This is a genomic window from Cyclobacterium roseum, assembly GCF_010119225.1.
GTDB classification, from domain to species: Bacteria; Bacteroidota; Bacteroidia; order Cytophagales; family Cyclobacteriaceae; genus Cyclobacterium; species Cyclobacterium roseum.
In genome coordinates, this window is the sequence record NZ_WNKF01000024.1 from 1 (window position 1) to 57,421 (window position 57,421).

Genomic DNA, 57,421 nt, shown 5'->3' on the forward strand with positions numbered 1-57,421 from the left:
GCCGGAAACAAAGCCTGGCTTATGGTCGATGAAATTGTAATGAACTAGGGTGAAAAAGCATAAGGGCAATGTTTGAATTGCCCTTAGCTGAATTGTTGTATCACCTTTTTCGTTACGAATGGCCCTCTGCCTCTTCTTCACTTTGCGCCAAAAGGAAAGATTTTATAAAATCATTAAGCCCTCCATCCAGTACTGTCTGCACATCCGAGGTTTCGTGTCCGGTTCGGGCATCTTTCACCAATTTATAGGGATGCAAAACGTAGTTTCGGATCTGGGAGCCAAAGTCAATTCTCATCTTTCCTGACTCCACCTTGGCTCTCTCCTCGTTTCTTTTCTCCATTTCTACCTGATAGAGCCGGGACTTCAACATTTGCATGGCTTTTTCCCTATTCGCTAATTGGGAGCGCTCCGCCTGGCAGACAACCACGATCCCGGTAGGCTTGTGGGTCAGTTGCACTTTGGTTTCTACCTTGTTTACATTTTGGCCTCCTGCTCCTCCGGACCGGGAGGTATGAAATTCCACATCGGCAGGATTGATGTCAATGGTGATGGTGTCGTCCACTACCGGGTACACGTATACGGAAGCAAAGGAAGTATGCCGCCTCCCCCCACTGTCAAACGGGGAAATACGTACCAAACGGTGTACGCCGCTCTCGGACTTTAGAAAACCGTATGCCAAAGGACCTTCAAATTCCAGGGTGGCGGATTTGATACCGGCCACTTCTCCTTCCTGCAAATCTACTTCCTTCACCTTGTACCCGTTCTTTTCCCCCCACATAATATACATTCGTAGTAAAATGGAGGCCCAGTCATTACTTTCAGTTCCGCCCGCTCCCGGATTAATCTCCAACATGGCACTCAGTTGGTCTTCTTCCCCGCTGAGCATCTTCTTCAACTCAAGATCTTCTACCTTATCAAGCTGCTTTTCGTATTCCTTTTTTAACTCTTCCTCGGATACATCGCCGGCATTGTAGAATTCCCACAAAACCTCCAGGTCCTGAATCCCGGAATCAACCGCTTCATACTGGTTGGTCCATGATTTACGGGCCTGAATCTGCTTCATTACTTTCTCTGCTTCCGCAGGATCGTTCCAAAAATCAGGCTGTGCAGAAACAGCCTCAAATTCTTCTATTTCCTTTTTCTTCCGGTCGAAGTCAAAGATACCTCCTCAAGGCCAAAACGCGGGCCTTCAAGTCTTTCAACTGATCTGGTGTCATTCTATTTATTTTTATGGTTAATTTATTGTACAAATTTCGGTATTTCCGAACGTATTACCTATCCCCGGATCAAAACAAGCTATGGTTCCTCCATATCCTCTAGCGGGATGACCTGAATCTTATTTCTACCTTTAATTCTAAATCGCTTGTATCTCAGCGGTTGAAGTATCAATCCCGCACCTATCAGGGCACCACCGGTAATCAAGGTTCCGGATGAATATTCGATGTTCCCATCGGCATACAGACTATTAATGCCAGTGGCAAGCAACAGCATGGTTCCGGCGGCCATGGGAAGCAAACTCAAATTACCCAAGGTTCGATTTCTTTCGTCTTTACCCCGAATATCAATCGCTTCTATCTGGCTCAGTAGCAGTACGTTTTCCTTTAAGACAAGGATATCGCTTTTTATTTCCCGGATTTCATCCTGCATGTAATAGTCCAACCCTTCTTGCAGGTACACCAGTTGATCTCCCTCTTCATAGACAAGCCGGGTTTTTTGGTTGGCACCTCGTTGCAGGATTAGGTAATTCTGGCCGAAAACAGACACATTTACCGAACCCAAAAGCCATAATAAAAGGAAGGTTGATTTCAGTCCCGGAACGGATAAGGGATTTGATTTACCAAATTCAAAATTCATCTCAGTATTTCCTGATCCAGCCGTAGGTATCAGGAACCTTTCCATACTTAATATCGTCCAGGGCTTTCAATACCCTATTGGAAAACGCATCGGCGGGTTTTTCAGGCAGCAGGTAGTCTTTTCCATGTATATTAATAAGTCGGATAAAAGCCACAGTAGCTGCCGTCCCGGTGCCAAAAGCCTCTTCAAGTCTTCCGGAAATGAGGGCCTCTTCCAATTCGGCCACGGTTACAAAGCGTTCTTCCACCGGAACCCCCATATCTCTTGCCAGCGTCAATACGCTATCTCTGGTAATTCCTTTCAGGATGGTCCCCGTATTGGTGGGGGCAGTGACAAGAACCCCATTAAGGACAAACATGACGTTCATGGTTCCACTCTCTTCAATGTATTGATGGGTTTTTCCATCCGTCCACAGCAGTTGGTCGTACCCCTCATTTTGAGCTTTTTGGGCAGGAAAGAGGGAACCAGCATAGTTTCCCGCTGCCTTGGCCGCTCCAGTACCGCCTTCCACCGCACGGGCAAATTGAGTCTCCACCTTCACAGCCACCGGTTTGGAATAGTATTTACCAACAGGTGAAGCAAGAATCATAAACTTGTATTTAATGGAAGGCCGGATGCCCAGGAAATCATCATCTGCAAAGACAAATGGGCGGATGTATAAGGAATAACCGGGATTTTTAGGCACCCATTCCCTGTCCACTTCCAATAGCTTACGCATCCCTTCCATAAAAACCTCCTCCGGAACTGCCGGAATACACATCCTGGAGGCTGATTCATTAAGTCTTCGCTGATTTGCATCCCCACGGAAAACCAAAATTTCACCGGCTTCATTGCGGTAGGCTTTTAATCCTTCAAAAACAGATTGCCCATAATGAAGGGTGGCATTGGCTGGGTTGATCGCCAGGGGGCCATAAGGTTCTACCCTCATATTCTGCCATTCCCCATCGACATATTCCGCCACAAACATGTGGTCACTAATAATGTGGCCAAAGGACAAGGTGTCAAAATTGGTATCTGCTAGCTTCGACCGCTGCGATTTGGTAACGCTAATTGATAATGTCTTATTCATATTCACTTATTTCCCTGGACGCCAGGTGATTTCTTGAATTTGTAACTCCAGTGCCAGTTGCCTGCCCAAAACAAAAAGGTAATCCGATAGCCGGTTGATGTATTCGGGAATCAACTCTTCCACGGTTGAGGATTCTCCTAACATAATAATTGCCCTTTCTGCCCTTCTGCACACCGTCCTGGTGATATGGGCATAAGACACTACAGGATGCCCCCCGGGAAGGATAAAATTCTTTAACGGAGGTAGGCCAGACTCCATCAGGTCAATCTCCGCCTCCAGAAATAAAACATCCTCCTTTGTAAGTTCCGGAATGTTAACCGCCTTTTTTTCCGGATCGGAGGCCAACATGGCACCAACCACAAAAAGCCTGTCTTGTATCCTTGTGAGTTTTTCCGCCCGCTTTTGGTTCATTTCCTGGTCTCTCAAGAATCCCAAATGGGCATTCAACTCATCAATAGTACCATAGGCATCAATCCGCAGGTGGGATTTAGTTACCCGGGTGCCTCCCAATAGAGAGGTTTCTCCTTTATCTCCAGTTTTTGTATATATCTTCATCAATTCAACAGGTGGAAAAAATTATACAATTGATTTATCCACCACTGTAGGATTAGGATTCGCTTCATCCGACTCCACCAGTCCATCTCTCAAACGGATCACCCGATGAGCATAGTGTGCAATATCGTCCTCATGGGTTACCATGATAATGGTATTTCCTTTTTGATGCAATTCATGGAATAAATCCATGATATCGTAAGAGGTTTTGGAGTCCAGGTTTCCGGTAGGTTCATCTGCCAGGATGATACTTGGATCATTGACCAAAGCCCGGGCAATAGCTACTCGCTGTCTTTGACCTCCGGATAGTTCATTCGGCTTGTGGTGAATCCGATCATCCAACCCGACACTCTTTAAGGCAAGAAAGGCCTTTTCATCCCGGTCCTTTTTATTGAAACCGGCATATATCAAGGGCAAAGCCACATTATCCAGACAAGTAGCCCGGGGCAACAGGTTAAAGGTCTGAAAAACGAATCCAATTTCCTTGTTCCTTATTTCAGCCAATTCATTTTCATCCATATCGCTCACATCTTTTCCGTTAAGGATGTATTGACCGAAGGTGGGCGTGTCCAGACAACCGATGATATTCATCAGCGTGGATTTTCCGGACCCGGACGGCCCCATAAACGCCACATATTCTCCTCTGTCCACTTCGATGCTGACGGATTCAAGGGCATGGACCTCTTCTGCTCCCATCCGATAAATTTTTTGCAATTCTTTGGTTCTGATGATTTCTGGCATAATAACAAAGGATTTGAAAATGTGAAGATAGGAGATTATAGGTAAAAACAGGAATTCAACGAGTTAATTTATATCAATGGAATTTGAGGTATTCCAGCTGCAGCTGGGTAAGGTCTTCCTGTCCTATCCATTCTGACATCATCGCAAGGTTGCTACTGGCATATTGATCCAATCCAATAATTCGGCAATATTTTACCAATTCAATCCAAAGTAAGGGGTCTTTATTAAATTGGCTGGCTTCCTGTAGCAAGCGGTAACGCTCCTCCTCCTCCGGAACCTTTTCGATAGCGGCCATCACCATTGGGGTCCTGTAGGCATTTCCTCCCGTTGAAAGATCTGCCAGGTTAGGTTCAACAGGGCGCTTTCCCTGAATCATTTCCACATACCTTTGAATAAACTCTTTTTCTTCTTCGGATGTTTCGGCCTTCATTGCCAAAGTGTGCAAATTATCCAGGCTTCCCTGTTCCAGCCAATGTCCCTTTTTTAGCAAAATTTCTTTCGCCAGATACTGCTTAAAGTGCTGGCCTTGCAAACTATCGAGGGCAGGAAGTAATTCTTTTCCTAGCATTTTAGGCAGTCTCGCCAGAGTCTGGTAAAATTGTACCGTATCATTTGATACCAGTCTCCCTGCTTCATCAAAACGCATCCATCCGGGGTAGTTCACATTTTGGGCGCCTGCAATAAACGCAGCTTCTTCCTGCATCCCTCCAAAATAAAGGTATGGCAAATGGGCAGGAGTAAACCGGGAAAAGCCCTTTAACATTGCTTGCTTCCATTCGATTGCTGCTTTTTCAAAATCCCCCTCTCTGGAAAGAACCCAACCAGCAAAGGAATGATAATAACCTGCATTACCAGTAAACCGAAACGCCATCCCATTTAACTGTTTCAACAATTCGTTCACCTCTCCTACTCGAAACTCCAACAGTAAGCGGGACTCCCTGATGCTTTCCTCAACGGACAAAACAGGTTGCTGCCCCTCGGAAAGCCTTTGTACCGTCTCTCTGAATTCCTCTTCCAAATCCGTATCAAAGCGGGTGCTAAGCTGATTTCGTAATAGGGCCCTGTTGATTAGATTACCCGCCTCCTTTAGGGTATCCATTGCTAAGACCTGAGGGGCAGTTCCGGCTGTAGCATTCGCATGGGCCAGCCGATTTATTTGCAGCTTAAGGGATGTTTCTAATTCATCTGAAGGCTCCACCGCTTTCCCATGAGCTATTTTTACTGCTAGCTCATTTAGATTTTCTGCCTCTCCTTTTACCGCCATAGTGTCGAAAATGGCCAATGCATCCTCCGGACGGTTCATCCCATGATAGATCAGTGCCAGGTTATTTGGAAGATAGGTACTAGCGGGATAATATTCCAGGCCTTCCTTCAGGTAAAAAATAGCCTCATTAGTGCGCTGACGCTTTTCGAGCAACTGGCTCAGCAAAAGGATATCTGCCACCTGAGGGTTTTCTTCAAAGCTCCTCTCAAGGGTTTTCAATGCCAGCGTGGGTTGGTTTTGGCTCAAATACAGATGCGCAGCGGCAAGGAGGGCTTTGTCGTTCTCCCGGTACCTTTCAAAGGCATTTTCATACAAAACCGTAGCCTCAACGGGCCGTTCGCTGGCATAATAATAATCCGCAGATAATTGGGTTGAGGCCGTGCTGAATTGAACGGCTACTATACCATCCGCATAGACCAAAAATATCAATAAACTCAATACACCCCCCAGGCGGTAGTGAAAAAAAGGAAAGAAAGGCGGTTTATACAAAATCGTTCCAATCGCCTTTCCGCTGTTGATGATACCTGAAAAATTCACCCAGACGTAAAGAAAGAACAACAATCCGAATCCCAATTGGCTGTAAACAAAAACATGATTCAAAAAGTCCACCATGGGACTGTTTACGGTACCCATTCCCTTAAACAGCACCAGAAGGCAAATGGAAAATGCTGTGAGATAGAAAAGCTTCCCTATCCAGGGTGCTGCAAAAGGCTGCGAAGTATGCTTCATTTTGTGTACGACAACCGGGTAGCCGACGATCCCGGCAATCAACAACAGTACCTGAAAAGGAGGCAAGGGCCAACCCGCCAGACTTCCGGTTATATCTAATAACATCAATCCCAGCAGCAACAGGTAAAGCAACCCAACTCCGCCAAAATGCCAGCCCATTTTTATTCCTACCCCTTCGTTTAGTTTTGCCAAAAAGAGAAATACCCCGGCGAGGATGGCATTTCCAATGTAGAGCAAAAAGCCTGCGGCAATGGTAAACGCCATAAGGCTGGTGTTTTCAGAAAGTAACAAGGTAGGGTAAGGGGCATTCGCCAGGTAAATCAGCAGTGCCGGGCAGGCAATGCCAAAGCCAAAAATGATCATTGCCCGCCAGCTGACGGACAAGTGATCAAAAAAAAGGTGTATGGCCGCCGCCGGAAGTAGTAAACAAATCAATGCGATTATCAGCCCGAAATTACTACCTATTCCGGCTATATTGAGACTATTTAAACCGCTAATGGTCAACAAAAAAATAAGGATGCCTGCTCCCAATAAAAAGGCATTGCGCCTAAGCATGGTCAGCAACCAAACCAACACCAGAAATAATAACCAAATTAGCATTCCCATCATTTGGCTCCCTTCAGGAAAGGAAAGCGGTGCTTCGGATACGTATCGCTCTATGAGAAGAACGTTCTGCGTATTAAGGGCGAGTGAGTCTGTCCCGGTGAAAAACGTATCCAGGGGGACAGTAAGAGGCTCTGACCCAACGATCGTCCGAATAGGAAGCTGAGAAATATCCAAAAAATACAATACTAAGATAGCCAATCCTGCAAAGCAGAGAATGGCCAATAGCGTGACATAACTGAATTTTACCAAGTCATCCTGACGCATTATTCCATTACCTTCGGAACGCGGAAATAATCAGAATCTCTCTGCGGTGCATTTTTCAGGGCTTTTTCATGGTCCAGGTGCGTTCCTACCTTGTCTTCGCGCATGATGTTTTCTTCCGAGGACATGGTAATCAGCGGTTCCACCTCAGAAGTATCCAGTTCATTCAATTTCTCAACCCAATCCAAAATCTGGGTCATATCCCTGGTCATTTTTTTTGCCCCACTTTCATCAAACTCCAAACGAGCCAGGTGCGCAATCTTTTTTAGCGAATTGATATCCAACTTCATTAGCTGTTCATTTTTCTTTCAGGCTTTCATTGTCTTTCCACAATTGCTCCTGGATGATACGGTAACATTTCTCTTTGAGTTCCCCCACGCCCCTAATTCCCAAACCTTCCACGGAAACGGGGGGATGGATGACTACTTTTACCGGTTTGTACCGCAATAAAAACCGGCCATCATCCGGCAAAATTAAGTGATTGTAGGATAAAGTGATAGGAATTACCGGTATTTGTTTGTCCACAGCCGCTTTAAAAGCCCCATCTTTGAAACGGGCCATTTTTGGGGGCTCGGTGCTGGAAATTCCGCCCTCCGGAAAAAAAACCACGCTGCTCCCCTGATCCAGGGCTTCCCTCGCCCGCTGCACCGATTTGCCTCTGCTTTTCAGGCTATTTCTATCTACCGCAATGTGCAGGTTCTTAAACATGTATCCAAAAAGTGGCACTTTTCCTAAAGAGCTCTTTCCAATAAATACCAAATCAAAAGGAATCAGACCCAGGACAGGGATATCGAGGTATGAAAAATGATTGGCTACGATCACATAGGGGCCCTTTACCTTAAACTGATGTAGGTTTTCCATTCTTACTCGAAAAAACAGCATCCCAAAAAACACCCGGGACCAGACTCGGTTTAGCTTTCTTCCCCGGGCTTTTCTTCCGGAGATTTCGATGGTAAAAGCAAAAACCGGAAGCAATACTAAAAATGTAAGGATAAACACAATGGACCCGTATATGGAATAAAGCCTTTGAATTACTTTCATCATAGAAAAAAGGATTTTATTGGGTCCCGAAAATAAACAAAAATCCGGGAAACCCGCCGAAAGGGCTTGGTTTATCCGGAGGTGACTTTTTTAGGCCTGTACCTTTTTCACCCTGAGTGAAGTCCCCTCGGTACTGATTACCTGAATGGTTTCCCCTCTATCTATAAACTCCCCTCGGGAATAGGCATCGTAAATTTCATCATCAATAAGCACCTTCCCACTCGGCATAAGCCGGGTATGCGAAACACCTTGTTTTCCCAGCATTTCGTTGCTGTAAAAAGAAGAGGTGTATCCTTCTGATTTTTGATGCGTGTCGGCCAACGAAATTTTACTGAAACTTTTCCATTGATTTACCTTTGGGGTAAGGCTGAAAATGAGCACGGTAGAAACAATGACTGACAATATCACGGTCAATAAGGCCGTAAAAAGCTTTCCTGAACTTACAAACGTAAAATCAAACAGGTCATTGGGCAGCATGCCCATGGTCAGGCCTGCCAACACACAAATGATCCCCAAAATACCGAACACCCCAAATCCAGGAATGACGAAAACCTCCACCGCCAACAAGATTATTCCCACGATGAAAATCACCAGTTCCAGGTTGCTGGCCAAACCGGTCAGGTAGTAGGGAATAAAATACAGCACCACCGCAATGCCACTGGCTGCAAGGGGAAAGCCAATGCCCGGAGTTTGTATTTCAAAATAAATACCTGCAAATATCACCAAAATCAGAAACCCACTGACGGCAGGATTTAGGAAAAATGAGATAATATCTTCGGCCACAGAGGGTTCGTAGCGATACACTTCGTAATTTTCCAACCCGTTGCGTTCTATGATTTCATCGATAGAGGCCACTTCTGCCTCGCAAAATCCGTTAGCAATGGCCTCCGACACGGAAAAGGTAATGACTTCACCGGCATTGGAAATTCCCTCTACTTCCAGGTCTTCGTCCACCATGGCCTCCGCTATTCGCGGGTCTCTGCCAGTGGCTTCGGCGGTGCTCCGCATCATGGAACGCATGTAAGACTGGTATTTATCCGGAGCGGCCTCCCCGGTGCCACCCATTACTACTGTCGCCGCGCCGATGCTTCCTCCCCTGGCCATGTAGATGCTATCACAGGCGATGGAAATCAGGGCTCCTGCGGATGCGGCATCCTTATCAATAAACGAATGAATCGGAATCTCTGATTCCAAAAACAAGGTCCGGATGTCATCGGCATCGTTAACCGCTCCTCCATAGGTATCCATATGGACGATTATCATTGCTGCCTTTTTTTCTTTTGCATCTTTCAGCGCAAGGGTAACCTTTCGGTTCATCCTTGGATCGATATCACTTTTCATATCAAATACGTACACCAGCTTTACCGAATCCGGCTGCTCCTCATTTTGCCCAAAGGACCGATGTACCATTGAAAAAAAAACCGCTGTAAAAAACAATAAATTAATTACCAATTTCATTTATTAATTCATTTAATATTTCCCGTTTGAATATACCAATAAAAACCATCATTGTTCCCATTGGAGCAAAATGGTGTTGCAATTGATAAAATAAATATCAAATTTGCATGAATGTTGGTAAATACTTGTCAGAAAACTGTTTTTAAAATGAAGTGCTGGATTTTGATTTTGGGGATGATCAGTTTGGCAATCCCTTCCTGGGGAAGCGAACTAACAAAAACGGATTCCGTGGGCATCGAGCGAATCGGGGATAAATCCTATATCATTCATGAGGTGGAGCCTCAGGAAACCTTATTTGGAATCTCCCGTCGGTACAATACCCCCGTAGGAGACATTGTCCAAAGCAACGATAATCTCAAAGCCGGACTTAAGGCTGGCCAACGAATCCGGGTGCCGTTCGTGGAAAAGCAAACCCTGCCGGAAGGAGCGAAGCTTCATCAGGTGATTCCGGGCGAAACGCTTTTTGCTATTGCCCAAAAGTACGATTCCGAAGTACAAGACCTGATGGCATGGAATGAGCTTAACGGGACGGATATCAGTGTGGGACAATCCTTAATCATCAAGGGGCTAGAGGAAAAACAAGAACCGGTTACCAACGAAAAAATAGAAGAAACAGTAGAATTGGCAGATCAAACCGTCGCGGTAACCAGTGAAGAAGTGAGTCCTTCACCGGACAGCTCCAGTGGTAAGCCAGCTACGCAACCGGAAAAAGCCCCTAAAGAAAGTAAAAACTCCCCTACCAATACACCCGAGAACAAACCAATGGTGTCCAGTACAGGAAACTGGATTTCCCATAAGGTGGTTCAGGGGGAAACTCTTTTTGCGATTGCCAGAAAGTACGATGCAAAAGTGGAAGACCTGATCCAGTGGAATGGCCTTTCTTCCAATAACTTAAAAATAGGTCAAACCCTAAAAGTAGGAAGGGAGACCAATGCTCAAATTCCGGTCAGTCAACTACCCGGACCTCCAAAATCTGAAACGCCCACTCCTCCTGCGACCACCCGTAGCGAGAACCGGTCAACTCCCTCATCTGGTGGTGCTACTTCCGTTTCCACATCCAACTCGAATGTAGGAGCGTCCACGGCGTTTAAAAACGTTACGGAAAGTGGACAAGCAGAAGTGATTGAGGGCACAGGAAATCACAAAAAATACCTGGTGCTCCACCGCACAGCTCCGGTAGGTACCATCATGAGAATCCGAAATGAAGAAAACGATGTTACCGTTTTTGCGAGAGTAGTGGGGGTATTGCCGGAAACAGGGGACAACAACCGCCTGTTAATCAAGGTTTCCAAAGCAGCTTTTGACCAATTGAAAGCGGTAAATTCCCGATTTAGGGTAGAGGTGGCTTATTAAGTGCTTCTAACGAGTTGAAGGTTTTTTTCAGGAAGTATTATCTTTGTTAGGGGTTGTCACTGTCCTAATGTTATCTTTAAATTAGCCACGCCATGACATACAATTTGATTGACTTGTTTTCTGGAGCTGGTGGATTAACACTTGGATTCACGAAACATACTGATAATGGGGGTATTCCGCTATTTAATCCGGTGTGGGCAAACGACTTTAACAGGGAATCGGTAGAGACTTATAATACTAATTTTGGAAAGCATTGTGTTTTAGGCAATATAACAGAACTCCTCCAGAATAAAGAAAAAGAAATTCCTCAGGCCCATATTGTTATTGGAGGCCCGCCTTGCCAAGGGTTTAGCCTTTTAAACAGAAAACGCAACAGCGACGTTAGGCGAGAATTATGGCGGCCCTTCATGAGGGTGGTGGAAATATCTGGTGCTGACGTATTTGTAATGGAGAATGTACAACAACTATTAGGTACAGATGAACACAATCGAATTGTAATTGAGGCGGAGAGAATGGGTTTCTCAGTGAGTTCTGCTGTACTCAAGGCTGCTGATTATGGTGTCCCTCAGTCTCGCCAAAGGGCTTTCATCATTGGAAGTAGAGCCAATAACCCTGACATAAGATTCCCGCCCCTAAAAACGCATACCAACCCTGAACATTTAGGAGGTAAGTTAGAATTATTTAACCACTTTCCGGCAGAAGGATATGTAGAGAATCCTGCACCATGGACCACTGTGAGAAATGCCGTCGGTGATCTACCTCCACCAGTAGGAACAAGTATACGCGATGTTCCCGCGCCTTTAAATCTTCATTTTGGGCGTAATCCTACAGAAATAAGTCGACAACGCTACATGGCCATTCCGGAGGAAGGAATGAACCGATTTGATTTACAAAGAGTCGCTCCCCAGATAACTCCTCTATGCTGGATCAGAAAGACGAAAGGTGGAACTGATTTATTTGGGAGACTTTGGTGGGACCGGCCTTCTGTAACAATCCGGACAGAATTCTTTAAGCCTGAGAAAGGTCGCTACCTTCATCCGGAACAACATAGGCCAATTACCCATAGGGAGGCGGCAAGAATACAGACCTTCCCAGATGAATTCATCTTCCATGGAAGCAAAATCGAAATCGCTCGACAAATAGGCAATGCTGTCCCCCCAATACTTGCATATCATGTTGCTGCCGTTGCTTTACAACATCTGAATCGTATTTACGCGCCAATAACAGTAAAAAACTAAGTAATGGCAGCTAAAACGAAGAAATATGACTCAAAAGAAATTCGGACACAATTAGAAAAACTCGTAAGTTCTTATTCAACCACACTTGCCACAGATGATTTACGAACTAAAGTAATTTCCATCATTCCAATTCGCAAATCAATCAAAAATTTAGGGATATCTCTCTTACCGAAAGATATTGACTCAGCACTTAACCGGATACTATATTATTTAAAACAATACCCAAGAAGGATTATTGGAGTAGATGAATTGGCAATTGTTTCAGGTATCGAAGAGTATGCCAGAAGAATACGCCAATTGAGAGTGGAATTTGGCTGGAAAATATTGTCGGGTAAAACGGCTAGAGAAGTCGCTATTGATGGGAGAATTGAAGGGATTGATGTTACTGAAATGAAAGTCAGTGAATACATTCTATTATCTGTTGAGAACGATAAAGAAGCTGCTTACCGCTGGAATCTTGCCAATACAATTAAGAAAAGTAAAGGCGGCGCAAAAAGTAAGCTGCTTAGGTTCTTTCAAGCGAACGTTGGTGACGTGATAACGTACGAAGAGTTACGATATGTCGCTAATGGCGCCAGCGAATGGGCACGAAGAATACGAGAACTTAGAACGGAAGATGCCTGGCCAATAGAGAAAGTTAATACTGGGTATGTGCTTCAAGAAAATAAACAGGGTGAACCACATGATAGAAATATTCCTCAGCCTGTTTACGTGGCCGTTTTAGATCGTGACAACCATAAATGCCGGAAATGCGACTGGAACTTCAAAATGTCATCACCCTCAGATAAACGAAAAAGATTGGAGTTGCATCATATTGAGCACCATAAAGCAGGGGGACGTAATGATGCCGACAATCTAATTACACTTTGCAATGTCTGCCATGATGTAGTACACGGTATTGGCAAGACCTGGAGCATGAAAGATTTAAATGATTGGCTTACGGCCTGAGGATACAAATGAAAACCCTAACAGCAGCGTCTGAAAATGCAATACTCAAGAAAAAGATGCCAATACAGCGATTAGGCCAAGCGTTTTGGGTGATAGGGTATCATTTACTAATCAATGGACAAATGAAATTAACTAACTCGGGTTCCTTTTTTTCAAACTCCCCTTTGCGCCAGAACTTACGAGGGATGCCGGGGAATATTCCGATTCAGCGGAAATAGTTAACTTGCGTGAAATCGTTGAATAGTTGAACATACAGGTTTGATAGAATATGAATATAAGAAAAAATAAACCCGTTATTGGCATCAGTATCGGAGACATCAATGGGATCGGTGCTGAGGTTACCATGAAGGCACTTCAGGACAGCCGCCTGCAAAAAATGATTACGCCAGTAATCTACGGCCATGGCAAAGCCATCACCTATTACCGGAAAATGCTGGACATGAATGACTTCAATTTTATGCAGGTAAAAGGCATAGAAGATATTCATCACCGGAAGACCAATGTGATCAACGTGGTACAGGAATCTCCGGAAGTAAGTCCCGGTGTGGAAACCAGGGAAGCCGGAAAAATGGCCCTGGCAGCCTTAGACCAGGCAATTGTTGACCTAAAATCGGAAAAGCTCGATGCGCTGGTGACCGCTCCTTTAAATAAAAATAACATCAATAGCGAAGAAACGCCTTTTATTGGACATACCGAATACCTTACCGATGCCTTCCAAGCAGCAAAGAGCCTGATGTTCATGGTATCGGAAGATATGCGCATTGGATTAGTGACGGGGCATATGCCGCTTAAAGAGGTGGTGGCTGCTATTACTTCAGCCGCCATTAAAGAAAAATTGAAAATTATGCTCAAGTCTTTGAAGGAGGATTTCGGCATTCCCAAACCAAAAATCGCGGTTTTGGGGGTAAACCCCCACGCTGGCGAGGACGGATTACTGGGAATGGAAGAACAAGAGATCATACAGCCCGTAGTCAAAGAATTTAAGGATAAGGGAAATTTGGTTTTTGGCCCCTATCCTGCGGATGGGTTTTTTGGCATGATGCACCAGAAGAAATTCGATGGCGTCCTGGCCATGTACCACGACCAGGGTCTTGTACCCTTCAAAACGGTATCGTTCGATTCGGGTGTAAACTTTACTGCCGGGCTTCCCATCATTCGGACCAGTCCGGACCATGGTACAGCGTACAATATTGCTGGAAAAAATGCGGCAGACCCAGGATCCATGCGAGCTGCGATATTCCTGGCTCACGACATCATTAAGCGAAACGGTGACTGGGACACGGAAGAATAAAATATTTAAAGGCAATATTTTAGAAAACAGAAATTTATCCCTAGATTTGCGGTCTTAATTCAAATAATGAAATTCATAAGGAAGTTCGATATTGACATCATCCGATTGAAGGAAGGAGAGCATGCGTTTCATTTTAAAGTGGATGATGCGTTCATGGACCATTTTGAGAAAGTCAAAGAGGTTATCCATCATGCGGAAGTCGGTGTTGATGTGTTACTTGATAAAAGAATAAATCTGATAGAGGCGGATTTTCAGCTGCAAGGTACAGTTCGCCTGACCTGCGATAGAAGTCTGGAAGAATTCAACCAGCCACTCTCAGTATCCCATAAAATTGTCTACAAATATGGGCAAGAGGAAAAGGAAATCAACGATGAGATTTTCCTGATTACCAAGGATACGCAAGTCATAAATGTGGCGCAGTTGATTTATGAATTTATTCTGCTATCCATTCCGGCAAAGAAGATTCATCCGGACTACCGTATCGACGACGATGATGTGGACGAAAACGATGGTTGGATCGTATACGAGGCCGGAGAGGAAGATGACGAAGAAGACAATGGCAAGGCTGAGCAAAACCCGTTTTGGGAAGCTTTGAAAAATTTTAAAAATAACGAATAATCTAAAATTACATAGATATGGCACATCCTAAACGGAAAATTTCCAAAACCAGAAGAGACAAAAGAAGGACGCATTACAAGTTAAATGCTCCAGGTCTGGCACAATGCCCAACGACGGGTGAATTTCACCTACCCCACCGTGCTTTTTGGCTGGACGGCAAATTATATTACAAAGGTCAGGTTATCATAGAAAAAGAAGTTTTAGCCTGATTTCTTACTCATTCCCTTTCTGAACTGCCCTGGAAAATTTGTTTCCCGGGCAGTTTAGTTTCACCTTACCTATTTTTCACTATCGGTTTTTTTCAGAAATTTTTTCCTGATTACCTCTTGTACCGGTCTGTTTTCAATTTTGCTCTCCAGCCAGGAAATGATATCCAGGTATAAAAATGCCCGCCTTTCATACGGATGGTTTTCAAAGACTTTTAGTTTTTTCAGCAATTCGACGAAAGCACTTTTTAGTTCATGGTCATAAATCCTGCTCAGATTTCGGACAAATCGCACCATTTCCTTCTGGACCTGATGTAAGTCGTCCATCTTGATCAAAAATCGATAGACATTCCGGATCTGTACATCCAGCTTTTCGTCCCGGCCCGCTTCGTAGCTGGCTATTAATTTTAAAATATGAGCAAAGCACTGCAAATCTTCCCTCAAGCCATCCTGGTTGTTTTGGATCACCTGGTCCAGGTAGAAAATTGCCTTTTCATTGTCACCATTTCCGAAATACAAACAGGCCACTTTATAATGGAGTACCATCAGGTGGTGAATGTCTAATTTATTTCGGATAGGCTTTATATCCTTTAGCAATGCGGGTACCAGGTTTTCCACCCCCATTGTGAATTCTCCCTTTAAAAAATGAATGTTAAGCAGGTTGGAATATAGATATAGGAATGCGAGTATTCTGCTGTTATCATCCATCATAAAGTCACTGCTTTCCAGGCTATGTCGAAATTCTTCCAGCACCTTTGTAAAGCGATCGTAATATCCCAGGTAAAAAAGCGTGTCCAGCAGGTAATGGTAGGCCTTTAGATAATTCCCCGTGGCCACTTTGACCATATGAGGCGAGGCCTGGAATAGATCCACCCAATGTTGGGCTGCGCGGTAACATAAAGGGAAATCCTGGATAATATGAAAATACCAAACCTGTGCCTGGTACAGGTACATTTTCTCATAAAACCCCAGGGAAGACAGCTTATAGGCCGGCATGTTCCGTTTGTAGAAATTCTCCAACATCAGCCTCCCTTCCCGGTCCTTGATATAACCGGTTTTGAGGTAAATACCATATAGCTGAAGCGAAAGGCTGGAAAAACGATTTTTAAGATCTACTTTTCCAGACAGGCGAGAGGATTCTTCACTGAGTATTTCAGCCCTGTTTCGAATACTCCGGGTAATGTGCTGCGATTCGATCACCTTCTCCATCTCAACCACTCGCAGCATCACCGTATCCAGCCCGTATTGTGCTGCCATTTGCTTCGCTTTGTCCAATACTTTCAGGCTCTGCATGTAAAGCCCCTTGTTAAACAAAATTCGCCCAAAGTCAATCTGCTCGTTAAGCTGAAGCTCTACGTTTCGGTCCGCATATAACAGCCTTAGCGAAGTCAGCAGCTGCTTGTACAAATGCGCTTTCATGTTTGGCAATTGCTTTTTAGACACAGGCACCTTTTCCAACAACTGCCTTTCGTCGTAACTTTCCATCTTTTCCAAGGTCTCGAATAGCCTTAGAAATTTTGCATCCTGGTTAGAGGACAACCTTTTGGTAAAAAGCTTGAAATTCCGCTTTTCGGAGGGAGACAGGCTGGAAATTAAATCAAACAGCGAATCTTTTTTAAAATTGGATATCATATAAAAACATATTTTAAACCACTGTAATTCATTTGTTTATATAATAAAATACTCTATCTGATATCGGACATCTAAAGTTAATTGAATTTTGGGAGCAAGACGAAGGTTTTACATTGGATTTCCATAAAAAAACCAACACAGACATGGATGAGAATCACGTAATGATCTTTGACACCACCCTTAGAGACGGAGAGCAGGTCCCGGGTTGCAAATTAAACACACCTCAAAAGATCGAAATTGCCCGCCAACTGGAAGCCCTCGGGGTAGATGTGATCGAGGCAGGATTTCCGATCTCCAGTCCCGGAGATTTTAAGTCGGTAGTAGAAATATCGAAACATGTGACCGAACCCATCGTTTGCGGACTTTCCCGAGGCGTGAAGAAAGACATTGAAACCGCTGCAGAAGCACTAAGATATGCCAAAAGACCCCGCATTCATACAGGGATCGGCACCTCCGATTCGCATATCAAATACAAGTTCAAAAGTAACCGGGAGCGCATTCTGGAGTGGGGCGCTGAAGCGGTAGCCCATGCCAAAACATTTGTGGAAGATGTGGAATTTTATGCGGAAGATGCTGGCCGGACAGATAATGAATACCTGGCCAGGGTATGTGAAGCGGTGATAAAAGCGGGTGCTACGGTATTGAACATTCCCGATACCACCGGCTACTGCCTGCCAGACGAGTACGGTGCAAAAATAAAATACCTGGTAGACAATGTAAGGGGCATCGAAAACGTGGTGATCTCCGCCCATTGCCACAATGATCTGGGACTGGCCACCGCCAATTCGATTGCGGCTGTCATGAATGGAGCCCGGCAAATAGAATGCACCATCAATGGCATTGGAGAAAGAGCCGGTAACACCTCGTTAGAGGAAGTGACCATGATTATGAAACAACATCCCCGGCTAAACGTGCACAACCAGATACAATCCAAACTGTTGAACCCCATCAGCCGTTTGGTCGCCGAAAGGATGGGCATGCCGGTACAACCCAACAAAGCCATCGTGGGCATCAATGCCTTTGCCCATTCCTCCGGAATTCACCAGGACGGTGTTATCAAAAATCGCGAGACCTACGAAATCATCGATCCCCTGGAAGTGGGAGTGACCGAATCCATGATCGTCCTGACTGCCCGATCCGGAAGGGCTGCCCTGGCCTATCGAGCGCATAAAATCGGCTATCAACTTACCAAACTTGAGCTGGATAAGGTTTACAAGGTATTTCTGGATCATGCGGATATCAAAAAGGAAATCCTGGATGAGGATATTCACTCGATTATTGGAGAGGCAGGCGTCCAACAGCATCAGGAAGCCTGATTACTAAATTTTAAAAATGGGGAGCTTTCCCCATTTTTTTTATTCTTACTTATCAGGACTCCCCTTTTTGGCGCAAGCCCTTCGGAAGAAAAAGCCTCTTGGTCGCTACTGCCATTCATTGCGTCCTGCCCCACCCTTAAAAAAACATTTGTTTCCACTGCTTTTATGCGTTAAATTATCCAACCGATTTTAACCCCGTACTTTCATGAAATCGAGCATGACGATATCGACATACAGCGGGATGATTATCAAGCATGCGAGATTCTCCCGATTTAATATCGGGACAGGCTATGCGACCATTAAGAAACAATTATAAACAGATAAAAATGTGGAATAAGAAAAAACAACTTGGACTGAAGAACTACCTGACAGCCTTCCTGATGTTAGCTTGTACGCTCACCGCTACCGCTCAACAATACGACCTACTGATCAAAGGAGGTCATGTAATGGATCCCAAAAACGAAATCAACGAGGTCATGGACATTGCAATCACCGGCAATGAGGTGGCGCTAGTCGAAAAAAACATTGCTGCCGACCTGGCAGGACAGGTGATTGATGCCTCCGGGCTCTTCGTGTGCCCCGGCTTGGTAGATATTCACACACATAATTTTTACGGATTGGACCCCTATGGGCAATATAGCGGTGGATACAGTTCCATTCACCCCGACGGCTTTACCCTTCCCTATGGAGTGACCACCGTGGTGGATACCGGTGGGTCCGGCTGGCGAAATTTTGTTCAGTTTAAAGAGCAGGTGATCGACCGGGTGCGAACCCGCGTTCTGGCCATGTTAAACATCGTGGGTCATGGCATGAAAGGCTCGCCCTATGAGCAAAACCTCAACGACATGGACCCGAAAATGACGGCTTTGGTAGCCCGGCAATTTCCCGAACACATTGTGGGCGTAAAAGTGGCGCATTACTCCGGGCACCAATGGGAGCAAATCGACCGGCTGGTAGAAGCCGGAGAGCGGGCCCATATCCCGGTGATGGTAGATTTCGGAGGAGCCAACCCGCCTCTTTCCCTGGAAACCTTATTTATGGAAAAACTACGACCCGGCGATATCTATACCCATATTTTTGGCGGAGGGGGTTTTGGCAGGGAAGCCATTGTTGACAAGGGAGGCAACCTACGTCCATTTGTCAAAGCAGCCCAGGAACGGGGTATCGTGTATGACGTGGGACATGGAGGCTCTAGTTTTGCCTTCAAACATGCGATCCCGGCCATGGAACAGGGACTTAAACCCAATGTTATCAGCACAGACAGCCACATGAGCAGCATCATGAGCGGAATGAAAAACATGAACAACGTCATGTCCAAGTTTTTGAACATGGGCATGAACCTGAACGAGGTGATCACCGCCTCCACCTGGACTCCGGCACAGGTAATTAACCGTCCCGACCTGGGGCACCTCACACCTGGCGCAGAAGCGGACATTGCCATCTTGAATATACGGGAAGGGACTTTTGGCTTTACCGAAAAAACCGGCGAAGGTAAAATGATGGGTAATCAGAAAATTGAAAATGAACTTACCATTCTTGCAGGCAAAGTGGTTTGGGACCTGAATGGGCTCACTGCGCCACTCTGGAACGAATAGGCAAACCCAAGACAAAAATGAAAAGGAGACACTTCTTTCAAAAAGCAGGGGCCCTCTCGGCAGGTATCGCCCTGGGCGTTAATGATACCCTTCAGGCCTCTTCTCAAACCGCCGACTTCAAAACGCAACCGTTTACCGTCGGCATTAATGATTACCACATCAATTACCACGTGCCCCAGCTGGATCAGCCGGTTTCCATCCTGCATGTGACGGACACCCACCTTTGGCGGGACGATGAGCGAGGCAAGCCTTACCGGCAATATAGCAAGCGGATGGCCGGAGCCTACAATGAAACGAAACATTTCCTCACCGGGGAGCCTACGAATCCGGAGGAGGCTTTTGAAGCCACGCTGGCCATAGCGAAAGAAGCAAAGGTGGATGTAATTACCCTAACTGGTGATCTCTTCAGCTTTCCTTCCGAAGCCGCTATCGAATGGGCCCTGGAAAGGCTTGAAGCATTGGACATCCCTTATTTTTATTCGAGTGGAAACCATGACTGGCACTACGAAGGAATGGAGGGCAGTCTTCACGAGCTACGGGAAACCTGGATCCGGAAGCGACTCCTGCCACTTTATAAAGGAAGAAACCCCCTCATGTATGCAGAAGAGGTCAAGGGAATCAATATGGTTAACATTGATAATAGCTACTATGAGATCCTACCCGAGCAACTGGAGTTTTACGAAGAGCAGGTTCGCAAAGGCTTACCCATGGTGCTGATGATGCACATTCCCTTGTATGCACCGGCTCGAAGCCTGGGGTATGGCTGCGGTCATCCCGATTACAATGCTGCTAACGACCGAAACTATGAATTGGAAAGACGACAGAGATGGCCGGAAGAAGGACATAGCCAAACCACCATGGATTTCCATCAGGCAGTATTCGAAAGCCCTAATTTGTTAGGTGTTTTAGCAGGTCACATTCACAGGCAAACCGTGGATTGGGTGAAAGGTATCCCCCAGTTTCTGACACAACCCAATGCCGCCGGGGGATACCTGAAAGTAAATTTCCACCCTATGAACCGCCAGGGTCAGCTGAAATTCACTTAAACGATACCAGCTGGATTAAAATTTTGATTGGATCTTTTCTTCGTCCAGCCCGGCCTGCATGCTACCATCTTCAAAAACCAGAATGGGTCTTTTGATCATGCTGCTCTTTTCCTGTAATAAAGGGATGGCGGTAGCCTTGCTTTCAGCGGCAGATTTGGCCGCCTCATCTAGCTTGCGGAACGTTGTTCCCCGCTTATTAACCACCTGCTCCAATCCCAACGCATCAATAAATTTTCCGAGCAGATCGGCATCCGGCTTTTGCTTTTTGTAATCCACAAATTCATAAGGTTTGCCCGCCTCCTCGAATAAGGCAAACGTCTTCTTCATGGTGTTGCAGTTCTTAATGCCGTAAATTTTAGTCATAACAATTTGTTCTATTTAACGTAAATTAACATGGTAATTTCCTGTTTTTGGAATATTTATTGCAATTTCAATACTTGAAACGATTTAATAATAATAAAAATTTGAATCATGATTTATTCAAAAGTATCCAAAGTATCGGTTTTTTCCATACTGTTTTCCATTTGTCTTACATTCGGAACGTTGGCGCAACAACTTCCACAGGGCGCACAACAACAAGTCAACGATAATTTTTCCGATGAGGATTATGAAAAATTTGTTGCCATCAATCAAACACTTGCTCCCATGCAAGCTGAAGTGGAAGCCAAAATGGTGGGCATCCTGGAAGAAAAGGGAATGGAAGTTCCCCGATTCCAGGCTTTAATGCAAGCCCAACGACAGGGAAATATCATGGATGCCACCGATGACCCGGAAGAAATTTCTACCTTCAACGAAGCCGGACAGGAAATTATGAAAGTGCAGCAAGAAAGTCAGGAGGAACTCCAGAATCATATTACCGACAGCGGCATGGAAATACAGAAGTTTCAGGAAATATCCATAGCCTATAATCAAAGTCCCAAAGTGAAAGAGAAAGTAGATGCCTTGATGGCGGAACAAAATCCGGAATAATAGTGAAACCAGTATTAAAAGAGGAACGTAAAAGTTCCTCTTTTTTTTAGCTACATGTCTAGCTTTTCTGCAGCAGTGCATTTTTTCACCGGTCGCTTACCGTTCGTACGGCCGTTTTCACTTCCCCTCTCCTTTCTGTAGGTATTTTAGGCTAGTTTTTGCTACATTTAGCCATGCTAAGATCATCCATTTCCTCCAAATTTCTACTATTCACTTCGGTTGCTTTTCTGACCGGGTTCCTCTCTTGGGGACAGGAAGCCCGTATCAGCGAAGCATCCGTCAACTACAGCACTTATCCCTTTTCAGATCCAAGTCCGGTACCGTCCCTGGTGTACAAACCGGACATCTATCCCTATTTCCGGTTTGAAGGATACAGTGTGGACCCGGTAAAAAAAGATTGGAATCGGGTTATTCTGGAGAACGAGTACTTAAAAGTCACCATCATGCCTGAAATCGGAGGCCGGGTCTGGGGTGCTGTCGAAAAATCTACGGGAAAAGATTTTATTTACGAAAACGAGGTCGTCAAATTTCGAAATATTGCCATGCGGGGTCCCTGGACCTCGGGTGGGATTGAATTCAATTTTGGCATCATCGGACATGCTCCCTCCACGGCCTCGCCGGTGGATTACATTACCTACGAAAACGAGGACGGCAGCCTGACCTGCGTGGTAGGAACCATGGACCTGCCTTCCCGCACCCAATGGCGGGTGAAGATCAACCTGCCCAAAGACAAAGCCTATTTCGAAACGGAAGGGATCTGGTACAACCCCGAACCCTTGCGGCAACCCTACTACAACTGGATGACCGCAGCAGCCCATGTGGGCGAAGATCAGGAGTTTTTTTACCCCGGGCACATCGCGCTACAGCACAGTGGTGCCCTGATGGATTGGCCCGTTCAGGAAGGAAAAGATGTGAGCCTTTATGCCAACAATGCCTTTGGTTCCAGCAAATCCCACCACATGGCGGGTTCTTTTCAAAACCACTTTGGCGGGTATTTTCATGACCAGGGATATGGTTTCGGGCATTTTTCGAGTTACGACGACATGCCCGGTAAAAAACTATGGCTCTGGGCGCTGTCCCGCTCCGGAGGGATTTGGGAGGACCTGCTGACCGATGAAAACGGGCAATACATGGAATTTCAGGCCGGGAGGTTGCTCAACCAGTTTTCACCTTCCAGCCGACAACCCAGCCCTCTTACCAAGGCCGGTTTTGCACCTTACACCATCGACCGATGGACGGATTATTGGTTTCCTGTCAAGCAGATTGGTGGTATCAGTGCCGTGAGCCAGTCCGGCGTTTTCCATATAAAAGAAGCCAACCAAACACTTTCCTTGTCCTTCAATCCGTTTGAAACCATTCAAGAAGACCTGCAGGTATTCATTAACGATAAACCGGCACAAACCATCACCCTTAATGGGCAGCCCATGGATGTGATTAGCAAAGAATTGGCCCTGGAGGCTCCTCTGCAAAAACTGGAACTGGTTTTGGGAACCGAAAAGGTCTATTCCTGGGCAACCGAAGATCCGATGAAACTGAGCCGTTCTTTTGATAAAACCGAAGCGGAACCGCTTTCAACCGTCGAAGCCTTGTATTACAACGCCCGGCAGGATTATTACAGTCGGGCCTATCCGGAAGCCCAGGCCAAATACGAAGAAATCCTCCGGCTGGAGCCCGGGCATCAGCAGGCCAACATCGATTATGCCGAGCTGCTCTTTCGTTTTGGCCGGTACGAGGAAGCATTGGAGCAAATTGCTCAGCCCCTGGCCACTGACTTCTTTGACCCCCAGGCCAATTTTGTGGCCGGAAGCATTTACCGGGCTATGGACCAACCCATTGATGCCCTGGAGGCTTATGGTTGGGCTTCACGGTCCATGGAGTTCCGCTCTTCCGCCTACACCGCCATGGCGGAGATCCATCTGGCTGAATACAACCTGACAAAAGCCTCCGACTATGCCCGAAAAGCATTGGATTTTAATGCGCACAACCTCATGGCCTACCAGGTGCTGGCCGTCAAGCACCGGCTAGCCGGGGAAAAACAGTCTGCTGGGGAGGTATTGGAAAAGTTATGGGATATCGACCCCCTGAATCACTTTATCCGGTTCGAACAGTACCTGAACGACTCAAAGCCAGCGGCACTGGAAACCTTCCATTCCTTAATCAACAATGAATTTCCCTATCAGACCCACCTGGAACTGGCCGCTACCTATCTAAAATATCACCGCAAATCAGAGGCCTTGCAGGTCCTGGAACAAAGCCAGGCACATGCCTTGGTAGACCTTTGGACGGCCTTTCTGGACGAGAACCAACAGGACTCGGGGCTGGATGCCCTGCTTGCCAAACCCATTGCCTTTGTCCTGCCTTATCGAAAGGAAACCTTGGAAATGTTGAACTGGGCCCGGCAGGAAAGGACTCACTGGAAGCTGGATTATTACCTGGCGCTAAACCTAATGGCGTTTAACGAAACCGAAGAAGCAGCAAAACTATTGACCGAAATAGACGAAAAGGCCGATGAAGCGACTTTCTATCTAAACCGAGCCCTTTTGCTTGAGAAAAACGAAGGAAAAGACCCCCGGCCCGATCTTAAAAAAGCCTGGGAACGGGATCCTACCCAATGGAGGCACTGGCAGCACCTGGCTCGATATCAGGCAGAAAACGGCAATGACCAGGATGCCCTGTCCCTATTAAGAGATGCCACCCGGAAGTTTTCGGGGAGCTATGTGCTGGAAATGGATTACATTCGGGTACTGAATAGCCTCGGCCAATACAAAAAAGCCATGGACCTACTCGACAAAATCAATGTGCTGCCCTATGAAGGGGCAGGAGAAGGCAGGGCACTCTTTGAAACGGTATACCTAAATGCGGCCCTGGAAGACATGCAAGGGAGACGCTGGAAATCTGCGCAAGCCAAGCTGGAAAAATCCCTGGAATGGCCCGAAAACTTGGGTGTAGGTAAGCCTTTCTCCACCAATGAAACCATGCAGGATTACTTGCTGGGACAGGTAGCGAAAGCCCAGAATCAGCAGGACTTGTTCCGCTCGCACATGCAGCAAGTGGTAGCCGCAACTGAAAACATGTCCCGCAATCGCTCCGAGCAACTGCTGGGGTTATTTGCCCTGGAAGCCCTGGGTGAAAGCGAGGAAGCTGCTGCGCTCTGGGAAGAAATCAAAAGTGAGGGGAATGAAGAAACGGTGAACTTTATTGGCCGGCTGTATCCTGGTGGCGACCAACCGATCGCATCCGAATCCGGCAATCGCCGGGAAGCGTTATTGGAAAAGATAGCTGGAATACGTAGGGATTTCAAGAAATGAGGTCAACCGTACATCCTGAGAGGGAGATATTCCTGCCTTCTCGGGTCTCCTACTCCAAAAATTCCTACGGTTTAGAAGCCATTTTATGGGTGAGGGATTCCACTCCTACTCCCCGGATTTTCAAGAAATAGCAATCTATTAATCAACTCATCTATTTAGAAGTCGCTCTTCTTTAAATATATCAATTTGAGCCTTTCGGTGGTTTTTGGTAGCTCAAAGATAAGCATGCGGGGAATTTAGCAATCGGTATGCATTACTTGTAAAGCCAACCCTCCTTTGGAGGTCTCTTTATAACGGGAACTCATGTCTTTTGTCGTTTCCCACATGGTGCTTACGACTTTGTCAAGTGAAATTTTAGCTTTTGAGGCATCGCTTTCGATGGCGATTTCAGCTGCATTGATGGCCTTAATGGCTCCCATCGCGTTGCGTTCGATGCAAGGAACCTGCACCAATCCAGCAACAGGATCACAGGTGAGGCCAAGATGGTGCTCCATCGCAATTTCGCTTGCCATAAGCACCTGAGCGGTGCTGCCCCCCATCAAAAAGCACAAGGCGCCGGCAGCCATCGCCGATGAAACGCCAATTTCTGCCTGGCAGCCGCCCATAGCGGCGGATATGGTGGCCCCTTTTTTAAAAAGTGACCCAATCTCACCTGCTACCAACAAAAACTTCTTAATCTCCTCAAAACCTGCCTGGTGGTTTTCAATGCATAAATAATACATCAATACAGCTGGCAAGGTACCGGAGCTACCGTTGGTTGGTGCGGTTACAACCCGGCCTAGTGATGCATTTACTTCGTTAACGGCAATAGCAAGGCAGCTTACCCATTGAAGAATTTGCCTGAATTGCACTTCGGTTGATCTGATAGTCTCCAGCCATTGTTCCTTGTTTTGGTAATGTTCAACATTTCCGGCCAGGAGTTTTTTGTTCATATTGGCAGCTCTTCGACTCACGTTTAATCCACCGGGTAACGTTCCACCTGTATGGCAGCCCAGGTACATGGACTCCAACATTACATTCCAAACAGCTTTCAATGCCGCATCTATTTGCTGGTCTGACCTTAAGGATCGTTCGTTTGCTAAAACAATTTCAGCAATGTCTTTTTTTTCTTTTTCGCAATAATGTTGAAGTTCCGTTGCATATTGGATGGGAAAGGGTAACGGATTTAATTCCTGTAACTTTTGACCGTCCTCTTCTTGTCCTTCTTTTACCACAAATCCTCCGCCAATAGAGTAAAAAAAAGATTCATAACTGGTATTATCGTTCAAAATAGCTTTGTACATCATCCCATTGGGATGAAAATCTAAAAAGTGCTTATGGAAAACGATGTCCTTTTCGAAATGAAACGGCACCCTGATGGCCTTGTCCAGATGAAGTTCTGAATTTGCTTTAATAAAATCGATTTTTTCAGCTATCGTTAAAGTATTAATGGTAACCGGATCATGGCCACAAAGCCCTAAAACGGCAGCGATATCAGTAGCATGTCCTTTTCCCGTAAGCGAAAGTGAACCATATAGATGAATTTCTATCTTTTGTATTTTATCAATAATATGGTTTTGTTTTAACGCCTCAATCCACCCTTGCGATGCCCTCCAGGGACCTAAGGTATGTGAACTGGAAGGCCCCACTCCGATCTTGAGCATATCGAATATGCTGATAAATGCTGCTTTTTCCATTGAGAGCACTATTGATATTGAATAAGACAAATATGGGTGTTTTATTTAAAACAGGTTAACATTATCCTTTAATTCCGCAGTTCCATAGTGTAGGATTCGGCTTTCTGCCTTTCTTAGCTCAGTTAGCGTGCTGTCCATATACAATTAATAGGCCTCTTTTCCGCTGATTTCACCCACGGGCTTTACCTGTTCCAGGTCTGTATAACCCGCTAATAAATACCGCACTAATGGGGAAAATGCCTCATTGGTATTTCGACACTCCCGTTGGCTGTCCTTGCCTACCACCTATTATTCGGCAATAAAGCTATCGTTATCCTTGTCTTCAATCCAATTGTATTCAATTTCGAACGCAACATTTCGGGCGAATTCGATTCCATGCCTGTCTGCCAAAAACCCCAGGGCCATGTCCATACCAGCACTCACTCCCGAAGAAGTGTAATAGTTGTCATCTACTTTCCAACGTGCCTTTTTGTCCCAAACCACATTGGGACCCATTGATTCCACCCAGGAAAATGCCCGTTTATTCGAAGTAGCCTGCCTGCCATCCAAAAGACCGGACCTGGCAAGAAGCGCACTTCCAGTACAGACTGTCAATACGTAGCTGCTCGCACCAGCTATTCCCTTTATCTGCCCGATAAGCGATTCATTATCTACCTCTTTGCGGGTGCCCATGCCGCCTGGTATTAGTAGCATGTAAGGATTAGCGGAAGCCATGTCCAATTTTTCGGTCAGGACAGATACCCCGTGCCTATTCTCAATTAGCCCTCCATCAAGTGAATAAAATTTCAATGTATACAGGTCCGTAAGCCTTCCAAAAATTTCTACCGGACCGAAAACGTCCAGTGTTTCGTAATTGTCGAAAAGTAAGAAGGCTATTTCCATGGTATTGCTTTTTGAGTCCTCAGTCTTTTTTTCCTGGGCGAAGGAACCGCCACTTGCCATTGTAATAAGCACTGCGATTAGTAGCTGCGGTATTAACCTTCCTGGTTTCCTTTTTGCATTCATACGTTATTTGTTAGTGGTTCTGACTGGTAAATTAGTGAAAACAATTGATGAAAGGGTGTTCGATAGGAATTAAACACAATTCCCAGGTACTTGCAACATTTGTATCAATCCATGTTTCGAAAGGTCAATTACGTGTATATGTACTATGTCCACAACTCATCTCCCGACTATCGGTGACCAACCTAAGAAATTCGGATAGGTAATCAAGCACTATTCACCGCAATTATCTGATTCATCATCCGCTTTCCATTCATCCAATTCCCAAAGTGCGGTTCCTTCGTCAATTATCCCGGCATTTATCTGAATCTGCAGGCAGGTGGAAGCGATGAACCGATCGTCTGTTTCAGACAGTATTCCATTCAGGATTTCAATTAGCCCGCTATCGATTTCATCTTCGGTATACGCATAATAATTTGCGAGCCCTTCCAGCGCAGCATATTGCTCCCCCTTATTTTCACTTTGTAGTGACTTCCAGAATAAGGGTAGGGCTGTTGGAATAATATAATATTCCATGATTTCGGATATAAGTTCCAATGAAGCTGCACGTCGCATTTCACTAGCCCTGCTACGGTCTTTTTTTAATTTGAGAATTTCTTCGGCCAATCCCAACAGTTTTGAGAATTTCCGCTTTTTCCTATCCGCATAAGGAGTATTTGACAATAGTTCCTCCCACTCATCCTCATCGTTTTTGTCATTATCCGTCTGCATCTCAAGATCAAGGGGAGGAACCTTACATAATTCCAAAAACTTTGTTCGGTCTTTCTTATTTTTCTATCCTTTGTTTTTGCGATTTTTACCAGACAATCACAAAACAAAGCCAGGTCATGTTCACCAATCTTTTCCTTGAAAAAATTATTCAAATTAAAACGAATTGACCTGCTATCAATATCCCTGTTTTGACCTGCAATAAAGCGGTTTATCTGATCGCAAATTTCTTTTATGGGCAACTCTTTCATCGGGGTATGGGCTTCTTCAATCTTACAGCAAAAATATTTTTCGTCTTAAAGTAGCACTTATTGGTTGACTAACTTCGCTTTTTAAATACCCACTTCAAATACCTTTTTTTATTTACAGTTCTCTCCTGATAGAAACGTTACATAATATCATCTAAACAGGAGCTACTGCTACTTCAAACCATGTGGGTCAATCAAATAGATCTACTCGTTTTCAAATGTAACCCTATCATTCAAATTACCTGTATTTATTTGATGAACGAATCGTAGGGATCAGGAAAGTCTGCGGTCAACACCGTTATTTCCTGGATCAGCCTTTTTCCACCGTATTCAGCATTTGAAGCCTTATCAAATGTCTCTTCATCGCAGGATACGATTTACTACCAGGGATTACCTTGACTTTCTTGAAAATTTATTCAGCCCTGCGCCTGTTCCCACAAGGAGGTATTTTCTGACTTGGTAAAAGTGAAGCCTACCCCAGCCGAAAGCGAATAGGAAGATACATCCATGCCGTGGTGGGACTGCCTTGAAGATCACGGGCAGGCAGGAAACCCCCAGCGTATCGTTCCAGTATCCGTTCCACTTCTTTGACCAGGCTGGGATCTGAGGAAGCGCGGTTTACCACGGAGCTTTCCACCAATTGCCCCCGCTCATCGATTTTCAGACCAACCCAGATTTCCCCTTCTGCCCGGTTATTTCTGGCAGATTGGGGATAGGACAGGTTCTTGCCCAGGAATTCATGCCAGGACTTCATGTCAGGTAAACCAGGCTTAAAAATATCCCTATCCACGGCTTCCTCTTCTCCGTCGGGGGCTATAAAGGAGCCTTCGCAATTTAGTGAGCTATCGCAAACCAGGTCGAGCACCAATTTGTCTCCAACAAGTACTTTGGTATAGTTGGCATTATCTTTCCGATACTTGAACTGCGTATACTTCAAGATGCCATCCAAGGCATAATGTTTCTCTTCTTCCCATACCGGCTCGAGAGGCTCAGAAGCTTCAAACATTGATTTTTTCGCAGAAACCAAAGCGTAATTAAGGTCATAGGTTTTTTCCACCAATTCCCCTTCCGGGGAAACGGTGACTATTTTGCTGTATTTGTGGCCTTCATCGCCGGATTCTATGGGCAAAAAATGCGCGTCCAGGGGGATGATTTTCCTTTCCTGCGCTTCCACAAGACTCGGGAATCCCAAATACCCAAGTCCTACAACTAATCCAAAAATTCTCCATTTACCCTTCATAGCACTAAACTATCATAATTTTGACAAATCACCAACTAGAAACTTATTTCTATCCCTTTGCCTTTTGCCTGCTACAGAGACATTTATGCAGAGCATTTAAACCCATTCTTCCCGAGAAACCAGACCCTGTTAGCAGGAAGCATATTTAAATTAATTCATTTTTTATTGTTTACCAATAAATATTTATTGTTATTTGAAAAATAAAGCCCCGAAGACAATGAACTGGAAAGAAGCTTGGAAAAATAAGTGGGAAACCCAACCTGTATTGATGTTACTCACCATCGTAATTTGGTCCATTTTTATAGGACTATGTATCAAAGGCGGAACCTTGTTGTTTACTTCCCTATACAGCCTCTTCAATCCGGAGGTGGCGCAAAACCTTTACCAAGGATTGAATTTGTCGGTGGCCAGGGAGTGGCATTTGGGATATTACCTGGGGGCGGTGTCCTTGCTGCTGGGGATTTTGGTAGCTAAGGCCTATATTTTCTTTTTGGTAATCCTGGTTTTCCTGACCATTGACCTCGTTCACCCTTTCAGTAAGGAAGTTTCAGTCCTTATTTCCAGAATCGGCAAAGTTACCGTTGAGGTAGGTGTTTTAATCATTATAGCCTCCGGGTATTTTCATTGGTTGTCTTCCCAAACGTTGCATAGTCCTGCGCCTAGTGGATTTTTGGGTGGGGCGTTTGAATACCTGATTATGGGTGCGGTTATCTATGCCATCGCGTTGGTCTTCAAACGTGGCGTTGAAATCCAAACCGATAACGACCTTACTGTATAACCATGTCCATTGTCGTAAATTTAGATGTCATGATGGCAAAACGGAAAATATCCCTAAACGAACTCTCGGAAAAGGTGGATATCACCCTGTCAAACCTTTCCATCCTTAAGACCGGTAAGGCAAAAGCCGTCCGGTTTACCACCTTGGAAGCGATTTGCAAGGCCTTGGACTGTCAGCCGGGGGATATACTGGAGTTTGTGGATGATTGAGATAATTTAATTTCGGCTAAGTTTTAACTATATATAAACTACAAAGGCCACTCTAATAAAGAAGTAATCGCAAACCGAATAACTAGCGGCAGCAATAATAAAGGTGAAATATCCAAAAATATCATTTGGAAAATCGTGCTTGAAATCCCATGTTTCAACCAAAGGAAGCCAACTGCAAACTGGCTCAACAAAATCGGGAAGCAAAACAAAAAGCACCCATCAGTTTAACGGCTAGCTATACCTGAATGCTCAATAGAGCCGAGAAAATGCTCCTAAACCCTTAAACAAGTGGATGAAACCTGCTAAAAAAGGATCAGGACAACTGTCAAGGCGGTGAATAGAAAGAGGGGTACGGTCGTTGCCATCTTGTACTCAAATGTAGCCTCAATTTTCTAAAAATCCGTCTGCCCGGATGGGAAGCGGGAAAGAAATCCGCATCCTGGGATGCAGACCGCTTGTTTTCTGTGACTAGGATCCGTATCGCTTGCGGAGGATTTTACCAATCCGATTGCAGGTAATTTCCGACAGATTCCAGGTGTACCCGTCAAAATTCGTTGTATTCACAAACTGCACCACCACGGTATCGATATCCTTGTAGTACCGGGCGAAGCTCTGGTAGCCGGGAATCAAACCGGTATGCTCGTACACGTACAGGGAGGAATAGATCTCTTGCTCATCGCCGCTAAACAAGGAGCCCTCGTTTAATGCCCGAAGGAAAATGCCCACATCCTCGGCCGTCGCTATCATGGAGCCATAGTCCGTCATTTTGATATCTTCCTCCACACCAACGTAATACCCACTCATCAATTCCTCCGGATTCACTTCCTGCAAGGAACCGAAGGTATTTTTCAACCCCAGGGGAAGGAATAGTTGCTCTTGCATGTATTGAAATTTACCATATCCCAGCACCTTTTCGATGAGTTCGGTTAGCAAGAGGTAATTGGTATTGGAATAGGCATAGCCTTCTCCCGGTTCAAAATCAGCCGGTAAATCCAGTACGCGCTCCAGGGCTTCCCCGCTGCTTTTAGGCGGATTGATCCAAAAATCCGGGGTATCGGTCAAATTAGGGATCCCACTCCGGTGCTGCACCAGCATCCGCAGCGTAATGCGTTCGGCATTTTCAATCCTTCCTACCCATTCGGGGAAATAATCGGCCAGGGTGTTGTCCAGGGATAGGCGGTGTGCGCCAAGCAGTTTCGCGATCAGCACCGCATCGTACAATTTGCCTATGCTGGCAATTTTGAACAGGGCATCGGCCCGGGCGGGTAGTTCCGCTTCGCGGTTGTGCCAGCCGGCGGCGTAAAATTCCGGCTCCGCACCCTTCCGGTCCACATACACGAGAATGCCATCAAAATCGTGTTTCAACGCAGCCTCTACTTCTTCCCCGACCGTATCCGGCAGTGGTGCCAACCAGGCAAACAAAAGCGTCCAGGGCACAAAATACAGGGAAACCGGTGTCCCAATAAGCAATACTATCCGGAGGATTTGTTTTGTTTTCATAACGATAATACTAAGTGTAGTCAAGCCATTTCCTGCATCAAGTGGATTCCTTTCACTTTAGCACGTTAGCCCGCATTTGTTATAACCGATATAGCCTAAGCTATTTCCCATTGAGTTCCTCGATTCTTTTTTTGTAGAAATCGTCACCATTTAATTCAAAAGCTTTAGTTACATATTTAATTGCATTAGTAAGGTCGCCTTGTGCTTCATAGTAGTCAGCCATAGAATCATAAGCATTTGCACTTTCAGGATAAAACTCAATAGCAAGTTCAAAGTACATTTTCGCCTTGTCAGGTTGTTTCATATCCATATTCATATAACCCGACATATTTAAAAGTTCTTCCGGATAAGGTGGTTCCGAATATTCAAAATGTTCTTTGAGCTTCTGTTCCCTGTACTTTATTATGCTCAATAGTTCTTGTTTTGGCGTGTCAAATGAATTCATTTTATCCGTATTTTCCATTTGATACCATTCAAAAAGTGAAATTAATCCGTCCATGATAGATGGAAAAGAAATGGTGCCATGGATATCTTTGGGGTAAAATCTCCATTCAAAAGTCAATCCGCTTTTAGCATTTTGCTTTACCATGTTTGAAAAGGCAATATTAGAACGGGCGAATAAAGTGAAATCTGTTGTATCCTGCATTACATTGTCTATCGTTATTTGTGAGTTCTGCATATGCAATTGTCCACTTAATGACATAAATAAAGCTTTATTTTTATAATTCTGAGTAGTAATTATTTCTTGTGCCTCTTTCAATAATTTTTGGTCGTCCCAATCCATACTTGGGTCGATGGCTAAATAATTCGCAAATAAACTGGGTTGATTCATTAGCATGGAAATAGTAAACAAGCCCCCATAAGAATGACCGATTAATGTCCTGTAATTAGTAACTGGATATTTTGTTTCTATAAAAGGAATAAGTTCTTTCTCAATAAATTTCCTAAAATTAGTAGCTTCTCCATTTTTTTCATTAAAAGGCATCCCATATTTAGTGGTTATGGATGAAGTGGTTAAGTCTCTAACTCTCCTTTTATGATTAGAGATGCCGACCAGTACCATTTCAGGCGTAAAACCACCGCTATAATAATTTTGAACCTCATTTACAGTAGGAAGAAACATTTCTCCGTCTAAAATAAAAACTACAGGGTATTTTTGATTTTTCCCAGGGGTATAACCAGCAGGCAGTTGTATATAAATCTCTCTTGACTCGTTTAGTATTTTGGAATAAAGACTATCCAAAACACCTACCTTTTGCAAAAACAGTTGCTTTTGATTTCCCTGAGCTTTTACAAATTGCTGAAAGAAAATCATGAGCACTATTGCCATTACTATATTTAATCCGTTCGTCATGTTAGTATCTTTAATCATTCCTATTTTTTATTCTATACCTGAATAGCAGCCAAAAGGCAAAACCGATCTCCGCAAGTGCCATCGGAAGGCTTGCGATCATTTCGATCAATGCGATCTGTTCCGTATAGCCGGGAAGCACTATTTTCGCCAGGTGTATGCCCGTGTAACAACAGCCTGCAACCAGCAGCAGCCAGCCAAAAAAGGAGGGGACGAACCTTGCTTTAACAGACAAAAAACCCAAACCCAGCAAGTGAAAACCAAACAGGATCAGTCCCTGGGACCAGATCGTTTCAAAACGCTGCAGCGCCATCAAGACTTCAGTGGCTGGAGCAGCGGCTTCCACCAAGGCGATCCCCTCCACCAAATGGACAACTGCCGCCAGTAATATGAATGCATATAGTACCCGGATCAGGGCGGTGAGTGCCGAAAGGCGGGGATGGACTTCCTTCAGGAATCCGTGCAAACTGCCTGCTACCAACAGATCCAACAGCACAATCACTCCCCATGCCACCATTCCATAGCGGAAAAGCGTGCCAGAGGACTTCAGGTTCCGATAGGTTTCCTCCGGACTGTTTGGATCGATCAGTCCGCCATACACATACCCATAGGCGAAACCCGCTGCCAGGGCCATGGCGATCAGCCCCAGCCCGGAAAAAAGGGCCAATTTTCGTTTACTTGACTTCATCTACTTTCAATTTATTGGTAAACAACCCCTTTTTCAAAAAATAGCCAGTAAGGCTTACCTCTCCCAGGACCGCCGTAATCCCTACCAGGAGGGCCAGCCATTCCTCGTTTCCGGGAAAGAGAAAATCGCCAAACGATTCCATTTCGTACCCGATTCCAGCCAGTATCATCAAGCTACCCAGCAGACCGGGCAACGGTGACCGGTGCAGCAACAGCCCCAATAGCAGGCAGTGCAACCCAAAAAACACGCCGGCGATCAGGTATCCTATCCGGTGCGCTTCCATAAACAGCAGGCTCATGGATTGCAGTTGATTCGCATCAAATCCAGCGAGGAAATCCGGTGCCACCGCTGCCTGCAACGCCAGGTAGTGATTGAGCAGATTCAAGCTGCCGATCGCCGGATGGGCCAGAAGCCGCAGCACAGCGGCCGTCAACGCAAGTGTCTGGCCATAGGCACGAAACAGCCGATACAACCAGATGGAAATAATCGCATCCAGCAGAAAAGCAGTTAGATCAAGTACCAATCCCAGTCGAAACAACCCTTCCCTGCCAGCGATATTCAGGGAGGTGGCCGCCGCATCATCCGGAATGACAAGACTGCCCCGGATGTAGCCCTGGCTGAAGCCAGCCAATACAATTACCAAAAGATACATGAGGCCAGTTTGCCTCATGTACACTTTCTTTTCTGTTATTTCAAGTAGTCGATTCATCACCAATACGTTCAAAACGATTTATCGGTTGAATTCCACCACCGTCCCGCTGACTGTCAGGGTTCGCTTGTAGTAAAAGGGTGGGACACCCCCCACATGTTCTTCGGTAAGAACATTGGTAAGGGTACGGCTACCGGAAGTCAAATCGGCCTCCTCAATCATGGCATCATAGGCTTCCTTATACAAATTTTTTCGGTTCGTTCCGCCGAAAATCAGTACGTAGTCGACCGATGCCGACCCTTTTACCTGTCCCAGTACCTCAAAATTATTGCTTCCCAGGTGTACTTCGGTGCTGTTTTGGTTTTGGTTTAAAATCCAGGCCTGATTGACCCCACAAGATCCCAGCCCGAAAACTACCGTCAGGGCAATAACTGCATTTCGTACGTTTTTCATGTTGTTTGTTGTTTTAGAATTGAATTGGATTGAAAGGATGTAAAGTCATCCGAGTTAATAATTAATAGGTTTCCTTTTTTGTGGCCGGAGTCAATGTATTGATGCGCTTCTGAAAGTCGGACCAGTGGATATTGCCGATCTATCACCGTCCGTAGCTTGCCCGCTTGTTGGAGCTCCAGCACCTCAGCCAAAAGGCTACGGAGTTGTTCGTCGGAAAGCATGCCCGTTGCTTCGAATACTGCTTTCCGGGAAGAAAAATAGCGGGTATACAGCATCTGCACCAGTAGGGGAATTTTCATTACCGGGGAGTAGTACCTGCCGTTTTTTGTCAATATCCGCTTGCAGGCAGCGAAAGACCTTTTGCCCAGGGTGTCAAAAATAAGGTCGTATTGTTTATCCAGGCGGGTGAAGTCTTCTTGGGTGTAGTCCACCACATGGCTGGCTCCGAGGGATTTCACCAAGCCTGCATTTTTGCCACTACAGACTCCAGTCACTTCGGCACCCAAGTGCCGGGCAATTTGAACGGCAGCCGTGCCGAGACTTCCGGAGGCGCCGTTGATCAATACCTGATCTCCAAGCTTTACCTGACCGAGACGCTTCAGGTAATTATAGGCCGTCAGGTGCCCGTCGCAGAAGGTGGCTGCCTCGGAAAAACCCAGCGTTTCCGGTAAGGGCAGCAAAACTCCGCTGGCCTTTAGGGTCAGGTATTCCGCATTGGTACCAAACCCAAGGGTGGTCTCACCAAAAACCCGGTCCCCAACCTGAAAGCGCCGCACCTTGCTTCCGATTTCCGCTACGTATCCGGCAAATCCGGTTCCTGGTATGGGATTTTTTGGCTTGCATAGCCCCAGAAAAAGACGTGCCAACCAGGGCTTCCCGCTTCGCATCATGGCGTCGGCTGTAGTAGCCGAGGAGGTGATCACTTTCACCAACACTTCATCCGGGGCAGGCCGGGGCTTGCTAACCTGGTGCAATTTCAGGACGGATGCGGGGCCGTATCCCGTCGCCAAGATGGCTTCCATTTTTTCGTTGTTCATGACAGTTCCTTTTGATTCGGAACAAAGTTGCGACAGGGCAGCATGACAAAAGTTCGGGAAAAGGAAAAAGGGGTACGGAATTATAATCCGGGACCAATTAACGGGATTAATGCCTGTTTTTCTGAAATTCTTTGGGGGTCAGGCCGGTCTCTTTCTTGAATACGGTATTGAAAACGGTTTTGGAATTGAAACCACTCTCGTAGGCAAGTCCGATCAGGGAAATGGTTGCATTGCGGGGATCTGCCAGCAGTTTTATAAAATGACCGACCCGAAACCCGTTGACGTAGGCATTGAAGTTCTTGCCCAGCTTTTCATTCAGTAGCCAGGACAGCTGGTTAGGGTGCATTTCCAGTTGGTTGGCAAGGGATCGAAGGGAAAGGGAAGGATCCAGGAAAGGGCTCTCCGTTTCCATAAAGCGCTCCAATACCCGAAGGTAGTCGGTTGCGTCGGCTTCGCTTAGCTCGGCACTGTTCCGCTTTACGGGCCTGACCGGAGGGTTCGGTAGGGCAAAAATCCGCTTCTGGTAGCGTGGAAATTCGGGGTCGTGCCACAACGGAGCTGCAAGTGGATCACCAAAGGCCAGAAAAAGTATGGAAGAGCGATGCTGAAATAGTTTTTCCAGGACGGTAAAGGCCTTTTTGGCTTCGTTCAGCGCTCCATAAACCAAAAACAAGTAGGCATGCGCCTGAAAAGATGTATCTCCGGAAGCATTCGCTTCCAACTCGGCCAACAACTCCTGATACTCCCTGACCTTCCCCTGCATGACCCGAAGCAGACAGGCCAGGCCCAACTTTTCATCCGGCATGATGCCCTCTTGGGGACTGTCGAAAATCAGCCGTTCTGCCCGATCAAATGCCTCCTTTTTAAGCAGCACATAGATCAAGGTAATCAGGGCCGGCAGGTTTTTGGCATTGGCTTCCAATAGTTCCAGGAGCAAAACCTCCGCCTGATCGAAAGATTGAGAGCGGTACAGAAAGTACGCCTGGTAAAATTTCGTTTCCGGATTCAGCGGGTCAATGGAGCGGGCATAGCTCAAATGTTCCTCGGCCTTTTTCATATCGTCCCTGAGCATGAAAAGAAATGCCAGAAACTGATGGCCTTCGGCATAGGTAGGTTTACTGGCGATGGCTTGCTGGCCAAACCTCATGGCTTCGCCAAAATTGGCTTCGGTAAAAAAAGCCTGATTGGCAAGCAGGTAGTTAAGTGGTGCGTTATAGGGGTCAAGGGCTTTGGCTCGCTGCATGGATTCGATCGCTTTGTTCCAGGCCAGATCACGGGGAGCAAAGCCGGCTACTGCCAAAAAACTGTATGCATCGGCCAGTCCGGTATGCGCGTCGATCAGGTCCGGATCGGACTGAAGTGCCTTTTCAAAATGGCCAATGGCCTGATGTACGTCTTCGGGATTCCACTTGTTAAAAAGTGATTTCCCCTGCAAGTAATGCCGGTAAGCCTCCACCTTGCCGGTAGGTGGCTGTACCAACTGATCGGCAATGTCCAGGTGACCCAGGTGTTCGCGCAGCTTGTCGGCAATACGAAGGCTGATTTCATCTTGAATGGCAAAAATGTCTTCCAGCTTTCGGTCCCAGCTTTCGGACCAGAAATGGGAATCGTCCGACACGTTAATCAACTGAGCGGTGATGCGCAAGCGGTCTCCGCTCACTCGCAAGCTGCCTTCAAGCAGGTTCGCCACACCCAATTCCCTTCCAATTTCTGCCACGGGGCGATTTTGCCCCTTGAAGAAAAAGCAGGAAGTCCGGGAGGTGACTTTCAGTTGCTCGATTTTGGCCAGTGCATTGATGATTTCTTCCGTGATGCCGTCGCAAAAATAGTCGTTCTCTTTTCCGGGACTCATGTTGACAAAAGGCAACACGGCAATGGATTTTGGATGGTTCATCGTTCGGTTTCGCTGCGTCGGCAGGCGTACGGTTGGAAGTAGAAAATACGTGGTCTAAGTTATTGATTTTTTTTGAAAAGGCGGCGATCTGGCCGGGTTGGCGCGGACCAGGCCTGCTTAAAAAAGGCTATCTCAATGCCCTTAATTCATGCTGCTGGTGTCGTTTTATTGCGTACGTGCCAGGTTCAAATACCCTGAACAGTGAGAGGAAACCAAAGCCGCTATGGTAGCTGGCACGCCCAAGAAAGACCAAAGCTTCAGCTCAATTCTTTTGGATCAGCTAAAGCTACCCAAGTGGGGCAGCTTAAACGTGTCATCAATTGTACGCCTTTTTCAAGAAATCTGTCACATTCATTTCGAACTCGTGGTAGGGTGGATAAATTGTACTTATTAAGCCTATTAGGGCTGATATAAAAATGTTTGGGCAACAGGCATCAACGATTATTTCGTTATCCCGAATGGTTATCTGGGCGCCAACCAGAGCAGACTTCCGTACGATGATACTTTTTTGAGGTTTTGAGTCAAAGGTATAGACGGCCTGACTTGAGAATTGGCTCTCCAAAACCGCTATTAATTCGTCAAAGGTCGGTAATCGTGTTCCCTGAACAATCATCGTTTTCCCGGTTAGTAAGCATCTAATATACGGATAAATAGTAAAGTAGTTGGATTTAGTTTGTATGGAATACCCCTAAGCCCTATTTAAAGGTACGTTTTAGTAGGCGAGTGGCACGGATTCCCACCATGTCCATCGAATTTTATTCTTAAAAAAGTCATTTTGGATAAATTAGGCGGGCTGGGCGGACTTTTCTTTTCAGCCATCCTGTCATAAAATCGTAGATATGGGATACACCCTGATTTTTCTGCGTAATGCCTGAATCAAAAGACTGACTTTAGGTCATCGGGTCTGCTTACTTATTTTAAAAACCTTCTTCTGTTACCTCTGCTTGCGTTTGCACCTTTTACATTGCCGCCTCCCCAGGTAAGACCAGATTTTCGTTCTCGAAAGGGGGAATTGTTCATGCTCCAACCTTTGAATTTTGATTTTTCAGCCGTTAGGCGTTCAATTTTTGCCGGAGTATCTTTGTATGATTTTATAATTCGGTCTATTCTTTTCGCATACCGATACCGGTATACCATGATGAGCGGAACGCATACCAAGGCTAACAGCAGGACTCCTGCCAGTAGCCATACTTCCGCAAATGGAACAGCCGCAATCCATCCGATGAGACCAATGATCAACAACAATCCACCTAGAATACCTGAAATATAAATGATACGTTTCATGTGTTTATAATTGGTTTTCAGAGGTCACATGGAATCTTCGCATGCATTATAATCATCCCTCCGTGTGTCGCTTGCGTCATGCTCGATTTCATCTGTTTATAATTGTCTTGTAATGGTCACAACTTGTCCCGCGCCGAAGGTCGGGATAGCCTGTTTCGATCTTAAATCGGGAGAATCTCGCAATTATAATCATCCCTCTGTGTGTCGATCTCGTCATGCCTCAGGCAGGCTCGATTTCATGTCGCAAATTTAATTAGATTTTAGCTTTGACCTGTTCGACCAGTTCCAGTCTTTTTACGATAGCGCCTTTAGGCAAAATAGTTCCCGGAGACAAAACAGCGTTTGCTCCAATTCTCGAACCATCTCCAACTAAGGCTCCGAATTTTTCCAGCCCCGTATCCACAAACTCATTTTTAAAACGCACTAGAATTCGTTTGTCCTCCCGTTCGTTATAGTGATTTGCTGCAATGGAACCTGCCTCAAAATTGACATTCCTACCAATGATGCTGTTCCCGATATAATTTAAGTGAGCAATGGCAGTACCGGAAAAAATCAGGCTGCTTTTAATCTCAGAGGAAGGCCCGATTTTCACCGAAGAATCCAAAAAAACACCTTCCCTGAAATAGGCATGGGCCCCTACCCGACATTTTTCTCCTATAATTACCGGGCTCTTTAAGGTTACCCCTTTTTCCACAGTAGCTGTCTTATGGATGGCGATGCCATTTTTCACCGTGTAATCGGGTCCAAAATGGGGTAGCATTCGCTTAATGATTTCTTCTAGGTCTGCCACAACCCTCCATGGCAGGCGATAGGCCTCTGTTTGGAGAAACGAGGGGACATCCGAAACAAAATCCTTGATATCAATCATTTATTGGTTTTACTTTATCGAGATGGTTTACGGCTTAGCAACAGGTTTTTCGCCCAGAACCCTCTTTTTAATCAGGCTCCTTTTTGCATGGACGACATCCACCATGTCCAAAAACCGATTTTCGGAGTCAACCTGGGGAATGAGTCGCTCGTTACTAAGGAGTATTTTTTCTGCTAAGTGCTCCACTGAGCTGGTTTCCAGGCCTCGAATGGCATCCGTTCGAATCCATTCCCCGCAGATCTCTCTCAGCTCGTTGATGTCCAGAAACCGGGCCTTCTCCAGCGTCACCTGGTCTTTCAGCAGTACCCAGCCCTTTTCTATCTCCTGCGTTCCATCCCCTTCCATTCCCTGCTCTTCGTTCTGGGGATATTCCTTTTGAACGCCTTTTAAAAACTGCTGCACCAGTTGGGTGATTTTCCAGGTATCAGCCTCGTTCAAGCACATATCCCCTTCCGGAAAAACCTCCAGCAATGCCTCCATATAGGCCCTGGACAGTACCGGAAAACGATCCGACAACTGCAACCGCAAGCTTCTGGAATCCACGTAACCGATAAATTTTTTGTGTAGGGAATCATGGGAATCAACAAATACCCAGTAGTGAATTCCCCTTACTTTTGACAAGATCGTTGAAAAAATATATAATCGCGACGTTAACCAGGCCTTTCCCCCATAAATGTCAATGCTTGCGTAGTCGTAGCGGCCTGCTTTGCTGAATTGCTCCATCAGGTCCATAACGCCACTGGAAAAATCGTCGGACTTCACCCCTTTTCTAATATCCCCTACGTATTCGTTGCTCCATGATGAGGAAAATTCCTTTGCCATTTCAAATTCCAATTCGACGCCCATTGCGCCGATCTTTGTGGTTCTATCCACCAACTGGGGGATGTATTTCCTCAAAAAAAATAGAATAAGCAATACGGTAATTGGCCAGATCAATTCCTGAAGCAATGGAATCCAGGTATCCATGGAGCTTAAAGGTGTAATTTGTACGGAGTACATTGTCCATTTTTTTTGTTTATCAAACAAGTTACACAACAATGATAAACTATTCCCAGGTACTTTATTATAAAAAGGCAGAGAAGTACTTTTTTCCTATTCTAAAACATCAGTTTTGGGTTTTAGGGTCAAAACTAAAAAAAAACCAGCCCTCTATGGTGACTGGTTTTTTCTAGCATACAATCTAGGAAGTTAAAGGGTGATTGACTTGTACCCCAACTCCTGTAATCCAAACATGTAGATCAGGCCGTTTTCCGTAATGGGAGTCTCATCCGGTAACAGCGTTTTATCAATTCCAAATTGCTGAATAGATAGCCCGCAGACCAGAATTTTCAGGCCGTGGTCAGACACGGTGTTTTGTATCAGTTTTTGCAATTCCGCATCTTCAGAAATTTCCTTCACCAGCATACCGCAGGCCACGATTTGAAAATCTATTTGTTCATTTTCGGATTTGAATACAATACCGGTTTTTATTCCGGCCTTCAAATGTTGGGCTTTCTGAACCAACATGGCATACTTGCCATCCTTTCGGACAGCCTGCTCGGTTTGTTTGATAGCCGCTGCCGTTTGTCCATTTGCCAGACCCAGGCCTAGAGTTAGTAGTGCTATAAATGTGATCATGTATATTTTCATTATTTTTTTATTTATTGTAAATACTGTACGCTTTTGGATTATTTAGGATGAAAAACAACAACCCTCCAAAAAGAGCAATGTTTTTCCAGAATGGCCCATGAATCAACCCATTACCTAGCTGTATAGTAATGGTAATTGGAACAAGTACCATAAATAAGGTAAGCGCCGTCCAGCGGGTGTAAACACCCAAAAGGAAGGCTACCCCTGCAGAAAACAGTACGTAACCCGTCATTATTCCTAAGAGGTACGGATCGCCAAGAAAAGTGGCAAAAGAGCTGAAAGCAGCCGACTGTATGCGCTGTACGACCTGCTCGGGATTGGTCAGATGAGAAATTCCAGCCACTATAAATATCCCGCTAAGCATTATTCGGAACAGGAGTACGGAAATCCCACTCACCACAATTGATTTGTTCATTGTTTGATCATTTCTTTGTTTGATATTAAATCACCTATTCATTCAGGAAGGTGGTATCAAATCAGAAATTGTTGATAAAAAAGATAGGTAGGAATTTTTTCTTTTTGTTGATTATAAAAATGGAATAAAAGATTGGTTTTAAGGCCGGATAAAATAGGTGCTTCATTCGAAAAATGGCGAAAATTAGCGGTATCGATTTGTTTTTCTTCCTTTTTATGCTCCTTTTCCAGCTTAAAAAAAGTCAAACATGCATTTCTATTCTGTTTTTGAGTAGGTTGATTGGAAGTATTTGTAAATGATATTTGCGAAAATTCTCTCTTTATTGAACAGGGAATAACCATTAATGCTACCAGCGCAAAAACAATTATTTTCCTGTATCCAAATAGAGAGAAAATCATAACCGGAGAATTGTCATTAATTTAAACAAGGTTTACGGTAAATCAGCCATCATGGTTATTACTTGTTTCCCATCCTTAAAAAATTACCAGAAAAAAGCGTAGAAGCAAGAACCAGTACAACTACCAGCAGAATTTCGAAAAAGCAATTTGTAAAAAGATATCCGGAGGCTGATGCCCCCGGAAACTTCCTTATTGCTACTTCTGCTTTCGTTGGGAGGGAAAGGATTACCTGGTAAACTCTACCACCGTGCCACTCACCGTGATGGTTCTTTTGTAATAAAACGGGGGGATACCACCCACATGCTCTTCTGTCAGAATATGGGTTATGGTTCGCGAACCGGAGGTCAGATCGGCCTCCTCAATCATGGCGGAGTACGCTTCGTTAAATAAATTTCTTCGTTTCTGTCCTCCGAAAACAAAGATATAGTCCACCTCAGCGGCTCCCTTTACCTGGCCTAGTACCTGGAAGTTATCGCTTCCAAGATTAACCTGGGTATTATTTTGATTCTGGTTGAGTATCCAGGCCTGATTGACACCGCAGGAACCCAGGCCGAAAATAAGTGCCAGTCCAAGAATGACATTTCTGGTTTTTTTCATGGTAGATAGTAGTTGTTGTTTGTAAATTGGTTTTAGGAATGAATGAATTTCTGGAGGTAACTGGTAAAACAACTTGGGTTCCAACATGAACAGTACCGAAGCCCTTAGCGGTTGCCAGACTTATTCTCCTTTCACGTATTTCCGCCAGTTATGTTGCTCTTTAAATCCCAATATTTCCCGGATTTTCCGATTGGAAAACAAGGCTTCGTGCTCCTCCAATTCCCGGGTAACCGGTACCCCCGGAAAAAACCGCTCTGCCAATTCCTTGCTGGGGATAATTGCCCCATTGTGGTCGTTCCCGGCATTGAAAACCTGGTAACCCAGTCCATCTTTTTTCACGCATAAATCCACAATCTGCCCCAGATCACGCGCATCAATGTAGCAAAAGGCATTTCGACGCCGTACTTCGGGATGCTTGAAATAGTACGGAAACAGTTCCTGGTATTCGTGGGGCTCGATCACGTTTCCTATTCGGAGGGCATAGATATCCACACCCGACCTTCGCTGGAAAGCGCGGGCCGTTTTTTCATTTACCACCTTGGATAGCCCGTAACTATCCATGGGATCCACGTCGTAGTCTTCCTCCAGGGGCAGGGAGTGGGGGTCGGTTGGGCCGTCTGAAAAACAAACCCCATAGGTGGTCTCTGAGGAAGCGATGATAATCTTTCGGATGCCTAGCTTTACCGCCGCTTCGATCACATGATAGGTACCCATGGTATTGACCCGAAAGGTTTCATTATCCGGGTTGATCAGGATGCGGGGCACGGCGGCAAAGTGAACCACCGCATCAAAGGGCGGCACTCCGCCTCCGGGTTCCAGGTCATCCAAGCCGGCATAGGAACTCATGGCATTAAACATCTGTCCGGAATCGGTAATGTCGGCGATAAGGTTGTCTACTCCCGGGTGATCCAGTGGTTTCAAGTCTACATTCATCACCCGATGCCCCTGATCGAGCAGGTAGGGGATCACGTGTTTTCCGGCTTTCCCGGACCCTCCGGTGAAGAATATTCGTTTCTTAGTCATATGGTTTAATTGTTGTTGAGTCCAAATCAGGCGAACCCAATGTCCGCTGCGGCCTTCGCTGAATTATGTTTTAACCGCAATTATTATTCCTGTTGCCCAGTTCTGTTTTGTCACATTCAAATCGCTTCTGCGCTCTAAAGTGTTTACAAAATTGACAGCCTTTTCCTGGTGCCCCTCGGGCCAATTTGCCTGAGGTACCATGTCATCCACTATGTAAAGTCCGCCCTTGTTTAACATTCCTAATACTTCATCCAAAAGTAAATATTTCCCGTGCCAGGTATCAGCAAATATATAATCGAATTTTTGGTCGAGGTGAGTTTTCACCCAAACCTCGCCATCAGAAAGAACTAATTTTAACCTTTCATCCTGTCCCAAAAACTGCTGCGCAATGCCCAAAAAGATTTCGTCATTATCTATCGAGATCAATGTCGAGTTCCTATCCATCCCGTCAAGAATCCAACTCGTTGAGAGCCCTGTTCCTGTACCAAGTTCAAGGAATTTTTCCGCTGGTTTTGAGCTCGCAAGCGTTTTAAGTAACGAACAGGTCAATATGTCAGAAGGCATTGTAAAGCCATTATCAATGGTTGCCCGTTCAATACCGGCATACGCACCTGGGATTTTTTGATTAATCTCTTCCGTCATCTTTCAATTATTATTTTGAGGGGCTCAATACATCTATAACCATGGCATCCCTTCGGGATTTTTCTAGGTAATAATCCAATAAAGAGGCCCCCTACTTCCGAAAGCCTATGGATCCTTTTTTCGCCTGTTGGAAATTCCTCTTTTGATAATTAAATATATCTGAGAGAGTCATCGCATTGTTGGTAGATTCGTGGTTCATCTCGCTGAGCAGCTTATTGGCTTTCTCCGGAACCAATGGTTGGAATTCATAGTATGCGATCATCCGGCCTTTTCTCAGCAGGGCTTTGTCAATTTTATCGATGCTGGTATTAAAGGTACAAATGATTTTAAAGTTCAAATAGTCACTAAACAAGCCGTCTGTCAATTGCAGAATCGTAGAAACCACGGAGGTTTCATTCATCTGTTCCCTGCTCGTCAGTACTTTCTCTGCGTCTTCAATAATTAAAACAGCATTTTGGTTTTTGAGAAGGAAAGAAATAAAGTTGGGGTGGAGCAATTCATTGATAAATTCATTTTGTATAAAGATAAAGGTCTTTTCCTGATGCCTGCTAATCAGGTTTTTAATATAGGAGGTTTTACCTGATCCCGGAACCCCATGCAGCAAAATTAACCCCGCCTTGTCGATGTCCAATGAGGCTTCTATAAGTTCATTTATTTCGGCAAAATCATCGTTATACAGTTTTTGAATATCACACTCGAAGTTGTCTGTTTTTACCTCCTGGGTGAAAAATCCCTTATCGTTTCTTGACAAAACTTTAAAGCCCGGAGCCCTGTCCAGGCCAAACCTGCTCCTTAGCTTATGGTTGGTCTTGATCACCCAGTTTTCCAACTCCACATCAGAAGCATCATACAAGGTGTCCACAAACAATTGGTCTAAATCCAAGGACAGCCAAATGAGCAATTTTTTGGCTTTGCTTTTCAACAGGTATTGGTAGGGAAAATCTTCGCTAGTGTCGGGTACTTTGGTATCTTGGGTATTCCAATATTTGAAAACCACTTCCAACTCCTGCGATGCCAGGTCGATCGCTTCCAGCACGGTTTCCATATGTGCCCGATCCATTTTAAGCGGCGTTTCAAAGCCCAGATTGGAAGGCAGTTGATCAAAGCACACTGAAAAGTAGGAATACCTTTCAAAATCATTGAAAGAGTCAAATGAATCTATTAATTCAGCCATTTGCTGTTCTATTGGTTAAAAATAAGCGTATTCATTTTACCAGTAACGCTACCCGCAAAAAAACGGATATCGTTTTTTCAATTATTCTCGTGCTTTCTTTCACCTGGTATTCCTGTCGGTTATCGCGTCAGATCCCGCTAAAAAGGGAGTCATTGCCAGTTGCCATCCTATTCTTTTTTTCTTACAACCCCTTTAAGGCAGTCTCATTGGCCTCCAGAATTTTATCCAGGTGCTCTTGTTCCAGGGCCGTGGATAGAAACAGACTTTCATACTGGGAAGGTGCCAGGTATATTCCTTGCTGGAGCATCGCATTAAAATACCTACCAAATAAAGTCGTGTCACAGGTCTGCGCATCCCCAAAGTCTCGTACCTTCCGCTCGGTAAAAAACAGGCTGTACATGCTGCCAATGGTATTGGTGGTGTAAGGAAGTCCCAATCGCTCCAAGGTGGATTGAATGCCTCCCACCAAGGTTTTGCCGGTATTTTCCAAACGGGTATAAACCGAAGGGTTCCTGCTTAGATGATTTAGCATGGCCAAACCTGCAGCCATGGCAATCGGATTTCCAGACAGGGTCCCAGCCTGGTACACAGGACCTTGCGGAGACACGTACTCCATGATTTCCTTACGACCTCCATAAGCTCCTACGGGCATTCCCCCGCCGATGATTTTTCCGAGGGTCGTTAGGTCGGGAATAACCCCCAGCACCTCCTGCGCCCCTCCTGGTGCCAGCCGAAAGCCGGTCATCACCTCGTCAAAAATCAGGACGATGCCTTCTTCGTCGCAGATTTTCCGCAGACCCTCCAAAAACCCGGGCTCCGGCAACACGCAGCCCATATTTCCTGCCACTGGTTCCAGAATCATCGCGGCAATTTCATCTTTATTAGCCTCCACCAGCAACTTCACCTTATCCAAATCGTTATACGGTGCCAGCAAGGTGTCTTTGGCAGTTCCTTTGGTCACGCCTGGTGAATCAGGATTTCCCATGGTAACGGCTCCGGATCCGGCAGCAATTAGAAAGCTATCTCCATGCCCATGATAGTTCCCTTCAAATTTGATGAACTTTTCTTTTCCGGTATAGCCGCGGGCGACACGAATGGCAGACATGGTTGCTTCGGTACCGCTATTGACCATCCGCACTTTTTCCACTGAGGGCACCATATTTACAATCAGTTCGGCTATTTCCACCTCCATGGCAGTAGGAGCCCCAAAGGAAGTCCCCTTTTCCATGGCTTTGATAACGGCCTCCCTTACTTCCGGATGATTGTGTCCCAGTACCATGGGACCCCAACTGTTAATTAGTTCTATAAACCGGTTTCCATCCGCGTCAAAGACATAGGGACCCTCTGCTTTGGAAATAAACAGGGGGTTGCCCCCGACTGCTTTAAATGCCCTCACCGGAGAATTGACCCCTCCGGGAATGGATTTTTTGGCTTGGTCAAAAAGTTCTTTGCTATTCTTTGTAATCATCGGCTATTTATTCTTCTATGGTCAAAACTCCTTCTTCCAGCCGGAGCATGGGTACGTAATTATTGTATTTCACATTGGAGAAATCAAAGCCAAAGGTAAGCTCTCCCTCGAGAAATCCGCTTTGGTTCAGGTTTTTCCGAAAATCAAAGCCTTCCCTGGCGTTGATCACCCTGCATACCATATCTGCCAACTCGTAACCCATGTACACAAAGGAAGAAGGGTATACTTTAAATTTTTCCAAATAATTCCCCCTAAATTCATCCAAAACTTCATCGTTAAAATCCACCGTATTATTACCCACAAAATGGAAATTCTGGGATTCCATCATTTCGTAATTGGCAAAGTTAAAGTACAGCCAGCTTTCCATGACCACTAGTGGAATGCCAGATCCCAGCGATTCCACCAGCCCGAAGGTAGGGGAGGCAATGTTAGGATCATCCGAAAAAATGACAATCATGTCCACCGATGCTTCCTCTTCTGTCCCAAGTTTAAGGGTGTCAAAAAAGTCGCGCATTTCCCGAATGGTCACTTTTTGGCTTTCAACTATCTGCAGGCCACTTTTCCTGGCCATCTCGGTAAAAAGATCGGCCAACTGCTCATCCCTGCTGGTCCCCGAATAGGCCAGTGCTATTCTTCTGCCTTCAAACCTGCGGCAATAATCGATTACCCTTTGGCTTAATGCATTCACGGAAGGTCTGAATAGGTAAGAATGATTGAATTCCTGAATATTGTCGTCAATGTTGGAGAGTGGATTGATTTGAGGGATTTCATAAAGTTGAGCGAAAGAAGCTACCTGGGCCGTTTCTTCCGGATAAATGGGGCCAATAATGACATCCGCTTTCTTGAGGAAAGGATCTCTCAAAATTCGAGTTACTTGCTCACCGGATCGCTCGGTATCAAATGTTCTGAAATTTACTTCCAGTCCCTCATTTTTTGCTTGCTCCAGTGCTAACTGTATCCCCTGATACAATTGCAATACGAAATTATTCCCCTGCAGGGAGCTAACCCCCTCTCCTCCTTCATAATTAAAGGGTAGCACAATTGCCACATCCAAAATTCCGTCGGTTACGGCGGTTTCGCTTTCTCCTGGACGAGCATGAATTGAACTTCGGATTTCCTGGTAAATTTTTCGATCGTTGGAGGACATGGAACCCTGGGACTCCAGCTTTTCCTTGAGGGCCATCATCAATCCCAGATTTTCCGGATATTGGTTATATTGCACGGTCAATACGCTGGAAGAACTTACCTTCAAAAACTCATAAGTTGCTGCATAGGCTTCTTGTTGCACGGACTCATTACGGATGGCATCAACCAGTTGCAGGGCTTCTGAGGCATCCGAAAGCTGGAAATGAGTGAGCGCGAGTAAGTACCGGGCCTCGTCATCGCCTTCCCACGAACGAGGTCCCTGCAAATCGTTTAAGGCATTTTTTGCCAATTCGTATTGGCGGTTTCCGTAGGCTGCCCTCGCAAAATGGAACCGGGCATATTCAGAAAGATCGCCATACTTTTCCGCATCCAGATAGGGCCTGAGCAATTCCATTGCCTCCTCGTGACTTTCCTGCGCAATTAATGATTTTGCCCGTTGGTAGTTTGTTGTGTCCTCCTGGGCAAAAAGAGCATGTATGGGAAACAAAAGACAGGCAATGATTTGGGGCCATTTCATAGATGGAAGTTTTTTACGTTTAAGAAAATCAAACATCATACCTGATTTTACAAGAAACAATTTTTGGTAGCGAAATACGAATTTAACGGTTTTTGGACCAATTCTTCATAAAAAAACCTGATATCTTCATCAGGTTTCAGATGGGGTAAATTACTCCCATTCTATGGTAGCCGGCGGTTTGGAACTGATGTCGTAAACCACCCGGTTTACCCCTTTGACTTTATTGATGATATCATTGGAAACCTTGCCCAGAAACTCATAGGGAAGGTGAACCCAGTCCGCGGTCATACCGTCAACAGAGGAAACTGCGCGGAGAGCAACCACCCGCTCATAGGTTCGTTCGTCCCCCATCACCCCTACCGATTGGATGGGCAACAGGATGGCTCCTGCTTGCCAGACCTGATCGTAAAGACCGGCATCTTTGAGCCCCTGTATAAATATATAATCCACTTCCTGAAGGGTTTCTACCTTTTCGGGGGTAACGTCCCCCAGGATGCGAATGCCGAGTCCGGGACCAGGAAAAGGATGCCTGCCGATAATGGCCTCAGGAATTTCCAGGGCCTTCCCCACTTCCCTGACCCCGTCTTTAAACAGGGTATTTAGCGGCTCCACCACTTTCAGATTCATAAAATCGGGTAATCCACCCACGTTATGGTGGGATTTGATGGTAGCAGAGGGGCCATTGACAGAAACCGACTCAATCACATCGGGATAAATGGTGCCCTGTCCGAGCCATTTCACTTCCTTTATCTTATGCGCCTCTTCATCAAAGACTTCTATAAACGTTCTCCCAATGGCTTTGCGCTTTCCTTCGGGATCTGAAATTCCCCGGAGGGCATCGTAAAATTTCTGCCGGGCATCGACACCAATGACATTTAAGCCCAGGTCCTGGTAGGAGTCCAGCACTTCTTCATATTCGTTTTTTCGCAAGAGACCGTTATCTACAAATACGCAGGTAAGTTGCTCCCCAATGGCACGGTGGATCAAGGTAGCCGCCACAGAAGAGTCAACCCCTCCGGACAAGCCCATGACCACCCGGTCTTTGCCGATGCTTTTTTTCAGTGAATCCACGGTAATGTCTATAAACACGTCCGATGTCCAATCCTGGCTGCAGCCGCAAATCTGTACCACGAAGTTTCTCAAAACATTTTTTCCCTCTGTGGAATGGGTTACTTCGGGATGAAACTGAATGCCATAGGTAGCTTCTCCCCGCACCTTATAAGCGGCAATTTTTACCGAGGGTGTGCTGGCGATGGTTTCAAAATCATCCGGTAACGTTTTAATCGTGTCGCCATGGGACATCCATACCTGGGAGCCATGGGTCATTTCTTTGAAAAGGTCTGCATGGGTGTCCAGGTGAGAAAGATTGGCTCGGCCATATTCCCTGATTTCAGAAGGGGCTACTATGCCCCCGTATTTTTGGGCCATTAACTGGGCACCGTAACACACACCTAATACGGGGAGTTTTCCTCTGAAAACATCAAGGTCGAGGTCAGGAGCCCCCTCGTCCCGGACAGAGCAGGGGCTGCCAGAAAGGATTACACCTTTGATGTCGGAACTGAGCGGGGGAATTTTATTAAAGGGATGAATTTCGCAATATACATCCAGCTCCCGGACACGTCTGGCGATAAGCTGGGTATATTGGGAACCAAAGTCAAGAATTAAAATCTGTTCTGCCATGCGCAAAGGTAATCAGCCCCTGCCAATTCCCGAAACAAAAAAGGGGATTTTCAAAATTTGGCACCCCTGCCCTGGACCTCAGGTGTCTTCGGCATCCGGGGATTCTCCCTGAAACAGGGTTTCCAATACCCTGGCTTTTAGGCCCTTTTCCTGAAGGTATCGGGCAAAAACATCTTTGAAGCCATGTGTCAATAAAATAGTAGCGGCCCCGGTGCCTTCGATCGCCTGATTCAAACCCGTCCAGTCGGCATGATCCGAAAGTACAAACCCATTATCAACCGCCCTACGTCTTCGGGCTCCCCGGATATTCATCCAGCCGGAACAAATGGCCGTCCGGTATGGGGAAAACTGCTTCATCCAGGGACTTCCCGCAGCCGAAGGAGGGGCCAAAATCAGGGCATTGGCAAAAGCTGATTTAGGCAGTGAACGGGTTACTTTTTCCACCTTTGGCAAAAGGATGCCATCTGCAGCAAGGGCCTCATTGGTGTTCCAGATGGCACCGTGTGCAAAAACAGGCCCCAGCCCCATATCCAGATGACGGAGGATTCGCTGAGCCTTTCCCAATGAATAGGCAAATACCACCGAGCAGCGGTTTTCTTTGCCATTACTAGCCCACCATTGGTTCAGATCCCGAAAAATAGTTTCCTGACTTTCCCAACGGTACACCGGCAAGCCAAAGGTAGATTCCGATACGAAAGTGTGGCAGGGCACGGGCTCGAAAGGAGTACTGATACCGTCGGATTCTATTTTGTAATCCCCGCTGATCACGGTAATTTCTCCTTTATATTCCAGCCGAACCTGGGCGGATCCGGGGATATGACCGGCGGGATGCAGGGAAATTTTCACGCCGTTTATAGAGATCTCCTTTTCGTAAGCAAGCGTTTCCAGCTCAATTTGGTTTCCCAGGCGGTATTTCAGAATTTGCTTGGATTGCTCGTGCGCCAGGTAGTGTTTCATTCCCCATCGGGCATGGTCTGCATGGGCATGCGTAATGATGGCCCTTGCCACCGGCTTCCAGGGATCGATGTAGACACCCGCCGGGGGACAATAGATGCCCTTATCATCAAGCGTTATCAAATTCAGCTTTAATACTGTTGGCAATTTCCTCCAATTCCTCAGAAGATAGTTTCAGCTTGGGGCGGCTGAAATTAATATCATCCATGGTTTTTAACGGCACCAGGTGAATGTGAACATGGGGGACCTCCAGTCCGATCACGGCTACGCCGATGCGGGTACAGGGAATCACCCGTTCCTGAGCTTTGGCGACCTTTTTGGCAAACAAGTGTAGGCTCGTGTACAAGGAATCATCCAGGTCGTAAATATAATCCACCTCTTTTTTGGGGACGACCAATACATGGCCTTTAACCAGGGGCATGATATCCAAAAAAGCGATGTGCTGATCGTCTTCAGCAACGATGTGCCCTGGAATTTCTCTATTAATTAGTTTGGTAAATATGGAAGGCATACTTCAGGAAGTTTGTTTATTGACCGAATAAAAAATCCCGATGCAAAGCAATCGGGATGGAAATTAATAACTGATATCCAGAATTTCAAATTCAAGCTTTCCGGCAGGGGCTTGAATCTGGGCAATCTCGCCGACTTTTTTACCCGTTAGCCCTTTTCCAAAAGGAGAGGCCAGGGAAATCTTGTTGGCTTTTAGATCTGCTTCTTCTTCCGACACGAGTGTGTAGGTCACGGTCATGCCGTTTTTTACGTTCTTAATTTTGACGGTGCAAAGAATTCCCACCTTGGAAGTATCCACTTTAGAGTTATCCAATACCCTGGCGTTGCCAAGTACATTTTCCAATTTGGCAATTTTCAATTCCAGGTGACCCTGTGCGTCTTTGGCAGCATCATACTCCGCATTTTCGCTTAAGTCTCCTTTGTCTCTGGCTTCGGCGATCTGCTTGGCAATGTCGGACCTGCCTTTGGTTTTCAGCTGTTGAAGCTCATCCTTGAGCTTCTTCAGTCCTTCTTCGGTGTAATATTGTATGTTTCCCATATCAAATAATTAATAGCCTGATAATAAATAAAATAACGGTCTCAACTTTGAGACCGTTCCCATATGCTTCCTGTATTTTGTATCAACAAAGATAAAATAAGAATTCTTATTTTACAATTTAAGGGGCCAATTATTGGGGGATCAACCCTTCCACTCTCCTTCGATTTTGGCTACCAGCACCTGGTTGATTTTCCGGTAGGACTCATGGCTCCAGCCCGCAACATGAGGTGAAAAAAGCACATTGGACCTTCTGCTGAGTGCTTCAAAGGACAGTCGCTCTGAAGCCGTCAGTGCCTGGAGCTTTTCCTTTTCCAAAACATCGAGAGCTGCCCCTTTCAACTTACCGTTTTGCAGGACTTCATTCAAGGTGTCCATTCGGATTACCTCCCCCCGGGCGGTATTGATGAGGTAAAAAGACTTGCGAAAACCCGACAGAATTTCGGGACTAAAAAAATATCTGGTCTCAGCCGTGAGGGGAACATGGATACTCAGTACATCTGCCTTTTCTTGTATGGCCTGAAAACTACTCTCTTTTACCCATTCATCCCCAAAGCCAGACTTGAATTTATCGTAGGCCAGTATTTCGACCCCAAAGCCCCGAAGTCGTTGTGCAAAAGCACTTCCCATATTTCCATATCCGAAGATGCCCACCGTTTTGCCAGACAGCTCCACTCCCCTGTTTCCTTCCCGATCCCAAATACCTTTTCTCACCTGCTGGTCAGATTGCAGGTAATGGTTGAACAAGGTCAACAGCATGCCCAATGCGTGTTCGGCCACGGCATCCCGGTTGCCTTCTGCAGCATGATGCAGGGAGATCCCTTTTTCTTCCAGGTAATCCAGGTCGATGTTATCCAAGCCGGCTCCCGCTCTGGCTACAAATTTCAATAGAGGGGCTTCTTGCAGCAGTTCTTTATCGATGGGTGTCTTCGATCGAATGATCAACCCCTCATAATCTTGCAAAACAGCCAGGATCCCCTCACGGTCTATTTCAGGCCGGTAATCCACTTGATGCCCTTTTTCTTCCAGCAAAGGCACAATGCTTTCGTGCATTTGGTCGATGATCAGTATTCTCATGGTTTAATTAAAGGTTCAATAGTAAGGTGGCTACCCCAAAATAAACGCCCAGGCCCAGCAGGTCATTGGCAGTAGTAATAAATGGCCCCGATGCCATGGCCGGGTTTATCCCAATCTTATCCAGCACGATCGGGGTAAGCGTGCCCATAAAGGATGCCAGTAAGACCACACTGAATAATGCAATGCTTACGACCAGACCAAATTTAGTCTCCTGCCCGTAAAGAAATACCACCGTGAGAAACACAAACAAAGCCAATACCAATCCATTGAGCACGGCCACCAAAAGTACCTTCAGAAAACGTTTGGTCAGGCTGTCTTCAAATACCGATCTATTCGCCAGGCTCTGTACTACCAGCGTGGAGGATTGAATGCCCACATTTCCCCCTGTAGCCGTGATTAAGGGAATAAAAAAAGCCAGCGCAGTGACGGCATTCAACCCTTCTTCAAAAAAACCAATAAAGCCTGCTCCCATCAATCCTCCCACCATACCTATGACCAGCCAGGGAAGCCGAGCACGGGAGAGGCGGTAAATGGAGTCGGATTCTTCCACGTCATCCGAAAAACCGGTCATGGCCTGAATGTCTTCCTCTGCCTGCTCCCGGATCAGATCCAAAATATCATCTACCGTTATCCGTCCAACCAACTTGTTTTTAACATTCACCACCGGAACCGCTTCCAGATCGTATTTTCGCATGATCTCGGCTACCTCTTCCCCTTCCATATAAGTGGGTACTGAAATAATGTTGTCCTCGTACAAATCAGCTACTTTGGTACCTGAGGATGCCAGAATCAATTTCTTTAAGGCTATTCTGCCCAATAGCTTTTCCTTGTTATCCACCACGTAAATCGAAAAAATCTTTTCCACATTTTCTGCCTGCCGGCGGATTTCATCGATGGTCTGTACCACAGTCCAGTTGAGGTTGGCTTTAATGATCTCTTTGGCCATCAATCCACCAGCACTGTCCTCATCGTACCGGAGCAATTCGATGATGTAAAGGGATTTTTCCTTTTGTTCCAGGTGGCTGATGACGGCTTCCCGGTCGTTCACCACCAATTGATTCAGCACATCCACCGCATCATCTGAATCCATGTGGTCGATCAGAGTGGCCAGTTCTTCCGGAGGCATGGAGGTAATCACCTTGTATTGGGAATCTTCGTCCAGCTCAATCAGAATGTCCGCAGAAAAATCCGGATCCAGGGCCCGCAGCACAAAAAGTGCTTCCTCCATTTCCAATTCATCCAACAGGGCCGCTATATCGGCCTTTTTGGCATCCTGCATGGACTCCTGAATAAACTGAATGTGGGCTTCCGAGATACTCTCCCGAAGCGCTTCCAAGTATTCTTTGGAAAGTTCGAATGTCTTTATAGCTTCCACGATGCTTCCAATTTTTGAGTTAAATAAACAAACTCCTCCACTCCCAGTTGTTCTGCCCTTAGATCCAGCATGTCCATGCTTTTAAATTCTTCGGAAAGGCCCATTGGTTTCAGGGCATTTCGCAGGGTTTTCCTCCGAGTGTGAAACGCTTGCTTTACCAATCTGAAAAACAGCTTTTCGTCGCAAGGTAGCTCCCGAACCGAATTTCGTTTCAATTGGATCACTCCGCTCTGCACTTTTGGAGCCGGGTCGAATACTTCAGGAGGAACGGTGAACAGGTAGGCTGTTTCGTAAAAAGCCTGCAGCAATACACTCAAAATGCCGTAGACCTTACTTCCTTTCTTGGCGGTAATTCGTTCTGCTACTTCCTTTTGAAGCATCCCCACCACTTCCATCACCTGATGCCTTTCTTCCAAAACCTTGAAGAAGATCTGGCTGGAAATATTGTAGGGAAAATTACCTATTATGGCGTAAGGTGTATCATAAAGCGTTCTGTATTGATTGTCCAAAAAGTCTCCCTCCACTATCCGAAGCGAATGCTTCGCATATTTCTCCCGCAGGTAAACGACAGACTCTTTATCGATCTCAATCAGGGTTAGTTCCCAGGGTTTTTCTACTAAAAAATCGGTCAGAACCCCCATTCCCGGTCCTATTTCCAACACATACCGGCCGCCCCCAAATCCTTCGAGCGAAGTTGCGATCCGTTCCGCCACTTGTAGGTCACGCAAAAAGTGTTGTCCCAGATGCTTCTTGGCTCTTACTTTACTCATAATGAAGGTAGTTTGCAGGGATTTAAGACAGCAAAAGTAAAACAATAATCTGTAACGACCATAGGTAAGCGTAATCTCTGCCCCTTAATTTCGGCTAGTAGTAACGTTCCGGTTTGAATCTGGTTTAGGCTACCGTTTCCTACTTCTTTTGAAGCGATTCTCTCAAAGCACTTTGGATGAGCTGCTCGTCCTTGGTGTAGGCTATCCCGTGAAAATAGCTCCTCAGTCGGATATCCCGCGGAACCACTTTGTACTGCTGCCTTACCCAGTCGATGGCATGGTGACTGAGCAATTCCAGGGTCACAGGAACAATTCCATCGTTTACCATTTCCAGGTGTTCTGCAACCCCTTTGGATAGGTCAATAATCCGTGTAGAAGATTTGGGCAAGCGGTCGTTGATACGCACAACCGCCTGCATTCCGTTTTTCTTATTGGTCACTTTCAGCAAGGTCCCGAAGGGCAGGTGCTTGTGTGCCGCGGTGAATTGCCACATGTCATAAATTTCCCCATTGGCCGTCATCCGGTTATGAAAGCGGGTGCCATAATAGCTGGCAATACCTTCCTGGATAACCAGCAAGGAATCCGGTGCCGAAAACGGGGACTGAGCCTTTGAAGAAAAAACGAACCAAAAATGAGCCAACAACACGATCATCACAACCTTTTTCATAAACCACATCGCTATCAATCCTTTACACTAGTTAGAAAAATTCCTTTCAACGTAACAAATAAATACATTTTTCTTAAAAACCCGATCTTACCTTAGGTAATTTTTACGAATTAGTCTTTGCCTCGCTCCGATATTGAAGTAAATTTAGCATAAAATTAAACTTT

General features: G+C 45.7%; 55 protein-coding genes. 13 read left to right on the forward strand and 42 right to left on the reverse strand.

Features of this window, described 5'->3' with window-relative positions:
- Window positions 1-112: 112 nt before the first annotated feature.
- From prfB to GJQ68_RS21635, 9 genes are all read right to left on the reverse strand, one after another.
- Window positions 113-1,217 (reverse strand): peptide chain release factor 2 gene (gene prfB / locus GJQ68_RS21595; RefSeq protein ID WP_162344233.1). Its coding sequence is split into 2 segments (ribosomal slippage): window positions 113-1,156 and window positions 1,158-1,217, totalling 1,104 coding nucleotides; the frame shifts between segments, so codons are not numbered across the junction.
- A gap of 79 nt (window positions 1,218-1,296) precedes the next feature.
- Window positions 1,297-1,899, reverse strand: a complete 603-nt coding sequence (locus tag GJQ68_RS21600) for a hypothetical protein (protein ID WP_235941839.1) — start codon at window positions 1,897-1,899, stop codon at window positions 1,297-1,299.
- Window positions 1,856-2,923, reverse strand: a complete 1,068-nt coding sequence (locus tag GJQ68_RS21605) for a branched-chain amino acid aminotransferase (protein ID WP_162419350.1) — start codon at window positions 2,921-2,923, stop codon at window positions 1,856-1,858. Before GJQ68_RS21605 ends, GJQ68_RS21600 begins: the two co-directional genes overlap by 44 nt.
- Before the next feature lie 6 nt (window positions 2,924-2,929).
- A complete protein-coding gene (locus tag GJQ68_RS21610; protein WP_162419351.1) occupies window positions 2,930-3,478 on the reverse strand; it encodes a cob(I)yrinic acid a,c-diamide adenosyltransferase in 549 nt (182 codons plus the stop codon).
- Window positions 3,479-3,499: 21 nt separating this feature from the next.
- Window positions 3,500-4,216, reverse strand: a complete 717-nt coding sequence (locus GJQ68_RS21615; protein ID WP_162344236.1) for an ABC transporter ATP-binding protein — start codon at window positions 4,214-4,216, stop codon at window positions 3,500-3,502.
- Window positions 4,217-4,289: 73 nt separating this feature from the next.
- On the reverse strand, window positions 4,290-7,079 hold the full coding sequence (locus GJQ68_RS21620; RefSeq protein WP_162419352.1) for a tetratricopeptide repeat protein: 2,790 nt from the start codon (window positions 7,077-7,079) through the stop codon (window positions 4,290-4,292).
- Complete coding sequence (gene gatC / locus GJQ68_RS21625; protein ID WP_162419353.1) at window positions 7,079-7,366, reverse strand: Asp-tRNA(Asn)/Glu-tRNA(Gln) amidotransferase subunit GatC; 288 nt, start codon at window positions 7,364-7,366, stop codon at window positions 7,079-7,081. The genes GJQ68_RS21620 and gatC overlap by 1 nt, the downstream gene beginning before the upstream one ends.
- 7 nt (window positions 7,367-7,373) lie before the next feature.
- Entirely contained in the window at window positions 7,374-8,120 is a 747-nt protein-coding gene (locus GJQ68_RS21630; protein WP_317174467.1) for a lysophospholipid acyltransferase family protein, read from the reverse strand.
- Between the two features lie 87 nt (window positions 8,121-8,207).
- On the reverse strand, window positions 8,208-9,527 hold the full coding sequence (locus GJQ68_RS21635) for an NfeD family protein (RefSeq protein ID WP_394351337.1): 1,320 nt from the start codon (window positions 9,525-9,527) through the stop codon (window positions 8,208-8,210).
- Between the two features lie 195 nt (window positions 9,528-9,722).
- Between GJQ68_RS21635 and GJQ68_RS21640 the strand changes: the two genes are divergently transcribed.
- The 6 genes from GJQ68_RS21640 to rpmF all read left to right on the forward strand — a co-directional run bounded on the left by GJQ68_RS21640 (window position 9,723) and on the right by rpmF (window position 15,232).
- Window positions 9,723-10,928: a LysM peptidoglycan-binding domain-containing protein gene (locus GJQ68_RS21640; protein WP_235941840.1), complete on the forward strand. Its 1,206-nt coding sequence runs from the start codon at window positions 9,723-9,725 to the stop codon at window positions 10,926-10,928.
- Between the two features lie 92 nt (window positions 10,929-11,020).
- Window positions 11,021-12,166 (forward strand): DNA cytosine methyltransferase, encoded by a 1,146-nt coding sequence (locus tag GJQ68_RS21645; protein WP_162419356.1) that lies wholly within the window; start codon window positions 11,021-11,023, stop codon window positions 12,164-12,166.
- Between the two features lie 3 nt (window positions 12,167-12,169).
- Entirely contained in the window at window positions 12,170-13,114 is a 945-nt protein-coding gene (locus GJQ68_RS21650; RefSeq protein WP_162419357.1) for an HNH endonuclease, read from the forward strand.
- A gap of 268 nt (window positions 13,115-13,382) precedes the next feature.
- Window positions 13,383-14,405 carry a 4-hydroxythreonine-4-phosphate dehydrogenase PdxA gene (pdxA, locus tag GJQ68_RS21655; RefSeq protein WP_162419358.1) on the forward strand — a complete coding sequence of 341 codons (1,023 nt, stop codon included), beginning with the start codon at window positions 13,383-13,385 and terminating at the stop codon, window positions 14,403-14,405.
- A 66-nt stretch (window positions 14,406-14,471) separates the two neighbouring features.
- The gene (locus tag GJQ68_RS21660) at window positions 14,472-15,023 is read left to right on the forward strand and encodes a YceD family protein (protein WP_162419359.1); all 552 of its coding nucleotides are present in this window, start codon (window positions 14,472-14,474) and stop codon (window positions 15,021-15,023) included.
- 17 nt (window positions 15,024-15,040) lie between these two features.
- Window positions 15,041-15,232, forward strand: a complete 192-nt coding sequence (rpmF, locus tag GJQ68_RS21665) for a 50S ribosomal protein L32 (protein WP_162344242.1) — start codon at window positions 15,041-15,043, stop codon at window positions 15,230-15,232.
- A 69-nt stretch (window positions 15,233-15,301) separates the two neighbouring features.
- Here the strand turns inward: rpmF and GJQ68_RS21670 are convergent, their stop codons facing one another.
- The gene (locus GJQ68_RS21670; protein WP_202927993.1) at window positions 15,302-16,861 is read right to left on the reverse strand and encodes a hypothetical protein; all 1,560 of its coding nucleotides are present in this window, start codon (window positions 16,859-16,861) and stop codon (window positions 15,302-15,304) included.
- Window positions 16,862-17,004: 143 nt separating this feature from the next.
- On the opposite strand from GJQ68_RS21670, the gene GJQ68_RS21675 reads away from it, so the two are divergent.
- The 3 genes from GJQ68_RS21675 to GJQ68_RS21685 all read left to right on the forward strand — a co-directional run bounded on the left by GJQ68_RS21675 (window position 17,005) and on the right by GJQ68_RS21685 (window position 20,818).
- A complete protein-coding gene (locus GJQ68_RS21675; RefSeq protein WP_162419360.1) occupies window positions 17,005-18,177 on the forward strand; it encodes a 2-isopropylmalate synthase in 1,173 nt (390 codons plus the stop codon).
- 326 nt (window positions 18,178-18,503) lie between these two features.
- On the forward strand, window positions 18,504-19,772 hold the full coding sequence (locus GJQ68_RS21680; protein ID WP_235941841.1) for an amidohydrolase/deacetylase family metallohydrolase: 1,269 nt from the start codon (window positions 18,504-18,506) through the stop codon (window positions 19,770-19,772).
- Between the two features lie 17 nt (window positions 19,773-19,789).
- Entirely contained in the window at window positions 19,790-20,818 is a 1,029-nt protein-coding gene (locus tag GJQ68_RS21685; RefSeq protein ID WP_162419361.1) for a metallophosphoesterase family protein, read from the forward strand.
- 15 nt (window positions 20,819-20,833) lie between these two features.
- Here the strand turns inward: GJQ68_RS21685 and GJQ68_RS21690 are convergent, their stop codons facing one another.
- On the reverse strand, window positions 20,834-21,181 hold the full coding sequence (locus tag GJQ68_RS21690; RefSeq protein WP_162419362.1) for a Spx/MgsR family RNA polymerase-binding regulatory protein: 348 nt from the start codon (window positions 21,179-21,181) through the stop codon (window positions 20,834-20,836).
- A gap of 108 nt (window positions 21,182-21,289) precedes the next feature.
- On the opposite strand from GJQ68_RS21690, the gene GJQ68_RS21695 reads away from it, so the two are divergent.
- Together GJQ68_RS21695 and GJQ68_RS21700 are read left to right on the forward strand one after the other, a co-directional pair.
- Entirely contained in the window at window positions 21,290-21,787 is a 498-nt protein-coding gene (locus GJQ68_RS21695) for a DUF4168 domain-containing protein (protein ID WP_162419363.1), read from the forward strand.
- Window positions 21,788-21,960: 173 nt separating this feature from the next.
- Window positions 21,961-25,095, forward strand: a complete 3,135-nt coding sequence (locus GJQ68_RS21700; protein WP_162419364.1) for a DUF5107 domain-containing protein — start codon at window positions 21,961-21,963, stop codon at window positions 25,093-25,095.
- A gap of 236 nt (window positions 25,096-25,331) precedes the next feature.
- Here GJQ68_RS21700 and GJQ68_RS21705 read toward each other — a convergent pair whose 3' ends face one another.
- From GJQ68_RS21705 to GJQ68_RS21720, 4 genes are all read right to left on the reverse strand, one after another.
- Window positions 25,332-26,771 (reverse strand): L-serine ammonia-lyase, encoded by a 1,440-nt coding sequence (locus tag GJQ68_RS21705; RefSeq protein WP_162419365.1) that lies wholly within the window; start codon window positions 26,769-26,771, stop codon window positions 25,332-25,334.
- Between the two features lie 288 nt (window positions 26,772-27,059).
- A complete protein-coding gene (locus GJQ68_RS21710) occupies window positions 27,060-27,776 on the reverse strand; it encodes a DJ-1/PfpI family protein (protein ID WP_202927994.1) in 717 nt (238 codons plus the stop codon).
- Between the two features lie 210 nt (window positions 27,777-27,986).
- Window positions 27,987-28,520 carry a hypothetical protein gene (locus GJQ68_RS21715; protein WP_162419366.1) on the reverse strand — a complete coding sequence of 178 codons (534 nt, stop codon included), beginning with the start codon at window positions 28,518-28,520 and terminating at the stop codon, window positions 27,987-27,989.
- A gap of 681 nt (window positions 28,521-29,201) precedes the next feature.
- Entirely contained in the window at window positions 29,202-29,969 is a 768-nt protein-coding gene (locus tag GJQ68_RS21720; RefSeq protein ID WP_162419367.1) for a TonB family protein, read from the reverse strand.
- Window positions 29,970-30,186: 217 nt separating this feature from the next.
- Between GJQ68_RS21720 and GJQ68_RS21725 the strand changes: the two genes are divergently transcribed.
- Both GJQ68_RS21725 and GJQ68_RS21730 read left to right on the forward strand, forming a co-directional pair.
- On the forward strand, window positions 30,187-30,747 hold the full coding sequence (locus tag GJQ68_RS21725) for a DUF2975 domain-containing protein (RefSeq protein WP_162419368.1): 561 nt from the start codon (window positions 30,187-30,189) through the stop codon (window positions 30,745-30,747).
- 2 nt (window positions 30,748-30,749) lie between these two features.
- On the forward strand, window positions 30,750-30,956 hold the full coding sequence (locus GJQ68_RS21730; RefSeq protein WP_162419369.1) for a helix-turn-helix domain-containing protein: 207 nt from the start codon (window positions 30,750-30,752) through the stop codon (window positions 30,954-30,956).
- A 468-nt stretch (window positions 30,957-31,424) separates the two neighbouring features.
- Here the strand turns inward: GJQ68_RS21730 and GJQ68_RS21735 are convergent, their stop codons facing one another.
- The 27 genes from GJQ68_RS21735 to GJQ68_RS21865 all read right to left on the reverse strand — a co-directional run bounded on the left by GJQ68_RS21735 (window position 31,425) and on the right by GJQ68_RS21865 (window position 57,257).
- Window positions 31,425-32,456: a serine hydrolase domain-containing protein gene (locus tag GJQ68_RS21735; protein WP_162419370.1), complete on the reverse strand. Its 1,032-nt coding sequence runs from the start codon at window positions 32,454-32,456 to the stop codon at window positions 31,425-31,427.
- A gap of 100 nt (window positions 32,457-32,556) precedes the next feature.
- Window positions 32,557-33,828 carry an alpha/beta hydrolase-fold protein gene (locus GJQ68_RS21740; protein ID WP_235941842.1) on the reverse strand — a complete coding sequence of 424 codons (1,272 nt, stop codon included), beginning with the start codon at window positions 33,826-33,828 and terminating at the stop codon, window positions 32,557-32,559.
- Window positions 33,821-34,495, reverse strand: a complete 675-nt coding sequence (locus GJQ68_RS21745; protein ID WP_162419372.1) for a DUF4386 domain-containing protein — start codon at window positions 34,493-34,495, stop codon at window positions 33,821-33,823. Before GJQ68_RS21745 ends, GJQ68_RS21740 begins: the two co-directional genes overlap by 8 nt.
- Window positions 34,482-35,204, reverse strand: coding sequence for a DUF4386 domain-containing protein (locus tag GJQ68_RS21750; protein WP_162419373.1), 723 nt, complete (start codon window positions 35,202-35,204; stop codon window positions 34,482-34,484). Before GJQ68_RS21750 ends, GJQ68_RS21745 begins: the two co-directional genes overlap by 14 nt.
- A gap of 21 nt (window positions 35,205-35,225) precedes the next feature.
- Window positions 35,226-35,597, reverse strand: coding sequence for a DUF6567 family protein (locus GJQ68_RS21755; RefSeq protein ID WP_162419374.1), 372 nt, complete (start codon window positions 35,595-35,597; stop codon window positions 35,226-35,228).
- Entirely contained in the window at window positions 35,594-36,634 is a 1,041-nt protein-coding gene (locus tag GJQ68_RS21760) for an NAD(P)-dependent alcohol dehydrogenase (protein ID WP_235941843.1), read from the reverse strand. Before GJQ68_RS21760 ends, GJQ68_RS21755 begins: the two co-directional genes overlap by 4 nt.
- A 106-nt stretch (window positions 36,635-36,740) precedes the next feature.
- Window positions 36,741-38,528 (reverse strand): helix-turn-helix domain-containing protein, encoded by a 1,788-nt coding sequence (locus tag GJQ68_RS21765; RefSeq protein WP_162419375.1) that lies wholly within the window; start codon window positions 38,526-38,528, stop codon window positions 36,741-36,743.
- 912 nt (window positions 38,529-39,440) lie between these two features.
- Entirely contained in the window at window positions 39,441-39,812 is a 372-nt protein-coding gene (locus tag GJQ68_RS21770; protein WP_162419376.1) for a hypothetical protein, read from the reverse strand.
- Between the two features lie 253 nt (window positions 39,813-40,065).
- Window positions 40,066-40,680, reverse strand: coding sequence for a DapH/DapD/GlmU-related protein (locus GJQ68_RS21775; protein ID WP_162419377.1), 615 nt, complete (start codon window positions 40,678-40,680; stop codon window positions 40,066-40,068).
- 27 nt (window positions 40,681-40,707) lie between these two features.
- Window positions 40,708-41,679, reverse strand: coding sequence for a hypothetical protein (locus tag GJQ68_RS21780; RefSeq protein WP_162419378.1), 972 nt, complete (start codon window positions 41,677-41,679; stop codon window positions 40,708-40,710).
- Window positions 41,680-41,868: 189 nt separating this feature from the next.
- On the reverse strand, window positions 41,869-42,309 hold the full coding sequence (locus GJQ68_RS21785) for a DsrE family protein (RefSeq protein ID WP_162419379.1): 441 nt from the start codon (window positions 42,307-42,309) through the stop codon (window positions 41,869-41,871).
- A 7-nt stretch (window positions 42,310-42,316) separates the two neighbouring features.
- On the reverse strand, window positions 42,317-42,724 hold the full coding sequence (locus GJQ68_RS21790; RefSeq protein WP_202927995.1) for a DoxX family protein: 408 nt from the start codon (window positions 42,722-42,724) through the stop codon (window positions 42,317-42,319).
- Between the two features lie 56 nt (window positions 42,725-42,780).
- The gene (locus GJQ68_RS21795; protein WP_162419380.1) at window positions 42,781-43,122 is read right to left on the reverse strand and encodes a hypothetical protein; all 342 of its coding nucleotides are present in this window, start codon (window positions 43,120-43,122) and stop codon (window positions 42,781-42,783) included.
- Window positions 43,123-43,347: 225 nt separating this feature from the next.
- A complete protein-coding gene (locus GJQ68_RS21800; protein ID WP_162419381.1) occupies window positions 43,348-43,719 on the reverse strand; it encodes a DUF6567 family protein in 372 nt (123 codons plus the stop codon).
- A 120-nt stretch (window positions 43,720-43,839) separates the two neighbouring features.
- Entirely contained in the window at window positions 43,840-44,742 is a 903-nt protein-coding gene (locus tag GJQ68_RS21805) for an NAD-dependent epimerase/dehydratase family protein (protein WP_162419382.1), read from the reverse strand.
- Window positions 44,743-44,805: 63 nt separating this feature from the next.
- Window positions 44,806-45,384 carry an O-methyltransferase gene (locus tag GJQ68_RS21810; RefSeq protein WP_162419383.1) on the reverse strand — a complete coding sequence of 193 codons (579 nt, stop codon included), beginning with the start codon at window positions 45,382-45,384 and terminating at the stop codon, window positions 44,806-44,808.
- A 91-nt stretch (window positions 45,385-45,475) separates the two neighbouring features.
- Complete coding sequence (locus tag GJQ68_RS21815; protein ID WP_162419384.1) at window positions 45,476-46,558, reverse strand: AAA family ATPase; 1,083 nt, start codon at window positions 46,556-46,558, stop codon at window positions 45,476-45,478.
- Between the two features lie 181 nt (window positions 46,559-46,739).
- The gene (gene hemL, locus GJQ68_RS21820) at window positions 46,740-48,026 is read right to left on the reverse strand and encodes a glutamate-1-semialdehyde 2,1-aminomutase (protein WP_162419385.1); all 1,287 of its coding nucleotides are present in this window, start codon (window positions 48,024-48,026) and stop codon (window positions 46,740-46,742) included.
- A 7-nt stretch (window positions 48,027-48,033) separates the two neighbouring features.
- Entirely contained in the window at window positions 48,034-49,689 is a 1,656-nt protein-coding gene (locus tag GJQ68_RS21825; protein WP_162419386.1) for an ABC transporter substrate-binding protein, read from the reverse strand.
- A 150-nt stretch (window positions 49,690-49,839) separates the two neighbouring features.
- Complete coding sequence (gene guaA / locus GJQ68_RS21830) at window positions 49,840-51,369, reverse strand: glutamine-hydrolyzing GMP synthase (protein ID WP_162419387.1); 1,530 nt, start codon at window positions 51,367-51,369, stop codon at window positions 49,840-49,842.
- Window positions 51,370-51,447: 78 nt separating this feature from the next.
- Window positions 51,448-52,446, reverse strand: coding sequence for a ligase-associated DNA damage response exonuclease (locus GJQ68_RS21835; RefSeq protein WP_317174468.1), 999 nt, complete (start codon window positions 52,444-52,446; stop codon window positions 51,448-51,450).
- The gene (locus GJQ68_RS21840) at window positions 52,433-52,834 is read right to left on the reverse strand and encodes an HIT family protein (RefSeq protein WP_162419388.1); all 402 of its coding nucleotides are present in this window, start codon (window positions 52,832-52,834) and stop codon (window positions 52,433-52,435) included. The genes GJQ68_RS21835 and GJQ68_RS21840 overlap by 14 nt, the downstream gene beginning before the upstream one ends.
- Before the next feature lie 63 nt (window positions 52,835-52,897).
- Window positions 52,898-53,371, reverse strand: coding sequence for a transcription elongation factor GreA (greA, locus tag GJQ68_RS21845; RefSeq protein WP_162419389.1), 474 nt, complete (start codon window positions 53,369-53,371; stop codon window positions 52,898-52,900).
- 141 nt (window positions 53,372-53,512) lie between these two features.
- Complete coding sequence (locus GJQ68_RS21850; RefSeq protein WP_162419390.1) at window positions 53,513-54,445, reverse strand: NAD(P)-dependent oxidoreductase; 933 nt, start codon at window positions 54,443-54,445, stop codon at window positions 53,513-53,515.
- A gap of 7 nt (window positions 54,446-54,452) precedes the next feature.
- Window positions 54,453-55,820, reverse strand: coding sequence for a magnesium transporter (mgtE, locus tag GJQ68_RS21855; RefSeq protein ID WP_162419391.1), 1,368 nt, complete (start codon window positions 55,818-55,820; stop codon window positions 54,453-54,455).
- The gene (rsmA, locus tag GJQ68_RS21860; RefSeq protein WP_162419392.1) at window positions 55,808-56,590 is read right to left on the reverse strand and encodes a 16S rRNA (adenine(1518)-N(6)/adenine(1519)-N(6))-dimethyltransferase RsmA; all 783 of its coding nucleotides are present in this window, start codon (window positions 56,588-56,590) and stop codon (window positions 55,808-55,810) included. Before rsmA ends, mgtE begins: the two co-directional genes overlap by 13 nt.
- A 139-nt stretch (window positions 56,591-56,729) precedes the next feature.
- Complete coding sequence (locus GJQ68_RS21865; RefSeq protein WP_162419393.1) at window positions 56,730-57,257, reverse strand: septal ring lytic transglycosylase RlpA family protein; 528 nt, start codon at window positions 57,255-57,257, stop codon at window positions 56,730-56,732.
- Window positions 57,258-57,421: the final 164 nt, after the last annotated feature.

What these genes read in the sequence shown, in the direction of transcription:
- GJQ68_RS21600 (WP_235941839.1), bottom strand. Translation starts at nt 1,899, where the DNA reads ATGGAAAGGTTCCTGATACCTACGGCTGGATCAGGAAATACTGAGATG.
- GJQ68_RS21605 (WP_162419350.1), bottom strand. Translation starts at nt 2,923, where the DNA reads ATGAATAAGACATTATCAATTAGCGTTACCAAATCGCAGCGGTCGAAG.
- GJQ68_RS21610 (WP_162419351.1), bottom strand. Translation starts at nt 3,478, where the DNA reads ATGAAGATATATACAAAAACTGGAGATAAAGGAGAAACCTCTCTATTG.
- GJQ68_RS21615 (WP_162344236.1), bottom strand. Translation starts at nt 4,216, where the DNA reads ATGCCAGAAATCATCAGAACCAAAGAATTGCAAAAAATTTATCGGATG.
- GJQ68_RS21620 (WP_162419352.1), bottom strand. Translation starts at nt 7,079, where the DNA reads ATGCGTCAGGATGACTTGGTAAAATTCAGTTATGTCACGCTATTGGCC.
- gatC (WP_162419353.1), bottom strand. Translation starts at nt 7,366, where the DNA reads ATGAAGTTGGATATCAATTCGCTAAAAAAGATTGCGCACCTGGCTCGT.
- GJQ68_RS21630 (WP_317174467.1), bottom strand. Translation starts at nt 8,120, where the DNA reads ATGATGAAAGTAATTCAAAGGCTTTATTCCATATACGGGTCCATTGTG.
- GJQ68_RS21635 (WP_394351337.1), bottom strand. Translation starts at nt 9,527, where the DNA reads ATGGTACATCGGTCCTTTGGGCAAAATGAGGAGCAGCCGGATTCGGTA.
- GJQ68_RS21640 (WP_235941840.1), top strand. Translation starts at nt 9,723, where the DNA reads ATGAAGTGCTGGATTTTGATTTTGGGGATGATCAGTTTGGCAATCCCT.
- GJQ68_RS21645 (WP_162419356.1), top strand. Translation starts at nt 11,021, where the DNA reads ATGACATACAATTTGATTGACTTGTTTTCTGGAGCTGGTGGATTAACA.
- GJQ68_RS21650 (WP_162419357.1), top strand. Translation starts at nt 12,170, where the DNA reads ATGGCAGCTAAAACGAAGAAATATGACTCAAAAGAAATTCGGACACAA.
- pdxA (WP_162419358.1), top strand. Translation starts at nt 13,383, where the DNA reads ATGAATATAAGAAAAAATAAACCCGTTATTGGCATCAGTATCGGAGAC.
- GJQ68_RS21660 (WP_162419359.1), top strand. Translation starts at nt 14,472, where the DNA reads ATGAAATTCATAAGGAAGTTCGATATTGACATCATCCGATTGAAGGAA.
- rpmF (WP_162344242.1), top strand. Translation starts at nt 15,041, where the DNA reads ATGGCACATCCTAAACGGAAAATTTCCAAAACCAGAAGAGACAAAAGA.
- GJQ68_RS21670 (WP_202927993.1), bottom strand. Translation starts at nt 16,861, where the DNA reads ATGATATCCAATTTTAAAAAAGATTCGCTGTTTGATTTAATTTCCAGC.
- GJQ68_RS21675 (WP_162419360.1), top strand. Translation starts at nt 17,005, where the DNA reads ATGGATGAGAATCACGTAATGATCTTTGACACCACCCTTAGAGACGGA.
- GJQ68_RS21680 (WP_235941841.1), top strand. Translation starts at nt 18,504, where the DNA reads ATGTGGAATAAGAAAAAACAACTTGGACTGAAGAACTACCTGACAGCC.
- GJQ68_RS21685 (WP_162419361.1), top strand. Translation starts at nt 19,790, where the DNA reads ATGAAAAGGAGACACTTCTTTCAAAAAGCAGGGGCCCTCTCGGCAGGT.
- GJQ68_RS21690 (WP_162419362.1), bottom strand. Translation starts at nt 21,181, where the DNA reads ATGACTAAAATTTACGGCATTAAGAACTGCAACACCATGAAGAAGACG.
- GJQ68_RS21695 (WP_162419363.1), top strand. Translation starts at nt 21,290, where the DNA reads ATGATTTATTCAAAAGTATCCAAAGTATCGGTTTTTTCCATACTGTTT.
- GJQ68_RS21700 (WP_162419364.1), top strand. Translation starts at nt 21,961, where the DNA reads ATGCTAAGATCATCCATTTCCTCCAAATTTCTACTATTCACTTCGGTT.
- GJQ68_RS21705 (WP_162419365.1), bottom strand. Translation starts at nt 26,771, where the DNA reads ATGGAAAAAGCAGCATTTATCAGCATATTCGATATGCTCAAGATCGGA.
- GJQ68_RS21710 (WP_202927994.1), bottom strand. Translation starts at nt 27,776, where the DNA reads ATGAATGCAAAAAGGAAACCAGGAAGGTTAATACCGCAGCTACTAATC.
- GJQ68_RS21720 (WP_162419367.1), bottom strand. Translation starts at nt 29,969, where the DNA reads ATGAAGGGTAAATGGAGAATTTTTGGATTAGTTGTAGGACTTGGGTAT.
- GJQ68_RS21725 (WP_162419368.1), top strand. Translation starts at nt 30,187, where the DNA reads ATGAACTGGAAAGAAGCTTGGAAAAATAAGTGGGAAACCCAACCTGTA.
- GJQ68_RS21730 (WP_162419369.1), top strand. Translation starts at nt 30,750, where the DNA reads ATGTCCATTGTCGTAAATTTAGATGTCATGATGGCAAAACGGAAAATA.
- GJQ68_RS21735 (WP_162419370.1), bottom strand. Translation starts at nt 32,456, where the DNA reads ATGAAAACAAAACAAATCCTCCGGATAGTATTGCTTATTGGGACACCG.
- GJQ68_RS21740 (WP_235941842.1), bottom strand. Translation starts at nt 33,828, where the DNA reads ATGATTAAAGATACTAACATGACGAACGGATTAAATATAGTAATGGCA.
- GJQ68_RS21745 (WP_162419372.1), bottom strand. Translation starts at nt 34,495, where the DNA reads ATGAAGTCAAGTAAACGAAAATTGGCCCTTTTTTCCGGGCTGGGGCTG.
- GJQ68_RS21750 (WP_162419373.1), bottom strand. Translation starts at nt 35,204, where the DNA reads ATGAATCGACTACTTGAAATAACAGAAAAGAAAGTGTACATGAGGCAA.
- GJQ68_RS21755 (WP_162419374.1), bottom strand. Translation starts at nt 35,597, where the DNA reads ATGAAAAACGTACGAAATGCAGTTATTGCCCTGACGGTAGTTTTCGGG.
- GJQ68_RS21760 (WP_235941843.1), bottom strand. Translation starts at nt 36,634, where the DNA reads ATGAACAACGAAAAAATGGAAGCCATCTTGGCGACGGGATACGGCCCC.
- GJQ68_RS21765 (WP_162419375.1), bottom strand. Translation starts at nt 38,528, where the DNA reads ATGAACCATCCAAAATCCATTGCCGTGTTGCCTTTTGTCAACATGAGT.
- GJQ68_RS21770 (WP_162419376.1), bottom strand. Translation starts at nt 39,812, where the DNA reads ATGAAACGTATCATTTATATTTCAGGTATTCTAGGTGGATTGTTGTTG.
- GJQ68_RS21775 (WP_162419377.1), bottom strand. Translation starts at nt 40,680, where the DNA reads ATGATTGATATCAAGGATTTTGTTTCGGATGTCCCCTCGTTTCTCCAA.
- GJQ68_RS21780 (WP_162419378.1), bottom strand. Translation starts at nt 41,679, where the DNA reads ATGTACTCCGTACAAATTACACCTTTAAGCTCCATGGATACCTGGATT.
- GJQ68_RS21785 (WP_162419379.1), bottom strand. Translation starts at nt 42,309, where the DNA reads ATGAAAATATACATGATCACATTTATAGCACTACTAACTCTAGGCCTG.
- GJQ68_RS21790 (WP_202927995.1), bottom strand. Translation starts at nt 42,724, where the DNA reads ATGAACAAATCAATTGTGGTGAGTGGGATTTCCGTACTCCTGTTCCGA.
- GJQ68_RS21795 (WP_162419380.1), bottom strand. Translation starts at nt 43,122, where the DNA reads ATGATTTTCTCTCTATTTGGATACAGGAAAATAATTGTTTTTGCGCTG.
- GJQ68_RS21800 (WP_162419381.1), bottom strand. Translation starts at nt 43,719, where the DNA reads ATGAAAAAAACCAGAAATGTCATTCTTGGACTGGCACTTATTTTCGGC.
- GJQ68_RS21805 (WP_162419382.1), bottom strand. Translation starts at nt 44,742, where the DNA reads ATGACTAAGAAACGAATATTCTTCACCGGAGGGTCCGGGAAAGCCGGA.
- GJQ68_RS21810 (WP_162419383.1), bottom strand. Translation starts at nt 45,384, where the DNA reads ATGACGGAAGAGATTAATCAAAAAATCCCAGGTGCGTATGCCGGTATT.
- GJQ68_RS21815 (WP_162419384.1), bottom strand. Translation starts at nt 46,558, where the DNA reads ATGGCTGAATTAATAGATTCATTTGACTCTTTCAATGATTTTGAAAGG.
- hemL (WP_162419385.1), bottom strand. Translation starts at nt 48,026, where the DNA reads ATGATTACAAAGAATAGCAAAGAACTTTTTGACCAAGCCAAAAAATCC.
- GJQ68_RS21825 (WP_162419386.1), bottom strand. Translation starts at nt 49,689, where the DNA reads ATGAAATGGCCCCAAATCATTGCCTGTCTTTTGTTTCCCATACATGCT.
- guaA (WP_162419387.1), bottom strand. Translation starts at nt 51,369, where the DNA reads ATGGCAGAACAGATTTTAATTCTTGACTTTGGTTCCCAATATACCCAG.
- GJQ68_RS21840 (WP_162419388.1), bottom strand. Translation starts at nt 52,834, where the DNA reads ATGCCTTCCATATTTACCAAACTAATTAATAGAGAAATTCCAGGGCAC.
- greA (WP_162419389.1), bottom strand. Translation starts at nt 53,371, where the DNA reads ATGGGAAACATACAATATTACACCGAAGAAGGACTGAAGAAGCTCAAG.
- GJQ68_RS21850 (WP_162419390.1), bottom strand. Translation starts at nt 54,445, where the DNA reads ATGAGAATACTGATCATCGACCAAATGCACGAAAGCATTGTGCCTTTG.
- rsmA (WP_162419392.1), bottom strand. Translation starts at nt 56,590, where the DNA reads ATGAGTAAAGTAAGAGCCAAGAAGCATCTGGGACAACACTTTTTGCGT.
- GJQ68_RS21865 (WP_162419393.1), bottom strand. Translation starts at nt 57,257, where the DNA reads ATGAAAAAGGTTGTGATGATCGTGTTGTTGGCTCATTTTTGGTTCGTT.